The organism is Idiomarina loihiensis L2TR (assembly GCF_000008465.1).
Classification (GTDB): domain Bacteria; phylum Pseudomonadota; class Gammaproteobacteria; order Enterobacterales; family Alteromonadaceae; genus Idiomarina; species Idiomarina loihiensis.
The window spans coordinates 2,477,176-2,534,846 of record NC_006512.1; the positions used below are offsets into that span (position 1 = coordinate 2,477,176).

Genomic DNA, 57,671 nt, shown 5'->3' on the forward strand with positions numbered 1-57,671 from the left:
CCAGATGGCGAAATTGCCTCAAAACTTAAATTCATAGAGCGCCATAAAATTTTTAGTGCTGCGCGTTTTAGCGCATCCGGTGATTATCTCATTACCGGCTCGCCATCACGTCAAATTGCAATCTGGGACACCTCGACAGGAGAAGAGCTCACGCACTGGCGGGTAGATTTACGCGACGGAGGGCGTCCCAGCAACGCTGCGGTGTTAGCCGTCGTCTTTGATGAAAAACAGCAACAGGTCATTAGCGAGAGCTCTGCCGGTCTTGCTGAGTGGTGGAATATTGATTTAACAGGTAGTAAAGAATGACAGTAGAGAAGATAGAAGCACAATTAACTAATCTGGAAATGCAGTTAACATTCCAGGAAGACACTATTGATTCACTAAATAAACTAGTTACTGAGCAGACTCAGCAAATGAGTGAAATGCAAAAACAAATTCGCTGGTTAGGAAAGCGCCTAAAACAAATGCAGGAGAATCAGTCGACTGACTCAGATCCGGCAGACGAACCACCCCCTCCTCATTATTAAAGCGTTGGGTTTACCTTGACCTTAGCAAATCAGGTCAGTATAACAACTGTTCTTATTTAGTTTGCGAGAATGTTATGTCATCAAAGCACCCGATTATTGCCGTTACAGGTTCATCAGGAGCAGGAACAACCACCACAGGTCAGGCCGTACGCCATATCTTTCGTTCGTTAGATGTGAGTGCCGCGTTTGTGGAAGGTGACAGCTTTCATCGCTACTCCCGCCCTGAAATGGACTTGGCTATTCGCAAAGCTCAGGAACAGGGTCGTCATATCAGTTATTTTGGTGCCGAAGCCAACGACTTTGACCGGTTAGAATCGTTATTCCGCTCTTATTCGCAAACCGGTAACGGTAAAGTCCGTCGCTATTTACACAGCTTTGATGATGCGGTTCCTTATAACCAAATGCCCGGTACTTTCACGCCCTGGGAAGAACTGCCTGAAAGTACCGATGCACTTTTCTATGAGGGCTTGCATGGTGGTGTTTGCGGGGACGGCTACGATGTAACTCAATATGTTGATTTATTAATCGGTATGGTGCCCATTGTTAACCTTGAGTGGATCCAGAAATTAATTCGCGATACCTCGGAGCGGGGGCACTCACGTGAAGCGGTTACCACCAGCATTATTCGCGGCATGGAAGATTACATTCACCATATTGTTCCGCAGTTTTCGCGTACTCATATCAACTTCCAGAGAGTACCTACGGTTGATACGTCCAACCCTTTCAGTGCCAAGGATATTCCATCACTGGACGAGAGTTTTGTTGTTATTCGTTTTCGCGGTATTAAGAACGTCGACTTCCCATATTACCTGCAGATGATAGACGGCTCGTTTATGTCACGTACCAGCACCCTGGTTGTGCCCGGTGGGAAAATGGCCTTAGCCATGGAGCTTATTCTGACACCGCTGATTGAACAAATTATGGAAAGGAAAAACCAGGTTCGCCGTCAGGTTGACTGGATATCAAGTAAGTAACTACTCACCAACTAACCAGCGACTGTGAAAGTTGGCACCTTTATCCTGAGCCAGAGTCTTGCACAACACGGGTAACAGATGCTCGCTGTCCTGTACCACGCCATAAGGCGGATTAACCCAGAGAAAGCCACAGCCGTGAAGCCCTTTACGCTCATCATTGGTGCGTATATTCAGCTCCATGATCAGAGTCTTAGGCAGATCCGACAAAGCGCCAACGTCGCGATGAAAAGCCGCCGTTTTCAGCTCATCTTTAATGGGATACCAAACCGCAAAGCTGCCGCTTTTCCAGCGTTTTAAGCCCTGTTCAAGCGCGCTGACCACATCGTCAAACTCCGTGGTGTTTTCAAAAGGCGGGTCAATAAGCACCAAACCGCGCTTTTCAGCCGGGGGCAGTTGCGCACGCACAGCCTGATAACCGTCCATAGGAGCCAGTATTTGCACTTGTTTGTGTCGCCCCAAGGGGGTGTTTTTAAGAGTCTCTGCGTCTTCTTTATGCAGTTCACAAACAACTAACCGGTCATTTTCGCGTAAAAATTCAGAAGTTATGACCGGTGAACCGGGGTAATACCGAAGCTTATCCTGCTCTTCGTTTAATTGACGCACGGTGCTTAAGTATGCGGCGGCTAAAGGCTCTTCAGCTGAGTGCTCAGCAAAACGAACAATGCCCTGCTCAGCTTCAGCAGTTCTTATTGCCTGATCGCCTTGCAAATCGTAGTAGCCTATACCACCGTGAGTATCGAGTACGAAGTAGGGCTTATTCTTTTGCTGAAAATACTCTAGCGCCCGCGCCAACAGCAAATGCTTAAAAACATCGGCAAAATTGCCAGCATGAAAAATGTGTCGATAATTCAAAGATCAGTCGTCTTGTTGAGGGGATTCAATACGGTAACTGTGGGTAATATTAACCGAAGCTTCCAGCATCTTAGCCACCGAACAGTACTTGTCGGCTGACAGTTTCACCGCACGCTCTACGTGCTTTTCGTTGATATCGGTGCCCACGACCACGAACTCCAGATGAATGTCAGTAAAAACCTTTGGTACTGAATCGGCACGTGTCCCTGACAACTCACAATAGCAGCGCTGAAAGTTCTGCTTAGCTTTTTGCAATATACTGACCACGTCAACTGACGCGCAGCTTCCTGCCGACATTAGCACCATTTCCATAGGGCTGGGCGCCTTGCCCGGGCTGTCACCATCCATAACCACTTGATGACCACTACCTGAGGTAGCCACAAAAGTCATGCCCTCTACCCAGGTGACCTTTGCATTCATGCTATTTGCTGACATTGAAGATCCTTGCTGAACTCAATAAAAGACTACAGTCGGTAACTTTGCAGACGCTCATCGAAAAGGTTTTTTACCAGACCGACAAACTCGTTAATGAAGGCTTCCTGCTGCGGAGTCGGGTGTGTATCCAGAACTTTCGATAACACTTCTTCTAAATCGTAAACGATAGCATCCGTTTCCCGGACAATATCCAGCCGCACAGCCTCATCAAGCTCATTCTGCTCAAACACTGCCATCATGCTTTCTGACAAGCGCTCTTCCATAAAGTCGCGCAAAGTGTAATCCGCAGTTCTTGCGCTGCTACTTTGTTCAGTGAAGACCGGTAACTGACCTGTCAGGTACTGGATTAACTCAATGTATCCGTCTGTTTCAACTATCATCTGTTTCTCTTTGTCACGCGGCCAGGCAACCCATACGTTGCCCAGCCACTAAACTAGCACAGATTGCGATTAAAATTTAAGCCCTGGTGCTAAACTCTCAGGTAAGCTCATGCTGTCAGCTTCCACAGAGGCGACCGGATACGCGCAATAATCCGCCGCATAATACGCACTAGCGCGATGATTACCGCTTGCGCCAATACCACCAAAAGGTGCGGCACTGCTGGCACCAGTAATCGGCTTATTCCAATTCACAATACCTGCACGAATGTGTTTAAAGAAGTAACGATAGGTTTGTTCATCGTCACACAATACACCAGCAGACAAACCATAACGCGTGTTGTTCGCTTCTTTAATAGCCGCATCGATATCTTTAAAACGATACACTTTCAATAATGGTCCGAAATGCTCCTCGTCCGGTAAATCTTCAACTCCGGTTACATCCACAATACCCGGAGTGACAAAGCCTTTCTTCGAATCGGTCTGCTTCATACGAACTAATGACTTAGCTCCTTTATGTAACAGCTCATTCTGTGCATCGACCATTTCGCCCGCAGCTTTAGCAGAAATCATGGCACCCATGAATGGCTGTGGATCAGCTTCGTAGTCGTCGACCAGAATATTCTCAGTCACTTCAATGAGGCGTTCCAGTACAGCACGGCCTTGCTCAGAATCTTCGATGAACAAGCGACGTGCACAAGTGCAGCGCTGACCAGAAGTGATGAAAGCCGATTGCACAATATTGTGCACCGCTGCATCAACATCAGCCACATTAGTCACCAATAATGGGTTATTACCGCCCATTTCCAGTGCCAGAATTTTATCCGGGCGACCGCCAAACTGTTTGTGTAACAGGTGACCAGTGTTTGATGAGCCGGTGAAATACAGACCGTCAATTTGTGGATGCGCTGACAATGCTTTACCCGTATCAACTTCGCCCTGAACCAGGTTGAGAACACCCGCTGGAATGCCTGCTTTTTCCCATAACTTCACGGTTTCCTGAGCCACCATAGGAGTCAGTTCGCTTGGCTTGAACACCACAGTGTTACCCGCAATAAGCGCCGGTACAATGTGCCCGTTAGGCAAATGCCCCGGGAAGTTATAAGGGCCATAAACAGCGACCACACCGTGCGGCTTGTGGCGGATAAAGGCTTTTGCGCCCGGCATGTCGTTTTCCACGGTACCGGTGCGTTCATGGTAAGCACGCTCGGAAATAGCCACTTTACCCATCATAGCGCCAACTTCGGTGCGAGTTTCCCAAACGGGTTTGCCGGTTTCTTTAGCCATGGTACGAGCCAAGTGCTCTTTATTTTCTTCCAGCAATTCAGAGAATTTTTGGCAAATAGCCAAGCGTTCTTCAACACTGCGACCAGACCAGTCCGGAAATGCCGCCCGTGCTGCCAGAATGGCCTTTTCAACCTGAGTTTCACTGGCAGCTTCGCCACTCCAGATAACTTCGTTTCGTGCTGGATCAATCGATTTGAACAACTGGCCTTCGCCAGCTTCCCAACAACCGTCAATAAATTGAATACTGTTCGTCATACAAATACTCCTGCTTAGAGTGCAACAATGCGGGCTTCATCGCCGCTTTCTAAATGCATTGCCTGGGCTTGTTCTGTCGTCAATATGAGCTCGTCTGCACCTGCCGGTAAAGACAGTTTGGTTGCGCGGAAGTTCTTCAGTTGCGTGTTGCAGACAATATGAGGAATACCTTCATCTTCCGCTGCAGATCCGCTGACAGTTACCGTCACTAAACGACTGTTACGGACACTATTAAGATTACACACTTCGGCTTCAACCGTTGGCCCTGCGTCAAATATATCGACGAAGCCTCTGAACCGGAAACCTTCCGACTCCAACAATTTCAGTGCCGGGCGGGTATTGTCGTGAACTTTACCGACAACCGCCTGCGCTTCCTTACTCAACAAGTTGGTATAAATAGGGAAGCGTGGCATCAATTCAGAAATAAAGACTTTATCACCAATGCCGCTTAAGTAATCGGCTTTAGGAAAGTCCATCGAGAAAAAGTTCTCTTCCAGCCAGTTCCAGAATGGCGAATCCCCATTTTCATCTGAAACACCGCGCATTTCGGCTATTACCCAGTCGCTGAAACGCTGTTTAAACTGCGCTAAAAACAGCATACGGAAACGAGACAAAGTACGTCCGTTCATATTGTGCCGGTAGGGTTCACGCAAAAATAGGGTGCATAGCTCAGAAACACCTGTGTAGTCATTACACAAGGTTAAGGTTTCCAGCGCATTATAAATATTAAGCTTTTCTGAATGATGCACAACTTTACCCAAACGGTAATGCCAGAAGGCTTCATTCAAACCCACCGCAGCTTCAATACCACTGACACCTGCAATAGTACCGGTTTCGGTATCTTCCATAACAAACAGGTAGCTTTCATCGCCCGGTGTTTCAACGGTGTCTTTAGCGAATGCTTTTTGCGCCGCATTAATGCGGCGCTCCAGCAGCGACTGGTCTACCGGTAAGGAAGTAAAACCATGACCGGATTCAATCGCGCACTGATATAACGCTTCGTAATCTGACGGCTTAATGGGTCTGATTAGCAACATAAAACAGCCTCAGTTATTGACCGACGACCTGAGCAACAGCTTTTTCAAAGCGCTGCAGGCCTTCTTTAATGTCTTCTTCAGAAATAACCAGTGACGGGGTAAAACGCACCACATTAGCACCGGCAATCAGTACCATCACGCCATGCTCCTGACCGGCCAGCAAGAAGTCGCGCGCACGCCCTTCGTACTCTTTATTCATTGCCGCGCCAAGTAATAAGCCCTGACCTCGAATTTCGCTGAACACGTTATATTTTTCGTTAATTGCGGCCAGTTGCTCTTTGAACCACTGCTCACGTTGCTTCACGCCGTCCAGCGTTTCTTTCGTATTCACAACATCAAATACCGCTTCTGATACAGCACATGCCAGTGGGTTACCGCCGTAAGTACTACCGTGAGTACCAGGTTTAAGATGCTCAGCAATTTCCGTTGTTGTCAGCATAGCGCCAATAGGGAAACCACCGCCTAAAGCCTTGGCTGAAGTCAGAATATCCGGCGTTACGCCCAGCTGTTCATAAGCATAGAGGCTACCGGTACGGCCAAAGCCTGTTTGTACTTCATCAAAAATCAATAACGCGTCGTTTTCATTACACAGTTCACGTACCGCCTTCACGAATTCCACGTCAGGGCTTACTACGCCGCCTTCACCTTGCAATGGCTCCATCATTACCGCGCAAGTTTTGTCGGAAATCAGTTCCTTAAGCGCGTCGATGTTGTTGTAATCCACATGCTCAATAGCACCAGGTTTTGGACCAAAACCGTCAGAGTAGGCTGGCTGGCCACCCACGGTTACGGTAAAGAAGGTGCGTCCGTGGAAACCTTTGGTAAAAGCAATAATTTGTTGCTTATGCTCACCGTGCTTTTCAATTGCCCAGCGACGCGCCAACTTTAATGCCGCTTCGTTGGCTTCAGCACCTGAGTTAGCGTAGTAAACGCGATCAGCAAAGGTGGCTTCGGTTAATTTCTTCGCCAGACGAATTGCCGGTTCGTTGGTAAAAACATTACTTAGATGCCACAGCTTCTGGCTCTGTTCCTGTAGGGCTGACACCATCGCTGGGTGGCAATGACCAAGACAGTTCACAGCGATACCACCGGCAAAGTCGACATACTCACGACCTTCTTGATCCCAAACACGAGCACCTTCTCCTTTAACTGGAATCATCGATGCCGGGTTGTAGTTTGGAACCATTACATCATTAAACATTTCACGGTTTACTGTCTTATTGTCTGTCATTACTCTCGTCCTTATCGCCTTAGCGAGTTAACAAAGGTGTCAACAAATTCATCTCTAAAAGTAGCCGGCTATTATGCCAAAATTTGTGCAGTTTGTCTGTGATAATTCGGTTATAAATCCCTAATCCCGAGGGTTTACGCTTTTCTTGCATAAGATACGAATAGTTATGCTAATGCATGCTGAAACTATGAATCTTTAGTCATTATTTTTTAGCGCAGAAGAAATGTACCCCCTGAATTAACATTTAACTACGCAGAATTACATTGATTTTCAATTGGTGTTAATTTAGCCTGAATTATTGAATAAATGTTCGGCTGGAAAAGACGTTATGGAAAATCAGACTCTGCCCCTGAACGCCTCATCTCAACCACAGTTAAAGCTTACCTACTTACGTCCGGGCGACATAATTGATGTTGAGTTTTCTTCGGCGACCAAGGTACGTACAAAACTTCAGGTTGTGGGCTTTGATACCGGTAACTATTTATTGTTAAAACAGCCGAATCCACGCACTGACGGCAGCTATGCCGATGTGTTATATGAAGGCAACCCGGTTATTGTTCGCTTGGTTTTAGAGGGAGAAGCGGGTGAATGCCTGGCGTTTAAAACAAAGATCCGGGCCGTCTCAAATATCCCGTTCAGGTTGCTGTATCTGGATTATCCGAAAGAAATTGAGAATCGCGCACTACGCGCACAGCGGAGGGTTCGAACACACATTCCAGTTGATGTTACTGCTGACGGCAGCCAGACTAACGCTAAAAAGAAATTGGCCAGTGGTGTTATCGTCGATATCTCTTCTGCCGGGTGTCGAATTGTGTTTAAGGCGCAGAACCAGACAGGTAATGTCACTCATATGAATATAAAAATCAGTATTGGTTCTGGTTCTCAGAAAGAGCCTCTGACTCTTTCAGGTCAAATTATGAATCAGCGCAAAGAGCATGGAATGATAAGTGTTGGCGTGCGCTTCACTGACGAGGAAGCGCATATCGGTAAAGTGTTCGAGCATTTATTAATCGACACCGAGTTTGAGTGCTGACCTCTCTATTCAGGCACGACAATTGGCGGGCGTTTTAAGCTCACATTGTGCAAGCGAGCAACAGTTTCTGATGTTATTGAATGCTTATTGAGTAGATGTTTACCCTCTTCCAGACTGGCAAGGTCCACTTCCCGCAGCATTCTGAATTCGCAATAAGCATTAGCTTGGGCTAAGGCTTCCGCGTATTCAGATTCATAGCCTTTGTCTTTCGTTTTGCTTTGCGTAAAAGCCAATAAGTGTTTGCTTACCGGAACACGCTTTAACCCCCAGCCTTCAGCAACCAGATAACTCACGTCTTTATCCTTTTCCAGCATTAAGTCGCGTAGAAAGCGTTCGTCAGGAGTTAAAGTGACAATAGTATTGTGGCGCTCGGGTGACTTATCGTTAACGCTTTGCATAGCGAATTCGCGCTGCACATCATCAAATAAACGCAAATACAGCTTGGTTAAGGCAATTTTCCCCAGTTCATGGAACATACCAATGGTATAGGCTAGAACCGGATCTCGCAGGTTACGCTCTACCGCAATATTGTGTGCAGCAATAGCCGTACCCAGGGAATGCTCCCAAATTTTGCGACGGAATAAGGTGAAGGGTTGTGTGGCCGGCGGCAGCCAGTTTTGCATAATATAAGCAGGAGCCAGCAGGCGTAGGTTTTCGGTGCCCACAAAGCTCATGGCTACCCTAAGGTTATCAATTTTCACCTGCTTATTCCGGTCGATAAACGGTGGTTGATTGACCGTACGGATTAACCCCGTATGAAACCAGTCCATACCTTGCACAACGGATTCAATCCGGCGCATAGAAGCAGCTTTCATGCTAAGCGTATCCAGCAATTCAGGTAGCTTTTCAGGTAATGGGATCAAGCGTTCGCGAATGTAGTCACCATCTTCGATGGTTTTCAACGCACGATGATAAATCTCTTCATGCAATTCATCGGAAATACGATCGGCGTAACGTTGGCGCGCTTGCGCTTTACGGTCGCGCTCTTCGTAATTCAGACGCTCAACTTCTAAAAGCTTACGTCGCTGCTCATGCTCTTCATCGTCGGTACCATCTTCTTTTGAGCGAGTTTTACGCGCAAACGGAAAGCTTATCAGATAGTTGATAAAGCGTTTTTCTAAGCGCAGGGCGGGATCATTACTACCGCCTTCTGTGGTACCCGCAAAAAAGTGGAACATGTTACCTCGGTATTAGCTGAACTGCGGCAGTATTATGTTGAATAAGCAGAGAAAATACTACTTACTGATTATCGTATATAACGTAAAAAATTCGCTAACAGATTATGTCCTTGTGCTGTCATCACAGACTCGGGATGAAACTGAACACCAAACAGCGGCAAATGCCGGTGCCTTATTGCCATAATCTCGCGCTGACCTTTTTCGGTTCCTGTATCGGCATCAATGACAAAATCTGTTGATAAGCTTTCAGGAGAAACAACAAGGGAATGGTAACGGGTCACTTCTAATGGGTTATTCAGCTGTCGGAAAAGTCCTTCGCCGGAGTGTTTAATCACACTGGTTTTTCCATGCATAACTTTTTCTGCCCGAACAACGTTTGCACCAAAAACCTGTGCCAATGCCTGATGACCAAGACACACACCTAATATTGGCAGCTTAGTCTGAAAGTGCTCAATAGCAGCTAAAGATATTCCCGACTCGTTGGGAGTACAGGGGCCAGGTGATATAACAAGTGCTTGCGGCGCTAACTGCTCTATGTCGGTAAGGGTTAATTCATTATTCCTGAAAACACTAACGTCTTCGCCTAATTCCCGAAAGTAGCGTGCAAGGTTGTGAGTAAATGAATCAAAGTTATCAATTAAAACAATCATACTGCTAGGACAGCCGCTCGCTTAACCAGTCTTTAAAATGGACTGGCCGGGCAAAGTAGAACCCCTGCAATAAATCAGCGCCATTTTCTTTCAGCAATTTAACCTGAGTTTCAGTTTCTACGCCTTCTGCTACCGAGGAAACCGATAGAGATTTAGTCATATTCAGCATAGCCAGCAGCAGACCCATATGTTTGTCATTCACTTCCGCCAGTTGAACAAACTCTCGGTCTATTTTTAGCTCGCCTATTGGCAGTTGCTGAATGCGCATGAAATTAGAATACCCAGTCCCAAAGTCATCAATAGAAAATACGACGCCGAGCTCGGCAAGCCGCGACATTGTTTGCTCGACTATTTCAGGGTCAGCTAACAGTAAGTTTTCAGTAATTTCAATGGTCAGTTGATTCAGCGGTGCATTTTGTTCGGCAAATATTCTTTGTACCGTCTCGACATAGTCGTCTTGTAAAAACTCAATTGGACTGACATTCACCGCTATACGATCATTAAGCCCTTTATCGCTCAGCTGCCGCACAACGAAAGCGACCTGACTCAACAATTCTTTAGCCATAGGAATAATCAGCTTAAAACGCTCCGCAATTGGAATAAATTGATCTGGAGGAATGATCTCTCCGGCTTCGTTGCGCCAACGCATTAGAGCCTCTGCACCACGAACAACACCGTTGGTATCCACTTTAGACTGCAACCAGCATTCGAACTGCCCTTTACCCAAAGACGCTCGTAAGGCCACTTCGGTTTCGGCATCGGTTACAACCGAGTTGGATATTTCAGCTCGGTGTACCGCAACTTTATCCCGGCCGCTATGTCGTGCATTAGACGTTGCCGTATCGGCCTGTGACAGCAGTCCGGAAGCATTTTCATCACCTCCACTTAAACTGACACCGACACTTGCGGTGAGATAATGCGTCTGGAATGCCGTTTTAAACGGCTCGCGCAGTACGCCGTGCAGCTTATCAATAATAGCCAGACTGGTCTCGGTAGAGTCCTGCATAACCCCCACCCAAAATCTGTCACCAAGATCTCTCGCTATCCAGCCCGAATCGCCAATGGTTTTTCTCATTCGTTGAGCAATTAGCTGAATAACGCGGTCACCTTCCTCGTGGCCGTGAATCGTGTTAACGCGGTTAAAATAATCAATATTAACGGCAGCGACAACAATGGGTAACTGGCTTTCAATACGTTTCTCAACCAAGTCAAGAAAACGGTGACGATTTGGCAACCCCGTTTGCTCATCAAAGTTTGCTAAATATTCGAGCTTACGCGCATTTTCTTTTTGCTCGGTAATATCCCGTATAACACCGACATACTGCGTTTCACCAGAATAAGTTACCTCGGTTACCGCCAAATCAATAGGAAACACTTCTCCGGTTTTACGCTTAGCCTGAACTTCGCGGCCAATACCAATAATGCGGGCGTGGCCTGTTTTTTGATAAGCGCTAATGTAACGGTCATGTTCACGGGCATAGGGCTCAGGCATTAGCACACTGACATTTTTACCTTTCACTTCAGCGGCGCTGTAACCGAACATGCGCTCAGCCGGCACACTAAAGTTAATAATCATGCCGTTATTGTCGATGGTAATAACCGCATCCAGTAAATTGTCCAGTGTGCTGCGCAAGGTGTTGGCTTGCTCTTGTAACTGCTGCAAACGGTACTTTTTAACCGTAATATCTTGAATGGCACCAAACAGTGCCATGTCACCATTTTTCAGCGTTCGGGTAATGCTCGTAATAGCAATCCAGTGAATTCTTCCGTCTCTGTCTTTAAGACAACTTTCTGCAGACCAGCTATGGTGATTTTGAAAGCTTTGCTCGACCAGGTGCTCAATATTTTCACGGTATTCAGGAAGGTGAAACGCCATTGCCTGTTCATAAGTAATAGGTTCATCCTGGGCTACACCATGAATTTCTCGTAACTGAGGGCTCCAATATAAATCTCCGGACGCGGGTTCATACCAAAAGCTGCCAATGTTAGCCATGGTTTCAACACTGGTTAGCAACTCCTTTTCGCGCTGTTCCGGAGATTTATCCACCATAGTTAAATTTATCCCGGGTAAGGTACAAAACCTACCGCTTTATAAACATCTGACAAAGTTTTTGCTGAGGCTTCACGTGCCTTATCAGCGCCTTGTTTCATAACCTGTTGCAAAAATGCCTGATCATTACGCATTGCGTGATACCTCTGCTGTATCGGTTCCAGCATGGCAACCACAGATTCCGCCACATCCACCTTTAGATGCCCGTACATTTTGTCTTCGTACTCAGGTACCAGCTCGTCTATCGACTTACCTGTGGCAGCTGACATAATGCTAAGCAAATTCGAGACGCCCGGCTTTTCTTCCTGATTAAAGTAAATGCGCGCCTGCTCATCAGAGTCGGTAACGGCTTTCTTAATTTTCTTCAGAATCTTCTTCGGCTCTTCCAGCAAGCCGACAAAATTATTTGGATTATCGTCCGACTTTGACATTTTCTTAGTCGGTTCCTGCAGTGACATCACCCGCGCCCCGACTTTTGGAATCATTGGTTCCGGAATCGTAAAAATATCGCCATACAAGTTATTAAAACGTTCAGCAACATTACGCGTCATTTCCAGGTGCTGCTTCTGGTCATCTCCCACCGGCACTTCATTCGCCTGGTACAACAGAATGTCTGCCGCCATTAGCGCCGGATAAGTGAACAAACCCGCATTAATATTACTAGCGTGACGCTGAGACTTATCCTTAAACTGCGTCATGCGGTTTAGCTCGCCCATTTGCGTGTAGCAGTTAAGCACCCAGGCTAATTGAGAATGTTCCGGCACGTGCGACTGAATAAACACCGTACTTTTTGCCGGGTCAAGGCCACAAGCCAGGTACAAAGCCAGTCCATCAAGAGTTGCTTGCTGCAGTTTCTCGGCGTCCTGGCGTACAGTAATGGCGTGCTGATCAACCAGCATAAACTTACAATCGTGAGTGTCCTGCATATTAACCCACTGACGTAATGCGCCAATATAATTACCAATAGACAACTGTCCCGACGGCTGACAACCACTTAACACAATTGGTTTCGACATTACTGTTTCCTCTAAGAACCTGTTACCGCAGCGATTTCATCGCGCATTGTCCGGATGACACTGGCGTAATCATCCGCATTAAAAATAGCTGAACCAGCAACGAACATGTCCGCGCCAGCTTCTGCAATTTCACCAATATTTGAAACCTTAACACCACCATCCACTTCCAGGCGTATGTCGCGGCCACTTGCTTTAATTCGTTTACGCACCGCTCTGAGCTTATCAAGCGTTGACGGAATAAAAGACTGTCCACCAAAACCTGGGTTAACCGACATCAGTAAAATGACATCCACTTTGTCCATAACATGATCAAGGTAATGCAGCGGTGTTGCAGGGTTTAACACTAAACCCGCCTGGCAACCCTGTTCGTGAATAAGCTGTAAAGTCCGGTCAACATGGTCGGATGCTTCCGGGTGGAAAGTAATGATAGAAGCCCCGGCTTCGGCAAAGTCTGGAATAATACGGTCAACAGGCTTAACCATTAAATGCACGTCAATTGGCGCTTCAATTCCGTAATCACGTAACGCTTTGCATACCATAGGACCTATCGTCAGGTTAGGCACGTAGTGGTTATCCATTACGTCAAAATGCACGACATCGGCACCAGCGTTCAATACCGCGTCAACTTCCTCACCTAACCGCGCGAAGTCCGCGGACAGTATCGACGGTGCAATTAGTGGTTTCATTGTTCGTTTTCCTGACCTATTTCAAAATGATGCTTATTGTAGCAGTTAACCCATGACAAAAAAATTCGCAATGATGACTAGAATTTTTACAAAATCGCTGATAAATTAGTCAATCAAGACTTGAGAGGGACTTTCATGCGATTACTAACAATAATAACATCACTAGCATTAGCTGCGTTTACTGCGCTTGCTATCGTGAATCCTTCCTCGCTCGTTGCTCAGCAAAACCCCACTCAGCGCTGCCAGCAGCTTGTCACTGAAATAGAACCCAGTAACACCTCTGTTGAATGTCAGTTAGCTGCCGAGCAAGTGACATGGTTTAGCTGGTTAAAAGGCGACAGCCGGTCCGTACAATTTCACTTCTTCGACTTGATTGAGTTAATCTCGAGTTCAAGCGACAGCAACAAAAAACATTATCAAAACGAATACACTGATTAATGTCTGAATCTACCGAAAATAAAACCTCTAAACCAGGTGTCTTTAGTATGGTTATGAGTGTGTTGGCGGCATTTTTGGGTGTGCAAACAGAAAAAAACCGCCAACGAGACTTCCAGCATGGTAGCCCGAAAGCCTACATCATCATTGGCGTTATTCTTACCATTCTATTCGTGTTTGGTTTAATTGGTCTCGTTAACCTGGTCCTGGCTACCGCGGCCTGATGCCCTACCGTAGCCAGACATTCATGTCAGGTACAATGCCGAAATACCACACAATTGTGATTTCAATATCGCACCTGATGCAATAGCATCAGGCAGCTATGCCGCTATGACGTAACAAAGCTTCGGCATTCGGTTCGCGACCACGAAATTCCTGGAATAAATCTGCGGCTTTACGGCTGCCACCACGTTCCAGAATGACATGTAAAAAGTCGCGCCCGGTTGTAGCGTTAAATATGCCCTCTTCTTCAAAGCGCGCAAACGCATCAGACGACAGCACTTCAGCCCATTTGTAACTGTAATAACCTGCCGCATAGCCGCCAGCAAAGATATGACCAAAGCTATGCTGAAAACGGTTGTACTCCGGTGGAATACGTACCGAAGTTTGCTGACGCACTTCACTCAGAATTTCACTAATACGCGCACCCGTGTTTTCGTCAAACTCGTGGTGAATGCGCATATCAAACAGCGAGAACTCCAATTGACGCATCATTTGCATAGCCGACTGATAATTGCGCGCAGCCAACATTTTTTCCAGAAGCTCCTGTGGCAGCGGTTCACCGGTTTCATAGTGTCCGGATATTAATGCCAGCGCTTCCGGTTCCCAGCACCAGTTTTCCAGGAATTGACTGGGCAGCTCAACAGCGTCCCATTCAACACCGTTAATACCAGACAAACCAGCGGTATCGACCTGAGTTAACATGTGGTGCAAGCCATGACCGAATTCATGGAATAATGTCAGCACTTCATCGTGAGTAAAGAGTGCAGGCTTACCACCCACCGGCTTGCTAAAGTTACAGGTTAAAAAGGCCACCGGGTTTTGCAATTCGCCATCGGCGTGCACTCTGCGGCCGACAAAATCCGCCATCCAGGCGCCTCCTCGCTTGCCTGAACGCGCGTAGAGATCCAGATAGAAGCTGCCACGCAAATGTCCGTCGGCATCGTGAATGCGGAAGAAACGCACATTCTCATGCCAGGTTTTTACGTCTTTTTGCTCGCTAACCGTCATGCCAAACAGGCGCTTAACCACCTCAAACAAACCGTTTAGCACTTGTTGCTCAGGAAAGTAAGGGCGTAATAATTCATCGGAAATAGAGTAGCGCTGCTGCTTTAACTGCTCACTAAAGTAAGGAACATCCCAGGCTTCCATTTTCTCCACGCCTTGCTCTGCCGCAAAGGTTTCAATTTCAGCATACTCGGCTTTCGCCTGTGCTTTAGACTTATTGGCAAGATCCTGCACAAAACCTAATACCTGCTCCGGCGACTCAGCCATTTTCGTCGCCAGTGACATTTCAGCAAAGTCGTTAAAACCTAACAGTTCCGACATTTCATGACGCAAAGCCAAAGTTTCGTTCATAACCTCAGAGTTATCGAACTCCCCGCCATTAGGCCCAGTTTCCGACGCGCGGGTCACAAAAGCCTGGTACATTTCTTTACGCAGCTCCCGGTCTTCGGCGTACAACATGACCGGCAGATAACTTGGAATATCTAAAGTGAACAACCAGCCTTCTTTTTCCTGGTCTGCTGCGGTTTCTTTTGCAGCTTCTTTGATGCTTTCCGGCAAGCCAGCCAGGCGGCTTTCATCGGTAATCAGGCAAGTCCATGCGTGGGTGGCATCCAGCAAGTTGTTGCTGAAGATTGAAGACAAGTCAGACAGCCGCGATGAAATTTCAGCATAACGTTTCTTTTTGTCTTCGGGTAAATCCACACCCGACAAACGAAAATCACGTAAGGTGTCGTTAATGAGTTTTTGCTGAGCTTCGGTCAAACTGTCGAACTCGTCACTTTCACGCAGTGCCTGATAAGCGTCAAACAAGCCTTTGTGCTGTCCTACATAGGTTGCGTAGTCCGACAACAATGGCAGGCAACTGTCATGCGCTTCACGCAGTTCAGGCGTGCTTAATACGGAGTTCAAATGCGATACCGGTGCCCAGACATGCTCAAGCTTTTCATCCGCATCGGTCAAAGGTTCAATCAAACCATTCCAGCTAAAATCACCATGTTCCAGTACTTCATCAATGGTTTTTCGAGCGTGCTGTATGCACTCTTCAACAGCGGGTTGAATATGTTCGGGTTTAATTTGCTCAAAGTCCGGAAGCTGGCTCTGTTCTAATAGCGGGTTATGGCTCATTTTTACCTCAATTTTTCAAAATGCTTACAATGGATATTGGGGCTTTGCGCTAGTCTTCAACCACGCTTATGTGGTTTCCTGCGTTTTTTGCGGTATTATCAGTTCGTTAATAAATCAGAATAAAGGTAAATGTCATGTCTGACACCTCTTTTCGATCTTTACGCTTATTGGCCGGATTAACGGCTATTATTACCTTAAGTGCCTGTAGTACCCTGGGTGGACAATCCACTGCGGACTCCGATAAAGCTGACGTAACAGGTGTTAGCCAGCTGACAGCGGAGAAAATATTCGCCAGTGATACCTTCAATATTGACCGCCCGGCTCCAACTCGCTGGCTGGAAGACGGTTCAGGTTATACGACTTTAGAGCAGTCCAACTCGGCAGATGGTCGCGATATTGTTCGTTATCATCCTGAAACCAACGAACGCACGGTTTTAGTCAGTGCTGAACAGCTTACCCCTAAAGGTAGAAGCAAAGCGCTGGATATTGCCAATTACGTCTGGTCAGACGATGGCGACAAAGTACTCATTTTCACCAATACCAAGCGTTCGTGGCGTACCCATACTCTGGGCGACTACTGGGTGCTGGACCGCAGCAACAACGAATTACGCCAACTGGGTGGTAATGCGCCCGAGTCGACTTTGCAGTTTGCCAAGTTTAATCCGCAAGGCACAAAAGTCGCGTTCGTTATGCAGAACAACATTTATGTACAGGACCTTAGCAGCTTCACTGTCAGCGCGCTGACCAGCGACGGCAGCGACACTATCGTTAACGGCACCTTCGACTGGGTTAACGAAGAAGAGTTTTTCCTGCGCGACGGTTTCCGCTGGAGTCCGGATGGGCAGCACATTGCTTACTGGCAGCTGGACACCGAAGGCACACCAGTATTCACCATGATCAACAACACCGACGAACTCTACCCAACGTTAAAAAAATTCCCTTACCCGAAAGTGGGTGAAACTAACGCTGCTATGCGCATTGGCGTTATGCCGGCCAGTGGCGGTCAGACAAAATGGATGGATATTCCCGGTGACCCTCGCCAGCATTACCTGGTGCGCATGAACTGGGCTGGCAACAGCGAAAAACTGTTAATTCAGCAACTGACCCGCAAACAGCACATTAATCGCGCTTTTATCAGCGATATTGAAACCGGTCGCAGTCAGGAGCTGTTACGCGAGAGCACCGACTCGTGGGCCGAATATGTGGACGACATTCACTTTTTAAATGATGGTCGCGAATTTACCTGGTTAAGCGAACGCAGCGGTTATCGCCATATTTATCGCGTGCATCGTGATACTGGCAGAACCACAGCGATTACCCGCGGTAACTGGGACGTGGTTGAAGTGCTGCGGGTAAACGAAGAAAACGGCTGGGTCTATTTTATTGCTTCACCGGAAACACCTCTGGAGCGTTATCTGTTCCGCGCCAGCTTAGACGGCAGCGGCCGCTTAGAACGTCTGACCCCGGACATGGACGGCACCCACAGTTACAGCATTTCGCAAGACGCCAAATACGCTGAACATACCTTTAGTTCGGTTAACCAGGTTCCGGTTACTAATATGATTTCACTGCCGGATCATGAAGTTATTCGTACGGTGGTTGACAATAACGAGGTACAGCAAGCGGTTGATCAGGTGCAGAAACAACCGGTTGAGTTTTTCCGGGTGGAAGCTCGTGACGGGTTAGAGCTGGACGGCTACATTATGAAGCCGACTGACTTCGACCCCAGCAAAAAATACCCCATTTTGTTCTACGTTTACGGCGAACCCTGGGGGCAGACAGTGGCCAACCGCTGGGGCGGCTCATTGTATTTATGGCACACCATGCTGACACAGCAGGGCTATATTGTTGCGTCTATTGATAACCGCGGCACCAAATCACCACGCGGCTTTGACTGGCGCCGTTCTATTTACAAGAACCTGGGCGTTGTTACCGTACGCGACCAATACGATGCGCTGCAACAAATGCTGGAACGCTGGGACTTCATTGATGAAAGCCGCGTAGGCATTTGGGGACACAGCGGCGGCGGTTCACAAACCCTGAATGCGTTATTCCGTTACCCTGACAGCTACCACATGGGTATGGCGCTGGCACCAGTACCTGATTTAACGCTGTACGACACCATTTATCAGGAACGTTACTCCGGCTTACTGCCTGAGTCAGCCGAGCGTTATAAAGAAACCTCAGCCATTACTCACGCTGAAAACCTCGAAGGCGACCTACTGTTAGTACACGGTACAGGCGACGACAACGTTCACTTTCAGGGCAGCGAGCGCCTGGTCAATGAGCTCATTAAACACGGTAAACAGTTTGAGTTTTTCGCTTACCCGAACCGCTCTCATGGTATTTACGAAGGTGAAGGTACAACCCTTCATTTACGCACCATGATGACCGAGTTTGTGAAAGAGAACTTACCAGCCGGCGAACGCTCGTCATCTGAGTAATGAACTGATCTTTCGATTACCGCTATCGGTATAAAAAACATGACAACCCCGCGTCTTTATTTGCAAGATGCGGGGTTTTTATTCAAGATATCCGCAGTTTTGGAATTAAGCACAGGAGTTAAGCAGTATGAGCAGACATTATGACTATCTTGCGATAGGTGCCGGCAGTGGCGGCATAGCCTCAGCCAACCGCGCAGCCATTCGTGGCGCGAAAGCCGCCGTTATTGAAGCGAAACACGTTGGCGGCACCTGCGTAAACGTGGGCTGTGTTCCCAAGAAAGTCATGTGGTACGGCGCTCATATTGCTGAAGCCATAAAATACTCGCCGTCATACGGCTTTGAGCTTGAACAGAAAGGTTTTGACTGGGCGACTATGGTTAAAAACCGCGAAGCCTATATTGAACGCATTCACGGTGGTTACCATCGCGGCTTTCAAGGTAATGGCGTTGAGTTTATAGAAGGCTTTGCGAAATTCGTTGACCACAAAACAGTAGAGGTTAACGGAGAAAAGATTACCGCTGACCATATTACCATTGCCACCGGCGGGCGCCCCATGATCCCTGAAATTCCGGGCGCAGAGCATGGTATAGACTCTGACGGCTTCTTTGCCCTGACGGAACAGCCTAAAAAAGCAGCCGTTATTGGAGCCGGTTATATTGCCGTTGAAATTGCCGGCGTGTTTCATGCCTTAGGCACTGACACTCACTTAATGGTACGTCGTGACCGCCCATTACGCACCTTTGATAAAGATATTACCGATGGTTTGCTGGAGCGCATGAAGCAGGACGGCCCTGAACTTCATACAGAAACCACCGTTCGTGAAGTGGTTAAGCAAGACGACGGTACGTTAACGCTGCACTTTGAAGGTGGTCAGACAATGGACGGCTTCGACTGCTTAGTCTGGGCTATAGGCCGCGTGCCATCCACCGATAAAATTAACCTGGAATGCACCGGTGTAGAACTGGATAGCGAAGGCTTTATTAACGTCGATAAATTCCAGAATACCAACGTACAAGGTATTTACGCTGTAGGCGATAATACTGGTGCCGCAGCACTTACACCGGTTGCTATAAAAGCAGGACGCTTACTGGCGGAGCGCTTGTTTAACAACATGCCAAACGCACATATGGACTTTGAAAACATTCCGACCGTTGTGTTCAGCCACCCGACCATTGGTACCGTTGGTCTGAGCGAGGAAGACGCTAAGCTCAAATTCGGCGAAGACAACATTACCGTGTATAAGTCATCGTTCGCAGCCATGTACAATGCCATTACCCCGCACCGCGCCCTTAGCTACTTTAAGCTGGTATGCCATGGTAAAGAAGAGAAAGTGGTAGGCATTCACGGTATTGGTGAAGGCATGGACGAGATATTACAAGGCTTTGCCGTTGCTTTGAAGATGGGGGCAACTAAGGCCGATTTAGATTCTACGGTTGCGCTGCATCCGACCAGTGCCGAGGAGTTTGTTACTCTGAAATAAGAAGGGTACAGGAAGCCCCGCAAATTCTCTCGCGGGGCTTATTGTCAACAGTATAAACATGTCAAGCTTTAGCGCCAGAGGCATATTCCCAAGGATCCCGAACGTTTTCGTCAGACTCCGCCGGCGGAATATAAGATGACACCACTTTTTCCAAGTCTTCCAGGTATTCCCATTTGGTTTTCGGCACGTAGGAACGTCCGCTTCTCCGGTCCTCACCCTCGCGGGCTTCATAAACAGCCTGCAAAGCATCTTTACTACTTAAAACGGACTGCAGTTTATTCATCGCCTGTGGCTCTGCTTTCATTTCTATAAGTTCATTGGTGCTGCTCGTTTGTATACCTAATAGATTATCGAGGCCGATGACCGCAGCTTCCAGGTAGCCGATCTGTTCCTTTCTATTTAGGTCGTTAAGTTGGTCACCCATTTCTACGAGCTGTTCGTCACTGAAATTATAGGTCGTCAGCAACTCCCCCATATTCTCAAGCATTTTTTTCGTTGTCTCGAATAGGTTATCGCCAAACCCTTTGCTGATACTCACCACATGTTCCGAATCACCAAAAGCGCTCATTTCAAAGAAAGGGTTTGTTTTAAGTGCTACTTTACCAATAAAAGACAATATGCTCGTTCTGGCCTCATCACTTTTATCCAGAAGACCGTCAAGCAGTTGCTCACCTTCAATCCGGCTCATTCCAAGTACATTTAACAAGCTACTTTGCTGTTCCCGGCTGTATTGATCGAGCTTGTTAACAAAATCAGCGGGCGATTTGGTATCTATTACGGTCGAAACAAAGTTCTGCAGGTCGTTCGCGCTCGATTTAACGTCGAAATATCCTCCTAAAGATTCATAGGTATCATTGTTCTCACGCTCAGCTTTGTGAATACTGATTTTTTCATCATATTCAGCCGCCTTTTCAATCAGTTGATCCCGGGCAATTCGCTGAGTGTCTGATAGCACTTCAATAAATTGTTCTACTTTTTCTTCGTATGTTCTGGAGGGATTAAATTCATTAACATGGGTAAAAAGCATGTTTGCAGAAGCCGACAACCCATAAAATATATCGGTTAACTGCGAAAGTTGCTCTTTGTCCAGGGTTTCAACCATAGACAAGAAATCATCATTCGATGTAATACCTAGCCTACCCAGCCGGATAAAATCTTCCTCAGACATTTTTGAGTACAAATCTTTTAGTTTTTCTATTTTCTCCGCCGAGAATTCTGATTGTATTGGCTCTTCCAGCCATTTATTAAAATTAAAATAGAGTTTATCTAGCTCACTAAGGAAGACGCCCTGGGTATTTTCAGGCTGGGTATCCAAAGGCTCCGCCACATGGCTCTGTAGCACCGTTATCGGCTGCTTAGAGGGTACCGGCTTGGTTAAGGCTGAATAGTGATTTGTTATTGATATTTTCACCTTTAGTCTCTTTCTAGTATGAGATACTTACTATAACCATCGGCAGTAACGAGCAAATATTGAGCAAAAATTTGAGGATTTCTTCCTTGCGCCCCCGGCACTTTGCGGTAATCTTTAAAAAAGATAACAAACGAACTTAGATAACTTTGAAGGCAGCCAGTATTCCATGAGCAATATTCTTAACAATGCTGAACAAGGTTGTGACTCGCACGAACAACCGTCATCTGCAATAGAAGTTATTATTGAACCTCGCGACAGCGACTTAGGCGGCTTTTATGTCCGCCGCGCATTACCCACTCGCCAAAAGCGTATGGTCGGACCGTGGATTTTCTTTGATGAAATGGGCCCAGCCGACTTCCCACAGGGAGAAGGTGTCAATGTCGCACCACACCCGCATATTGGGTTATCCACTGTCACTTACTTATTCGATGGCGAAATGCTGCACCGGGACTCCATTGGCAGTTATCAGATAATTATGCCCGGCGATATCAACCTGATGGTCGCAGGCAAAGGCGTTACGCACTCAGAAAGAGAGCGCCCGGAAATTACCGCCCGTGAACACAGACTTCATGGCTTGCAACTCTGGTTAGCTTTGCCTGAACAGTACGAACAGACAGAGCCGGCCTTTTATCATATTCCGTCAACCGATATTCCGTCGGCTAAGGTGAATGGGGTTTCGGTTCGCGTCATGATAGGTGAAGCTTATGGCGTAAAGTCACCTGTACCTACCTTGTCTGAAATTTTGTACCTAGAAGCCAAGTTGGATTCTGGCCAAGAACTGACGTTACCGACAACAGAAGAGTTGGCTGTTTATATCGTTTCTGGGCGCTTAAGCTCAGAAGGTAAAGAACTAGCGGCAAGAACATTGGTTGTATTAAAAACTGAAGAGCAACCCGTTATTACAGCTCAGGAACCATCACATATTGTCATTATTGGCGGTAATGCATTGGGCAACCGATTTATTAACTGGAATTTTGTGTCCTCTAATAAAGAACTAATAGAGCAGGCAAGAAAAGATTGGCAGAATCAACGCTTTGATAAAGTTGTTGGCGATGAAGATGAGTTTATTCCTTTGCCTTAGTGGTTCCAGCCAACCGCTATAATAGCCATTCCGGTTAAAGTGAAAGCAGCACCTACGGCATCGTAAGTCGACAATGAAGCTCCTTCAACAGCCTTTAACCACAGCAGTGCAGTTACCACGTAAACGCCCCCATAAGCCGCATAGACCCTGCCACTTTCAGCCGGATGCAATGTAAGCAGCCAGGCAAATACTGCCAAACTGATAGCTGCAGGAATCAATAACCAGGCACTTCCATCTTTTTTCAACCACAGGTAAGGTAAATAGCATCCGATAATTTCGGCAATTGCTGTAATAAAGAAAAGCCCTAGCGTTTTGGCTATCAACAAAACAGACATGTTCAGCACCTTTATTTAGCAGGAGAAGACATTATGCAGTCTACTACAAGCAGTTTCACTATGCGGGCATTACTCGTTACCGGCTTTCTTTCAATAACCATTGCCTCTCCGTTTTCCGTAGCCAAAGATACAAATACAGAGAGTGAAACTTGCTCTTATAACGAAGTTGAAATGTTAAAGCTATCTCCCAGGGAGTTTGACCAAAACCTGGAAAAAGGCTGGCGAGAAGTAGCTAAAGCGGAAGCCTGTCGTGAAGCGGCAGCCGACCTTATCCATACCTATTACACAAAGAACGAGATTTCCAAAGGGGCTATGAGAACCTTTGTCTGGCATGAGGGTCATGCTTAGAGCCGAAGTCGGTCAGTATCAACGCGCTATTAGCTTAATGAAGCAAGCGCGCAAGTCGCCCGAAAAAGACATGTCTGGCTGGAACTATTACGTTGACGCCACTATCGCCTTTTTACAGTCAGATAGAGAAAAGCTAAAAAATCAAAGGGAAAAACTGGCTGCAGTTCCTAAGCCCGAAGGTTTTAATCCGACAGATGCAGACGGAAACCCTATTGAAATACAATGGCCGCCAAACTTGAATATTGTTGATAAGTTCATTCGTTGTTTCGACCAGCCTTATTCTGAAGTCTACACTGAATGTACTGCAGAAAAATAACCTCTGCTCGTTATCGGATCTAATAGTGAATGATCATGAACTCGCAATTTTCTGGTAATACTTTATTGTCGCTGTTCGTAACGACTATTTTGTCTGCGGTTTTCATTCCCGCATAGGTTTCTACAGACACTCTAGAAAGCCTCAGTGTTACGGGGTCTTCCAGACTCTCGAAGTTAGCATGAATAGTGTCAGGTAATATGGACTGATAGCTTCCTTTGTACGAGGTTATTTCTTCTTTTTCTACGTCAATATGTACCCGTTTATTATTCTTAAATTCAAGAATCATACGCTGGTTATTACAGGTTTGGTGGTTACCGCGAAGAACCGGTGGAAGCCTTAATTCAGGAGCATTACCTCGCACGTATAACCCAACATTACGCCCTTTATAATAATGTTTCTGCTGATAAAACTTTTGATAAGCTACAGGCTCAAGGTTTTGTTGCCTAATAACCTGTTCAAGTTTAGCGAAAAACTCAGGGTTTTCATTGGCGGGGTTTGTTGCTACAACCACATCTGGGAATTCTTCCGGAACCATCACGCCCGAAGTTGCTTTAACTTTAAACCCATTTTCAGACAATGCAGAAATTAATTCCTGACGCTCTTTCTGTGGCAGCCGTTCTGTTGTAAGAAATACCGTGGGTGAACTGCAGCTAACTAATAAAAAAAGCACCGCTATTATAATAATTGCTTTCATTTTGACATCCCTGTACCAAAAGTATGCTTTAACTCTCACAATCTGTTACAAATTAGTCAACAAATAATTAAAGAGCACCCTCAACAAGCAGGGTAGTCCTCGTTACTATATTGAGGTCATTTTTTAAGGGATATTTTTATGAAGAAGTTATTACTCGCAAGCTCTATTAGCTTCGCTCTTTTAGCCGCAGGCTGCAGTCAGCCCGTTACCGAAACCGGCACCACTCAAAATGCCGTGGCGGGCGAAGTCATTAAAAGCCCGAACGACCAGCGCGAATATCGCGTAGTGACTTTGGATAATAATATTGAAATTATGTTGGTTTCTGATCCGAATACAGATAAGTCGGCTGCCGCTTTAAGTGTTAGCGTTGGTTTATTGCAGGATCCCGAAGCTCAGCAAGGACTGGCGCATTATCTTGAGCACATGTTGTTTCTGGGAACCGAAAAGTATCCCGATACCAACGAATACAGCGAATTTATGAGTAATAACGGTGGTAGTCAAAATGCCTCTACCTGGCTGGATGTCACCAACTACATGTTTAAAATTAATAACAACGCCTATGATGAGGCTTTAGATCGCTTCTCTGATTTTTTCAAAGCACCAAAACTGTACCCTGAGTACGCAGACAAAGAGCGCAACGCAGTGAACGCCGAATGGTCAATGCGCCGTGAAATGGACTTTTTCGGCCAGTTTAAATTAGGCCGCTTATTATTGGGAGAGCACCCTTCCAACCGTTTCCTTATTGGCAACCTCGACAGCCTGAGTGACAAAGAGAACAGCGAGCTGCATAAAGAAACCGTCGATTTCTACAACCGTTTCTATTCTGCCAACATTATGAAAGTTGCCATGATAAGCAACCGTTCGTTAAAAGAGATGGAAACCTTAGCTCGTAAACACTTTGCCAGCATTGAAGACGACGGTATTGATGAGCCCGAGGTCACAGCTCAAATTAACTTCGACGATGTAGGCAAGAAGCGCATCCACTATGTACCGAATGAAGACGTTAAGCAGCTAAAACTGGAGTTCATTATCAATGACAACCAGGAACAGTTTGCCGTTAAACCCAACCGCTATGTCAGTTACTTGCTCGGCTCAGAAATGCCTGGAACGCCAGCACAACAACTCAAAGATGCTGGCCTTATTGCTAGCTTAAATGCATCGGCACAACCCACTTTTTACGGGAACTACGGTGTTCTGGCCATTGATGTTGAGCTCACTAATGCCGGCATGCAACAGCGTGAAGAGATTGTCGCGCTTATTATGCAGTACATCGATAAAGTTCGCGCCGAGGGCGTTGATGAAAGTTACTTTAAAGAAATAAAAACCAGCCTGAATAATCGTTTTCGCTTCTTAGAAAAAAGCGATGAGTTCAGCTACGTTTCTTCTCTGGCTGAAACAATGCAGAACTTCCCTGCCGAATATGCCATCAGCGCCCCCTATGAATACCGTGAGTTTGATCCTGAAGCCATCCGCTCGGTACTGTCACAACTAACACCGGAAAGACTGCGCGTTTGGTATATTAGTCAGGACGAACCGCACGACAGCGAGCTCGATTTCTATGAAGGCAAATACAAGGTTGTTGACATACCGCAAGAAGAAATCGCGAGCTGGGATAACGAACCGAAAATGTCCATTAACCTGCCGAAAGTGAATACCTTGTTGCCAGAGAGTTTTGCCATTAAGCAGAACGACGCTTTTGATAAACCCAAAGTGGTTATCGAAGAGGAAGGCATTCAGGTCTGGCAATATCCAAGTCAGTTATACAGCGACCAGCCGCGCGGTGTGTTTTATATTCAAATAAACAACGACGCACCTATTAAAAGTATAAAAGCGGACGTTTTAACTGCTTTATGGCGCGATTTATACAATATGAATGTTAGCGCTCTGGACACCGAGGCGAATATTGCGGGTATGAACCTGAACCTTAGTGATGGCACCGGCCTGTCACTAACGGTGTCCGGCTTTACCGATAAGCAGCCTCAGTTGCTTGAACGAGCTATCGATAATTTGAGCTTCAACGTAGAAGAGCAGGCCTTTAAACAGGCCGTTGATCGCTATATCAGAGAACTGCAGAACAAAGGTCAGCAATTTCCTATTTATCAAAGTTTTGACGCCTACGGACAGTTGATTCGTGAAGGTGGTTTTAATCAAACGGACTTAATTGAAACAGCGCAAAGCCTGACTCCGGCTGACTTGTCTAACTTTATCGACACCTTAATGGGTAATAACGCCATTCGCGTGTTTGCTTTTGGTAATTACGATAAGGCTAACCTGGAAGAATCCGTTGATCGTATTCAGGCCAGCTTACCCGAAGACCGGAAGGTCACTGACTTTAAAGTGGCTCAATTCTGGAAGCCTGAAACTGGCAAGTCCATTGTATTACGTCGTGATCTGGATGTAGCTGACGTGGCAATAGTTGATGCACACATTCATCCTCAACCAGGTTTTGCCACGCTAGCGGCAGGAACGGTTCTGCAAAGCCATTTCCGCACCGTAGCCTTTGATACCCTGCGTACGGAAGAGCAACTGGCCTATGCGGTGGGTTCTTTCGCACCGAATCTTGATAATTACGCAGGTTTTGGCCTGTACATTCAAACCCCGGTTAAGAACGTTGCCGATATGCAGGAGCGTTTTGATAGTTTCAAAGAAGAGTACTGGGAAGACTTACAGGAAATGACGCCGGAAGAGTTCAACCAAATCAAACAAAGCACCTTGATTACACTGAACGAACAGCCGAAGAACTTGATGGAAGAAGTTTCTCCATTCCTGGCTGATTTGAGCTTGCAGCGCTTTGAATTCGACAGCAAAGAGCAGTTAATTGATGCCGTTGAAAACGTAAGCCTTGAAGACGCCAAAACGTTTTACCAGCAAACCATGTTAAACCCCGATGCGGCGCGTATTTCGGTTCAGCTGCGAGGTACCAAGTTTGCTGAACAACCCTACGCTGAATTGCCAAACCAGAAAATCATTTCCGATTTGGCAGAGTTTCATCAGGAGATGGAAAAGCAGTAATAACGCCTGGTATTGAGCAATCTCATTATTGAGGTTGCTCTTTCGCGTAAGCATCTAAATAATCTTCCTGCTTCAAAATCTTATGCAACGGGTCTAATACATAATGTGCATCGGTTGTAGGTAACTCAACTTGAACAGGAGTCTTTCCCACAACAACTGTCGATATCGTGTCACCAACTTGCACTTCTACAGGTAATTCAAAGGCTGCTTCGTTAAAGGTCTTCCAATGCAAGCTTAACTGACTCCCTTTTTGCTCACCAACCAACTCTGGTAACTTCGCTGTATAAAGGTAGTGTTCAAAAAACCATGTAAAGTCCTCGCCTGTTTGCTCATTAACAGCATCAATGAAGTCTTGAGAGTCCGCAAAATGCGGTTCAAAGTTTCCAGGTTTCGGGTCAGTAGTTTGGTAAACCAGTTTTCTCGTTGCCGCAAAGAAATCATCGTCGCCAATCAAGTTCCTCAAAGTATGCAGTATCCATGCGCCTTTTTGGTAGATATCGCTACCCGGCCCTCGGTCAGCTTTATAAACGTCATCTTCTGACATTGGTTTATTCGATACAACCGGATGCTCGTTTCGTATACCTATACGTGAGTCATACATCATGCTGTGGTAGGCAAAGTCCCCATGCAAATATTGCCCATATAATGGCTGCATGTAAGCGCCAAAACCTTCATGCAGCCACATGTGGTCCCAGTCGGTATTAGTGACTTGATTTCCGAACCACTCGTGAGCCAGCTCATGATGAAGTAACCAGTCGAAATTGTATTTTCCGGCTTTGTATTCTTGCCCATACGCATTAATGGTTTGATGCTCCATACCCAAATGCGGCGTTTCCACAACGCCCATTTTTTCAGCGTAGAATGGGTAGGGGCCAATGACATCTTCGTAAAAGTCTAACTGCTCAGAGAACTCATTGAATAACTTTTCCGCTTCAGCTTTTTTACCTTCTAAATAGTAAAAAACCAACGGGTACTCATGTCCATAACGGCTTTGGTATGTATCCTTAAGAACCTCATAAGGACCCACATTTAATGCAATACCATAGTTATTCTGTGGCTGCTCACTACGCCAGTGGTACTGTGACCAGTCATCACCCTCACTGCTTTCAATTAACTTTCCGTTACTGGCTGCAACCAGACCTTTCGGCACCCGGATAACAATATCGGTTTGCTTAGCCTCGAACGTCGGGTGGTCAATACAGGGCCAGATCAAATCACAACCCTCTCCCTGTACGGCTGTGGCTATCCAGGCCTTACCATTTTCAGTTTCGTCCCACACATAGCCACCGTCCCAGGGAGGGTTTATTGCGACGTGAGGTTGTCCTTTGTATTCAATAACGACTTTTACCTCTTCGTCTGCAGCTATTGGTTGCTCAAGGCTAAAGCGAATTTCACCGAGTTCATGAGTGTAGTCTTTTGTTTCACGACCATTAATGAAGAGTGTTGATATTTGATAGTTATTGTCAAAATCGATAAGGAAGTCGGACTGTTTCTCAGTAACAGAAAGTACCAGTTCAGTTTTGCCTTTAACTTCACGTTTTTCCGGATTTATATCGAAAAACAAATGCGCTTTTTCAAGGTTAATGTGCTGATGCTCTGGTTTTAGTGCGCCCCCAGTTTCCAAGGTTTCAGTCAGGGTTTCCTTAGGTTCAACGCCGGCGCATCCGCCGACAATTAATGGGACAAAGGCAGTCGCCAAAAGTGCTTTTTTCATATTTTTATCTCCCCAGTTGTTTATTAACTGAGCATGCCTTTATTATTAAAAACACTAAAGCACTTTTGCGACCAATGGTTTGTTTCAAACGTTTGTCTGAATTTAAAGGAAAAAACGAGCTTAATTAAATCAAACCACACCTTGTTCCAGCATGGCGTCGGCGACCTTACGGAACCCGGCAATATTTGCGCCAAGAACTAAGTTTGACGGGTGTCCGAAATCTTCGGCAGTGCGCTTCGCATCCTGGTATATATTGCTCATAATGTCTTTGAGTTTTTCGTCCACTTCCTCAAAATCCCAGCGCAACATACTGGCATTCTGAGCCATCTCTAACTGGCTAGTGGCGACACCGCCAGCGTTTGATGCTTTGCCCGGACCGTAGCCCACACCACTTTCAATGAACAGATCGACTGCAGCCTGGGTGGTAGGCATATTGGCTCCTTCCACTATGTACTTGCACCCATTTTCCAGAAGTGCCTGGGCATCTTTTTCGGTCAATTCATTTTGAGTCGCACAGGGGAAAGCTATATCGGCTTCGTAGCGCCAAACGCAGTGACCTTCTTCAGGGTAATCGTCCTTAGACGTGTATTCCGCATCCTCATGAGTTTCAAGGTACTCTTTAAGCCGCCCTCCCTGCTCTTCTTTTATGCGCTTAACCAAGTCCAGATCAATACCGCTATCATGGTAAATGGTCCCGCTGGAGTCACTGCAACTTATCGGTTTAGCTCCCAATTCATACAGCTTTTCCATAGCATGAATAGCAACATTACCTGATCCTGAAATCAAGCAACGCTTTCCGTCCAGCGAGTCATCCTGGTCATCCATCATGCATTGCGCGAAATAGACAACACCGTACCCTGTCGCCTCTTTTCTAACTTGAGAGCCGCCCCATAATTCACTTTTTCCGGTTAAGACACCATCAAAACGATTGGCCAGGCGTTTATATTGACCAAAGAGGTAGCCAATCTCCCTTGAGCCCACACCGATGTCTCCCGCAGGAACATCGGTATGAGGACCAATGTGGCGATACAGTTCACTCATAAACGACTGGCAAAAACGCATAATCTCCGCGTCCGACTTGCCTTTAGGATCGAAGTTGGCGCCACCTTTGCCGCCGCCAATGGGTAAGCCGGTCAGCGCATTCTTAAATATTTGCTCGAAACCAAGAAACTTAACAATACCGGCATTAACACTTGGGTGAAAACGCAGCCCGCCTTTATAAGGCCCCAAAGCGGAGTTAAACTCTATTCTGTAGCCTTTATTCACCTGAATTTTACCATCGTCGTCCATCCAGGGGACACGAAACATGATTTGTCGCTCAGGCTCAAGTAGCCGCTCAATAATAGAGTGTTCCCGATATTTAGGACGCTCTTCCAATAAGGGCTCTATCGACTCAAGTACATCCTCTACCGCCTGATAAAACTCGACTTGCGCCGGACTGGTTTGCTTTAGCTTTTCGATGGTTTCTTTTATGTAGCTCATTGAGGTATCCGTTATTGTTAAAGGCGCATGCATGCTTATTAATAACGTATTTTAGAAAGTTTAGATCGCCCCAAATAAAAAACCCGGAGACAAAGCCTCCGGGTTACAAGAATGTTCCAGCAGGGAGACTAGAACGATAAACGTGCTCCTAAATAAAACTGGCGCGGTTTCACCCAGTCTACCGCTTCACCAAATTCATACACGCCGTCGCCAGCGACTAAGTCTTGTTCACGACGCGCAGCTTGGTCATCTAAGGCATTAAAGACATCAAGAAAGAACTCAGCCTTATAGCTCTCACCAAAGTCGTAAGTATACTTAACTCGGAGGTCTAAAGTGCCGTATGCGGGAGATTCCTGAGAGCCAATAACCCCTTCCTGAACCCAGGTATCGGTATATCCGCCATACTCATATGGTTCATCGGATAACGGAGCATGGCGACCGTATAGAGCTCGGGTTTTACTATAAATGGTACCTGAGTTCCAGTTATATACCGCACCTACTTCAAACCCGTTATCAAATTTGTAACTACCAAATAATTTAACCAGATGCTCGATATTTCCGGGTTGATCTGCATATACCCCCGGAGCTCGAGGATCTAGCCAAACGAAATCTCCTTGCAGATCCGCATTACTATCTGAGTTCGTATTACCTTTTGCGTCGTTGTATGTCCAGGACGCATTAAAAAACCAGTTATCAGACGCCGTTCTATGCTTAGTAAACGCTACTTGTAAACCTTCATAATCACGCTTTCCACCTTCCAACGTCGCAATCACGTAATTAGAACCAGGATTTTCGTCGTAGCCAAAATAGGAAAGGGGTAAATAAAAGTCAGTACCCTCTAGATCATTTGCATAGACACCAAGATCGTAATCTTCTAGAAGATCTCTAGTAGCCCTATCAGTATAAGTCACCTCGATACTCATATTGTCAGCGATGTTAGTTGCATAACCGAGCAGTATTTCATCGGTATACGGTGTTTTTGTACTTGGTGCGAAAAACGCATCTTGCACCTGCTCACCACCACGCACACGATAGGTCAACCAGCGGTCCTCTAAATAGATTTGCTCATGAAGTACTGGACCAGTCAGGTTCCCTGCAAAATCAGTCATATTTGTGCGAATAGGATCATAGTAACGACCTACAAAACCCCATACTTTACTAGACCCATCAATGTCATAAACAACACTAAATCTCGGTGCAACTTCCCAGTCAAACTCTGCTATTTTGTCGCCTTTAGATGAGAAATGCTCCCAAGTTTCAGCACGAATACCAGCATTCACTGTCCATTGAGCTATAGTCCAGGTGTCCTGGAGGAAAACTGTTTTACCTTTGGTCTCCATCTCAATTGGTGCTGTTTGAACTTCTTGGCTTCGATAAACGTTCACGTCACCTGTTGGATTACCCTCAGTAGAATCAAAAATGACACCACTTCTTAATTCGTCTTCGCTAATTGTGCCATCATTATTTGTATCGTAGCGACTTGTATATAAAGCGGCATCATCGCTTGAAGCCATATTTGAAATGAGTCGCGAAAGGTCATCCGCAGATAGATCTCGCTGGCCCACCCAGTCGTCGGCATCTAAATAATCACCAATGGTGGAGCCTGAATTTCTGTTTCCGATTGAAGTATACTGAGCTCCCTCTCCGGTGTAACGGCTATCCTGAAGGTTTTCGTTTACCGTGTAGACAAAGCCAGCTTTTATCTCGTGGCTACCCATATCATAAGTATCCAAAAAATACTCTAACGTAGCTTGATACTGGTCCTTATTGCGGAAATTGGTAGAGTTAACGCCATAACCACCTTTGTCAGTATCCGCATTCGTTGGCTCAAAGCCACCAGCCGTGCGATATGCCACATCATTGCGTGTAGAACCATCAGCAGCGACGCGTGATGCCTCACCTTCATGACTGGAGACCTGCAGGGTGAGAATCAAGTTATCCCAATAACGGGAATACTCAACTTTATAATTATCACCACCGTTCTCTTCAGCTACATCCCGATTATTCAATGTTCTTGGGTTATCAGAACCACTAATTTCTTGAGGATCGTTAAACCAGCTAGCAACGAAGCGATCATTTCCGGTTGGTTGCCAGGTCAGTTTAAAGAAACCCAGATCTTGCTCATCTGTGATAGTACGCAATTTTGTGTCCGTTACCGGATCAGTCACATCTTCTTCACGATCTTTAATTTGGTAAGAGCCGAAAAACCAAAGTTCATCTTCAATAATTGGGCCACCCAAAGTCACCGCAGTATCAAAAGTATCAAAGCTATTTTGAGATAGGTTCTCGTTATCAGCGACTAAACTGTCATTTTGGAAGTAATAGTTAACAGAACCACTCCACTCGTTACCACCAGATTTCGTGATAACTCGGGTTACTAAGCCTTGACCGCCTGCATATTCTGCAGGTATGCCTCCAGTTAAAATTCGCTGCTCCTGGATAATTTCGGAGTTAATATTAGCACCAAAAGTACCGGTCTGATTATCAGTAACATTAACACCATCGAGGTAGTAAACATTGTCTGAAGATGAACCATACTCACCACCTATATCAGAATAATTAACACCTGATTTAGACGATGGATTTCCACCTACTGAAGGTTTAGTACTGGGGGCTAACTGCAAGTAATCCTGAAAACTCCGAGCGGTAGGAAGGGACTCAGTCATATCCAAGGTGACTGAAGTTCCTGTCGTTGAGGACGTGGTATCTATCGTAGACATCGCACGGCCGGTCACCTGAATTGTCTCAATATCAGAGCCCTCTGCTGTTAATGTGTAGTTCAGCTCAAAGGTTTGGCCCGACGAAACTCGAACATTCGCAGACTCAAATTCAGAATATCCCTCTTCGACAATCTCGACTTGATAGTCTCGAGATGGCTGCAAACCGCCTAAACGAACATATCCCTCGTCATCGGTCTCTGCGGTCCTTTTTGCCAAGGTATCCGGAGCACTCACACTCACTGTTGCATTAGGAACAGGATTCCCTTGCCTGTCTGTTACTTGTATACGAAGTGTACCGGTATCCTGAGCGTAAGCGCTAGAGGCAGCAGCAATTGCTGATGCAACCGATAACGCTGTTAACGTTTTTTTTAATTTAAACATGATTGTTCTCTCCGTTAACAAACGCCACTATCTAAGTGAACGTACAACTTGTTTTTGTTATAAATTTTTATTGTTATCGAGGCGAGACCTCACAATCACATTAACTAGAAGGATATTTTTTGTCCAGTTGTTATTTTAATTAACAAACAGACACTCTATTACGCCCAGCCTTCTTCGCAGAATAAAGATTCTCATCAGCACGTTTTAAAATGCTATCCGCTGTATCATCAGGCTCTTTTACAGTTGCACCTAAACTTATCGTGACTTTTACCGTTTTACTCTTCTCCTTTTTACCTCGCGCTTCTTTTCCTTTTGTCTTACTCTCTGGCCGCGAAGGCTCTCTCAATTTAAGCGGGTAATTAGCAACCTGGCTACGAACGCTTTCCAGCAAATTTTTTAGCTTTTCTTCATCGTTGTGGAAAAACACTAAAGTAAATTCTTCTCCGCCATAGCGGTACGCCTTAAACCCGCCGTGCTCTTTTAAAATACGGCCTAACAGCCGCAGCACCTGATCACCAACCTCGTGCCCGTAGCGATCATTAAACTTTTTAAAATGGTCAACGTCGAGCATGCAAACGGCACTGCGTTTGCGTAAGTGTTGCAACTGACTCATCAACGCACGCCGTTGCGGTAGCCCGGTTAGTTCATCAATGTAGGCCAGCTTCAACATTTGGTCGGCCAGCGCCAGCAATAAGCCTGCGCTGGCTGCCAAAGCGGCCCAGGTAGAGGCTTGCTGGTACTGCACAGCCAATAAAAAGACCATAAGAGAAAGCCATGCCGCCCAATGACTCCAGGCAAAAGCGGAAGCGCTTTTATAAAGCAAATAAGTTGCCCAAATTCCCCCCATAGCGACTGTCCAAATGAGAAGTCCAATAGCAAACGAACTTTGCTGCCAGTCAGGTAAAGTCAAAACCTCCGCGGGGTTCAATAAAGCGAGAACCTGGGCAACTGGCGGCAGCAATAACGATAAAGGCAATGTCGCTAAAGCTACAAATATCAGTATGCCTTTTCCGGTGAGTAGTACTGGCTTTTTCAGGAAGGTCAGGAGCAAGGCACTAAGCGATAACCACACAGGAAGTGCATCGTACAGCTGGGAAACCTCCTCCTGCGCCAGCGGTTGCTGTAAACCGAGCTGAACTGTGGCATAGATACCACCAACCCAGGCGCACCAATAAAACCATTGCCACTGCCGAAAGAAAGCGGCAACTAAGAACACCACCCCTAGTGCGGCTGAGACGGTTCCGGGAACCGAAAGCGAGACAGACGCAAGCCACTCGGGATAAAACCAAACCATGAGAGCCCAGATAATTGCCGGTAACGCCGCAAAAAAGGTCAAGTTCAACTCCCTGCTAATAAACGGTCTAAATGATCCGCAAAGTTTTTGCGATCCACATTCGATAACGGCGGCGGGCCACCAGACTGAATACCACTACTGCGCATGGTATCCATAAAGTCTCTTATATTCAGGCGCTGGCGAATATTGTCGGGGGTGAAGAGCTCCCCCCGGGGGCTTAATGCCTTAGCGCCTTTGTCTATCACTTCAGACGCCAGCGGAATGTCACTGGTTATGATTAAGTCGTCCGCTTCACAGCGCCGGACTATTTCATGGTCTGCGACATCGAAACCACTACCTACCTGCACCATATGAATAAATTTAGATTTAGGTGTTTGAATGCGTTGATTAGCCACTAAGTAGAGGTGCAGTTGTTTTCGTTGTGCCGCGCGAAAGAGAATTTCCCGTATTGCCACAGGGCAGGCATCGGCATCAATAAATAAAGTCATTGCTAATAGTCCACGCATCTATATTAGAGTAAAAGGTTATAAGCCCAATGCCTTGTAATGTGTTCAGTACGCTATCATTTAATGGTTACCAGCAAAGCTTATCAATAATTGCTTCAGGAGGCACTCTATGACATTACGTATTGGCGATACTGCACCGAATTTTACCATTGATACCACACAGGGTTCGATAGAATTCCACGACTGGGCGAAAGGCTCGTGGGTATTTTTCTTCAGCCACCCGGCAGACTATACACCGGTTTGCACAACGGAAATGGGGCGTACAGCGCAACTGGCACCAGAGTTTGAAAAGCGCAACGTGAAACCCCTGGGGTTATCTACCGATACCGTAGAAGCTCACAAAGGCTGGATTAATGATGTTAATGACACTCAAAATACCCTACTTGAGTTTCCTATCGTTGCCGACAAAGATTTAGAAGTCGCACAGCTTTACGACATGATCCATCCAAACGAAAGCGCCACAGCCACAGTACGTTCGGTTTTTATTATCGATCCGAACCAAAAAGTTCGTTTAATTATGACGTACCCAATGACTGTCGGTCGTAACTTCAATGAGATTTTACGCGTTATTGATGCTCTGCAGACAACTGACCGTGACGAAGTGGCCTGCCCGGCTGACTGGCTGCCCGGAGACTCTGTCATTATCCGTCCGACGGTCAGCGACGAAGAAGCAAAAGAGAAGTTTCCACAAGGCTGGAAAACCTTACGCCCGTATTTACGGCTAACCGATATTAAGTAATGCAAAAAGCAGCTATGCTGAGTGTCATATGACGCTCAGCATTTACTGTTGACCAGCTAAAGTAAGCCTGCTTAGCTTCCGATAATGGGTAACATGACTTCGGTCAAAAGCTATTTAGAGGCGCAATTATGAGCTGGTTTAACAACCTTACATTTCGGTACAAATTATTACTTCCTATTGTCTTACTGGCCTTAGTGCTAGTCGGTATCGCTGCAGTCAGTGCGGTTAATTTTAAATCCGTCGCCAATAGCGTTGATGAAATAGCCAGCGAGCACTTGCCTGGACTTAACTTTCTGCTGCAGGCCGACCGCGACTTACATCAGGCTCAAGTAGCAGAAAGAACACTACTTTCAGTACCCTCCGGCTCACCTAAGCAACAACAGCTCACTGACACCTTTAATGAGAATCTACAACAAGCCGCTCAACGCGTTGACCGCTTTTTAAATTTAACCTCAAGCGCAACCGAGCGTCAGATGGTTGATGATTACAAGCAAAAAAATGAAACTTGGGTAGCAACCGCAAAGCAAGTTATAACACTTCACAATCAAAACCAGACAGCAGAAGCCATCCGTTTAAGCGAGCAGCAAAGTGGCCCTCAGTTTGAGGCTATGCGGAACGTTCTGGACGAATTAGAGCAACGCAAAGAGAAAGCGGCGCTAAGTCAGTCTGACATTATTGACGAAGTCATCAGTCAAAGTAACTGGACAGAGATGGTTGTCCTGACCATAGGTTTAGCTATCTGCGTATTGCTGGCATTATTCTTTCCACCATTAATTACCAGGCCATTGAACTTAATGCTTGAGCGTTTTGAAGATATGGCCAAAGGCGAAGGAGATTTAACCGCACGCGTTAATCTGGACAGAACAGATGAACTGGGTCGAGTAGCCGATGCATTTAATGCTTTTGTCGAAAAGCTTCAGCGCATTATTACCAAAATTAATGAAATGACCGAACAACTGGCAACATCGTCAGAAGAGCTTTCCAGCATTTCAGAAGAGTCTAACGAAAGCATCAGGAAGCAACACGAAGCGGTTGAGCAGGTGGCAACGGCTATCCATGAAATGTCGACCACAGTGGACGAAATAGCCAAAAGTGCTAATGACGCAGCGACTTCTGCGAAAACAGCTGACGATCATACCAAGCAAGGTCGCGATGTCGTTAAGTCGACAGTTGATGCGATTCAGAGTTTAGCTAACCACGTGAATCAAACATCTCAAACTATTTCTAAGGTAGCGGAAGATAGCGACAACATAGGTAAGGTACTGGACGTTATTGGTAGCATAGCTGAACAAACAAACTTGCTTGCGTTAAACGCGGCTATTGAATCTGCGCGTGCAGGGGAACATGGAAGGGGCTTCTCTGTTGTTGCTGACGAGGTCAGAACCTTAGCCAGCCGCACACAAAAATCAACCCAGGAGATTCAGGAAATGATTGAGCGTTTACAAACAGCAACTCATGAAGCTGTCCGCTCAATGAACACCGGTAAGGAAGAGGCGGATCACACAGTGGAAAGAGCAAGAAATGCTGATGAGTCACTCCAGGCAATAACCTCGGCGGTAGCAGAAATTAATGATATGAACAGTCATATTGCCAGCGCGGCTGATGAGCAAAGCTCAGTTACAGAGGAAATTAATCAGAACATTAATACTATTAGTAGTATTTCAGATCAGTCCGCGCAAAGTTCGGCGCAGGTAAAAGAGTCCAGTGAAAATTTGGCGGAGCTATCTGCCAACCTGCAACAGGAGCTCCGTCAGTTCCGAATCCGCTAACGTTCGTTTTCGAAAGATTGCTGGCGTTCTGCCCATTTGAGCAGTTCTCCCAGCGGCTTCGGCTTACTGAATAAGAACCCTTGCATAAAGTGGCAACCATGCTCCACTAAATAAGCACATTCTTCTTCTTTTTCTACACCTTCAGCAACGGTTTCGATACCTATGCCTGCAACCATGCTCAGAATACCGCAGGTAATAGCAGCGTTATGCGAGTTCTCATGAATATTTTCGATAAAGCTGCGATCAATTTTGAGCTTATTTACCGGCAACATATTTAAATAACGTAAGCTGGCAAAGCCACTACCAAAATCGTCAATGGCCACATCCAAACCCAGATCTCGCAATTGCTGCAATAACTCAGCAATACGCTGAGTATCATTAACTAATACATTCTCTGTAATTTCGACGGTGATCTCGCCGGGTTTAATATCAAACTGTTCGAGTATCGCTTTCGTTTTACTGACAAAATCTTCACGATAAAACTGGATAGGCGAAAAGTTCACCGAAACAGATTTTATACCGTACAGCTTAAGCTGCTGCAGATCGCGACAAGCCTGCTTTAGCACCCATTCACTAATTGGAATGATTTGCCCTGTGCGCTCAGCAACAGGAATAAAGTCTGCGGGTGAAACATAACCTTTGGTTGGATGTTGCCAGCGAATGAGCGCTTCGGCTCCGGCAACTTGACCTTTGTCGGTCATAATGGGTTGATAAAATAGCTCAAACTGCTCTTGCGCAAGCGCTTCCTGAATTTTGGTCCGCAATGCCACTTTGTAACCTAAGCCTTCATCAAGGTTTGCGGAATACCAGTAAACAGAGTTACCACCGCGTTTTTTCGCTTCATACATAGCAACATCGGCACGTTGAGTAAGCTCCATCGGGTGTTTAAATTCAATATCATTTGCTGAAACACCAATTGCTGCCGATAAAGAAACCTCGACTTCGCCAATCCGAAAAGGCTGTTCGAATACCGCTAAAACTTCCGCGCATAACGCATTAACTTGCTCAACAGCACTCATATCCTGAATAACGGCGACAAACTCATCGCCACCAAAACGGCAAAGTAAGTTAGGTTCCGAAACAACCTGCTGCAAGCGTTGCGCCGTTTCAATTAAGACCTCGTCTCCAAGGTAGTGTCCCAAGCTGTCATTTATAGGTTTAAAGCCATCTAAATCGATAAAGAGAACGAATATTGCCGCGTCACTCTTGTTTTCCTGCAACTGTTGTAGTCGCTGCTCCATTGCACTGCGGTTTACCAGGTGCGTTAAGCTGTCGTGAGAAGTGAAAAATTCTAACGCTTCTTCTCGCTGAATTCGTTCGGTAATATCTTTAGCTATGCCGTGAACACCGGTAATTTCGCCATCGATAATAATAGGAATATTGGTTATCGCTAAGTCATGAAGCTGACCGGTCTGGTCTTTTACCTTTATCTCGTAGGACTGTGGAATACCGGCTTTAGCCGCTTCAAAATGCTCTGAGGTTCGTTTCTGGTCACTTTCAGGCACTGCCAGCTCATAGTGTTTACCCAGTAAATCCTCTTCTTTAAGCAATAAAAGCTCACAAACTGAACGATTAACACTCGTAAAGTTGCCTTCTAAGTCGAGCATAAACACGGCATCGGGGTTGTGAGTAAAGAGTGAACTTTGACTTTGCTCAAGACGAGCTTGTTTCCTTCTTTGCTCCTCGTGTTCAATGATGAGAGCCACCAGATCACGATTACGGACAATAATTTCAAGTTCAGGTCCTAAAGGCACTCTCGGCTCTGAAAAGTAAATTGCGAAAGTTCCAATAACGTCACTGTCAGAGGTTGCAAAAATAGGGTGGGACCAGCACGCCACTAAACCTTGCTGCTCGAGGAGGGACCGGAACTCATTGAAGCGCTGGTCCTTTCTCATATCAGCAACCAGCACGGGCTCACCGAGTGCTGCCGCTGTACCACAAGCGCCAACACCGTCTGCTACGGCTAAGCCATCTAAGGCGCGGTTATAGGACTTAGGTAGGGAAACAGAAGCGGCGGTTGATAAGGTTTGTGTTTTTTTATCAACCGCCATAATGGAGCACATGGCACCATCAATTTGAGACTCAATAAGCCGACAGATGCCCAACAGGCGGCTTTCAATATCCCGATGCCGGGCTAACGAGTTAAACGCTTCATAATGTGACTGAATTAAGTAATTTGTGCCTTGGTATTTCTTTTCCGCTCTTTTGCGGACCACTACGACAAAAATTGTCGTAGCAATCAGAACAATAGCTATGCCTGTCGCCAACAGGCTGTATTCGGGGAGGCTATCCTGCATTGGCTCGCTGCATATTTACCGCCTATTTTATTTAACCCGCTGCACTCGCATACGGCGATTCGAACCTTCACGGCCAAAGAAAAATGAATTTAATGCGCCGCGTTTAATATAATAGGTATCGTCTTCGTCCCAGGGAAAATAACCACCGCTGTCGGTCTGTTTCCAAATTTGGCCATTACTCAGTTCGATACGCCACTTGTCATAAGGTCCCTGCTCTTTCGCTGCGACTTCAACCTCAATTCGGTCGAGCTGGCCTTCCTCTTTGTCTTTATGCTCCATACCAAAGGTTCGCTCTAAAGAAGAGTTACCACGGCGCTCAGCCTTTGATTTTTGTTTTTCTGCCTGCACTTTTCCTCTGGCTTTTCCTTCTGCTTGCTTCACCTGTCCCTGAGACTGCTTAGCAATATTGTCATAACATACCAGTCGCTCCAGCGAGTCTTCAATCCCTGCACATTGCTGCAATGCCTCTTGTTGTGCATTAACACTGCCCGCCACCAACAATAAGCTTGCCCCTAGTAATGTTTTGTACATACATCATTCCTGTTTTGTTTTATTTAATAACGTAACGTAAGAGTATCGCCTTTTTGCGTTAACTCAAATTCCTTCAAAGCACTCATGCCCAAAAGTATGACATCCCCATCCATTCCGGGAGTGATAGACGCCGCGACATTCGTTAGCTGAATTTCACCCAGTTCTAATCTGTCAATTTCTGTTCTATAAGTTATAACACGTCCGTTCGCGGTTTGAGACATACCTTGCCGGCCTTTTCGTAAACCCAGTTCTGCGGCCAGGTTTTCAGGAACAGCAACCAATGTTGCCCCAGTATCGAGTAAGAATGTCACAGATTGACCATTCACTTTACCCTGAGCCACATAGTGACCCATCCGGTTTTGCTCCAGCAAAACGGTGACTTGTCCGTTATCAACATGGCTTTGCACCTGAGAGTTCGGGTTAAACTGTTGCTGCAACTGGTCTTCAAAAAACCAGACCAACATGACAAGGGCTAGCCCCCAGGCAATAAACATAAAAGGTTTGCCGAAAGAAGTCGTACGCGCCAAGTTAATCTCCTTTAATCATCATAGGGCAAACTTTGCTTTTTTACCTGGTCAGCTCTTTGCTGTCGCTGTTCGGTTACGTCTTCAACTGACCAGCCTTGCAAATTATTTTCAATAAGCTGACTTAGCGCATCAATATGCCCGCTTTCGGCATTCAGAGCTGAAATGTACTCGTACCGCTCACCACCACTTTCCATAAAGTATTCACGGTTTTCTTCACCAATTTCTTCTACGGTTTCTAAGCAGTCAGAAGAAAAACCCGGACAAAAGACCTGAACCGACTTTACTCCTTTACCTGGAAGCGCTTTCATCGTCATATCGGTATAGGGCTGCAACCACTCTTCGCGACCAAAACGTGACTGAAAAGTCGTCAGATACTCGTCTTTTCCAAGCCCTAATCGTTCTGCCAGTAAGCGCGATGTTTTGTAGCATTCGCAATGGTAAGGGTCACCATTTTTCAGGTAGCGCAGTGGAATCCCATGGTAGGAAAACAGCAACTTATCAGCCCGTCCATGAGCGTCCCAGTGTTTTTCAATGCGCTGAGCAGCGGCCTCTATAAAAGGTGAAAAATCGTGATAGTGAGTAATAAAACGAAGTTCAGGTAACCAGCGGCGTTTGGTAAAGTCTTTGGCCAGCGCATCAAAGGTTGAGGCCGTGGTCGATGCCGAGTACTGCGGATACAAAGGCAACACCAGCAGTTTGCGAACGCCTTTTTGCATCATCTTCTCAACCACCTCGCTAAGAGCCGGGTTCCCGTAACGCATGGCAAAATCCACAACAATGTTGTCACCCCAGGTTTGCTTCAGTTTTGCCTCAATGGCCGAAGCCTGGTCTTGCGTGTGAAATAACAAGGGAGAGCCACGATCAGTCCAGACAGTTTTATAAGCTTCAGCTGAACGTTTAGGCCGAAAACGCAAAATAACGCCGTTTAAAATCAAAAACCAAAGTAAGCGCGGAACTTCCACCACTCTAGGGTCGGATAAAAACTCTTTTAGATAGGGCTTGAGCGCTTTTTTTGTTGGAGCCTCTGGAGTTCCCAGATTAGTAACCAAGACACCAATTTTGTCCGCCTGCCCATGAGAAAAGCCCGGGCTTCCTTGATATTTCATTTTGAGTTACCTTTTAACAACACGATGTAAGTGCAAATTTTACGTAAGTTTTAACGGCTTCGATCCCTATTTGCAAAAAAATCACGCTACACTGGGCCGATGAATGCTATCGAAAATAATATGTTGACGCGCCAATGACAGAAAACTCGAAGACGCAACAATGGTATCAGAAACTGGCCAGTTCCCCCCATGCGTTGATACTTCTATTTTTTCTGTCTGCCCTGGAGGCAACGATACTTCCCATAGCCTTAGAGTTGGTCTTAGTACCTTACATGGTACTAGAACGCAAACGCATATGGCTGGTTTCGACTGTCGCTTTAGCGGGTTTTTTGGCCGGGGCTATTGTCGGTTACTACATTGGCTTTGCCTTATTTGATACCGCTGGAGAATGGTTCATCAACTACCTGTCCATTCAGGATTACTATAAAGATTTCCAGGACACTCTGAGTGAAGACGGTTTTATTGCTATTTTTCTGGTGGGCGTTACTCCCGTTCCTTTCCAGGTAGCCATGCTGGCCGCAGGTGCTGGTGATTATCCGCTTTGGCTGTTTATGCTAGCGGCTGGTGCCGCAAGAGCTTTACGTTATTATGTATTAGCGCTTATCGTTTTATGGTTAGGGCCTTATACTGAACGCTTATGGGGTAAATACGCAGGTCTCGTCGGTTGGTCCATTCTCATCGTCGCGGGAACTATGTTATTACTAATGCAGTTTTTGTAAGTATTTAAGGTACCAATGTTCCTACTCATTGTTTTTGCTGTTATTGCCATTGGCGTTTCATTTATTTGTTCGGTTTTAGAAGCCGCTATTTTGTCGGTTACGCCAAGCTATATAGCCCAGCTAAAAGAGTCCCGGCCTAAAACCCATCAACAGTTGCGCAAGCTAAAAGATTCTATTGATAAACCGCTGGCAGCTATTCTGACGCTTAATACCATAGCTCATACAGCAGGTGCCGCAGGGGTTGGAGCACAAGTTGGGGTCGTCTTTGGTGACGGTTATCTGGGAGTAGCTTCAGCAATTATGACGCTGCTTATTCTGGTACTATCGGAAATAATTCCGAAAACCATAGGCGCTAAATTCTGGCGTGGGATAGCTCCAATTCTCCCTCCAGTACTGAATTTTTTAATTTTATCACTTAAGCCGTTTATCTGGCTTTCAGATCAAATCACAAAACGCATTGGCAGCGGAGAAGCGGACATTGACGTTCGCTCCGAAATTAAGGCCATGGCGACTATTGGACACGAAGAAAAAGCGTTAGATGACGACGAACGTCGGGTCATTCTGAACATTCTCGACTTACATGAAATTCGGGTACGTCAGGTCATGACTCCAAGAACAGTATGTGAATCCATTCGACCAGATTTAAGCATGCCGGAAGTCGGCGAAAGAATTAGAAAGCTGCCTTTTTCCCGATACCCGGTCATTGATACCGACGAGGAGCCACAAGGTATTGTTTTTCGTAGTGATATCCTTGATGCTGAGGAATCAGACTCGCTGAAAGACATTGTACGACCGGTTGAGATCGTCACAGAAACCGTCAGTGTCGAGGCTCTAATGAGCCACCTGCTTAAAGAACGTCAACATATGGCTTTAGTTTATGACGAACACGGCAGCTGGCTAGGACTCATTACTCTGGAAGATATTATCGAAACCATACTGGGCACCCCCATTATGGATGAAACCGATAACATAGCGAGTTTACGACGTTACGCCCGTCAACGCTGGGACAAACGGCTCAAGCGCGACCCAAAGCAGGCGCAAAGCCAGCAAGGTAATGATTAAGCGAAAGAGTTGGTCAAAACGCTGGTCGGTAATTTTCTTCAGCCAGTGCAGACCAATCCATGTGCCGGCAAAACCCGCCGCTATCATAGCCAAGACCAGCGGTAACCAGTCCTGAAAAACAAACCCAGCTATACCGAACACCAGCGCTTTAGGCGCGTGCTGCATGGTCATTACTGCGGAGAACGTCGCGACGGTTTGCATTCGCTGGCTAAACCGGGCTTTTACAAAAGCGGCAACCAGTGGTCCTGAAGCACCAACAAAAAGAGAAATAAAGCCGGTAACCAAACCGCCGCCGACCAGGCCGGCACGCCCGCGGAAACTCTGTGGCAATTTAGGCCCCCAGGTTAACCAGATTAAAAATAGTGCGATGGTAATTTGCAGAAAATGTGTCGGAAGCTGAACCAATAATAAACTGCCGATAAAAGTGCCTAACAAACCAAAGGGCACAAACCAGGCAACGGTTGGCCAATGGATGTGCTTCCAGGACAATCCGGTTCGTCCAATATTAGAACCCATTTGCACTAGTCCATGTACCGGAATAACCGCACTGCCGGGCAGCACTAATGCCATTACGCCGATGAGTACAGCGCCCCCACCGGCGCCTGCCACGGCTGTCAATAACGAGGTTGCGGCCGATAACAATACCAGGCCATAAAACAAGGCTTCGTTAATCATGCTTTCTTACTGCTCCCTGAGTCCCTGATTTGCGCTGATCGGGATCAAAACGGTATAATCCGCGCGATTTTTACGCGAATTGCTAACGCGATTTAAATGAAGGCTCCGGATTTACGTTCCGGACCGCTGAAAAAGGTAACATGATATGTATATTTGTGCGGCATTGTATAAATTTGTTGAGCTAAATGATTATAAAGAGCTCCGCGAACCTCTGTATCAGACGCTTATTGCAAACGATGTAAAAGGCACTTTGTTGTTAGCCCGTGAGGGTATTAATGGCACCATTTGCGGTACCCGAGAAGCCATTGACAACGTTTTGAATTACTTACGTTCCGACGAACGTTTTGCTGACATTGAGCACAAAGAATCCCCTAGTGACGAGCAAGCGTTTTATCGCACCAAGGTAAAACTGAAAAAAGAAATTGTCACCCTGGGTGTTGACTGGGTTGACCCCAAAAGCTCGGTCGGTACTTACGTAGACCCGGAAAAATGGAACGACCTGATAGCCGACCCGGAAGTGCTGGTTATTGATACCCGCAACGAATATGAATACGCCGTAGGAACCTTTGAAGGCGCCATTAACCCTAAGACCGATACCTTCCGTGAATTTCCGGAGTACGTGAAGCAACATCTGGATCCGGAAAAACATAAGAAAGTTGCTATGTTCTGCACCGGTGGTATCCGCTGCGAAAAGTCGACCGCTTATTTAAAAGAGCAGGGCTTTGATGAGGTTTACCATCTAAAAGGCGGAATTCTTAAATATCTGGAAATGATGCCGGAAGACAACAGTCGCTGGAATGGTGAGTGCTTCGTTTTTGACCAACGCGTTACCGTTAAGCACGGTCTGGAGCAGGGTGAATACGACCAGTGTTATGCCTGCCGCATGCCCATTACTGCTGAAGAAATGCAGTCAGAACATTACCAGAAAGGTGTCAGCTGCCCGCATTGCTATGACAAGACCTCAACCGAGCAAAAAGAGCGATTTGCCGAACGTGAGCGTCAAATTCAATTAGCTAAAGCCCGCGGTGAAAAACATATCCGCGACGGTAAACTTGAAAGCCTGAGTTGATTTAACTCACAGCGCCCCCATACTCCCTATGTAAGCATAAGCTGACAGTTATCGAGTTTAACTGTCAGCGTTATCGATTTTCATCGCTTTCTTTAACCCTATGATTCAACTATGGTTAAGGCATAACGATGATAAAGGAGGGTTTATGAAACAGTTAAGCGTTATTGGTTTAGACCAGAAAAAAGCAGAACAACTTGGTGACAAGCTCAATGAGTTGCTTTCAAATTACCAAGTTTTTTATATGAATGTTCGTGGTTTTCACTGGAACATTAAAGGTGAGCGTTTTTTTGAACTGCACGCTAAATTCGAAGAAACCTACGACGATTTGCTGCTGAAAATTGATGAAATTGCAGAGCGTATTTTAACCTTAGGTCAGCGCCCTCAGCATGCTTACTCGACTTACATCAAGAACAGCGAAATTGAAGAAGTTAAAGACGTACATGACGGTCGTGCCTGTGTAGCTAATATTCTGGATAGCTATCAGACAACCATTCGCCTACAGCGTGAAATTCTTGAAATTTCTGATGAAGCAGGCGATGAAGGAACCAACGCATTGATGAGTGACTACATCAAAGAGCAGGAAAAAACAGCCTGGATGCTGACGTCTTACATGGGCAATTAATTGTCCCAGCTTAACTTTCTCGGAAATTAACAACAAAAACGCCCCGATCATTTGGGGCGTCTTTTTATGCCAAAATCGTCAAAAATACTTCTGCTAGAAAATTAATAGAAGCCGCACTCATTTTTAAAGCTTTCCCCAATTCGGTCGCCTCAGCATTCAGCATTCTCTCAACCATAGCTCAGCCTTGCTTTTGTTATTTTAAACGCGACCAGCTTTTTAACAACTACAGCCATTTCATTGGCTTGGGAATATACCAGATGATATAAATCAATATTTGTAAGGAAACTTGCGGATCTGACAGAGTGCTTTATATTGATAGTTGTAAACACAACAAAAGGAAGACTTTATGACTCGTATCGTAGGTATTGTTCTATTAGTTGTTGGCGCTATTTTATTGTATTTCTCATATGAGGCCTCACAATCAATTGCCTCTAGCGTATCAGAAATGGCGACAAATGAGCCAACTGACAACACCATTTGGTATTTAATTGGTGGTGTTGCCGCAGTCATTGTTGGTCTTTACGCGGTTATTCGCGGAAAATAACCTGGTAAACCTGGTTAGCCAGACGTGTCGCCTGATACGTCTGGCAATCTTAAGGCTGTAAGAGTAGCAAGTACGCCAATAGCTCCCAGTACCCATAAAACAGCGGCAACGCCATAAGCAGCATCGACCCACCCCAGTAATAAGCCAGCTAAAAGCACTACCCCCATCACGGTATTAGACACCGCCGTAAGTTGCGCCCGGTTATCCTGCGTTGCCATATCAACCAGGTAGGTTTTTCTGCCTACTCGTGCTCCATGATGCGCAACCGCCGAACTGAATAAAAGTAATGCTGCAACCCACTGCGCGCCCAACGCCTCAGGTATCCAGTAGTAAAGCGCCAACGCAGCCGATATTACCAGAGTCGACATAACGGAAGCTGCCGCCATCACATGGTGACTGGCAGAATCCGACCAACGACCCCAAAAACGCCCAGCCAATAATCCGGCGAGTCCACTCGCTAGCATTAAACTGCCCAGACTAGTCAGTTCAGACTCACCTTCGCGCTGAATTAAAACCACAATATAAGGAATAGCAAAAGCGGCAGCGACCAGTAACGCCCGCGAAATAACGAAGTGTCCAAACTGACGATCCTGCCATAGCAAAGACATTGATTTGAGCGCCTCGGTAAGCGCGTTACCGCCACCCTCGGTTGCACCCGCAACCTCAGGAATGCCCGCATAAAGTAAAGCCGCGGCAAACCAGAGCACAACACCGGCACCGAGTAGTCCAACAAATAATGAGCGCTGACCTTCCATATCCGGTGCAAATATAATAACCAGTGCGGTTAACAGCGTGAGTAACCCGGCGGCGGAGGCTGCGACGCCGGACATTCGTCCACGGCGCGTTTTAGATACCGTTTTACCGGTCACATCCTTATTCGCCACAGAACAAATGCCCCGTGACAAGCTAAATATTGCCAGTAAAACAACTACAGACCAGCCCAGTGCAGATTCATCTAAAGTTGCTACCGCAAACAACATAGCCAGCAACGAGACTGCCTGACCGACACTGCCCGCAACCCAGAACCATTTGCGTACCGGCTGCTCACGGAGCTTTTGAGCAACAAAGAGTTGAGGTAATAAAGCCAGAGATTCCCTTAAAGGCACTAAAGCGCTAATAAACACCGCCGGAGCGCCAAGCGAACTCAACATCCACGGCAATACAAGGCGCGCGCTGACTAAGCTGTCACCCAGTTTTGTCAGAGTTAACGACAACAACATCAAAACGAATGAACGCGGTTGCTCGTTACAGGCAGACTCAGGAATATCTTTACAAACGCGAGCATCTTCGTCTTCAGCTAAGTAGCCGTAAACGCGTTCAGTCAGTTTTTTATCAGTCATGGCAAAGTGTTCACTTTAAGAAAGGTGTCGAAATAGATGCTGCCATACTTTATTCAACCATTCCACAAACTCACACCATTGCGCTAAACGCTGCCGATCAATTTGATAATGGGCTATTTTTTCGTACTCTGTTATTAAGCGAACCGAGGCTTGGTCACTGAGTTCATTCACGACAATTGCACTGGCAATATCAAACAAGGGGTGGCCAATACCCGCGTACTCCCAGTCAATAATCCGGATAGGATCGGCCATTAAAATATGATTCATAGATAAATCGTTGTGGCATAACACCGGATAACTGAGCCAGTCCTCTAACAAGGGTTGCATGGGTACCAATTTCTGGCTCATTTGAGCAGCAACCGCCGAATTGACCGAACGCAACTGCTGCAAATAATGCTCGACCCGCTCAGACATAGACCAGGCCGGAATATCAACTCGTGTATTGTGGATTTTCGACAGCGTTTCAGCCAGTACAGTGGCTTTAATCAAAGGCGACAGCGTAACTTGCTGTAAAGACGGAGCCTGGTAGTAAGGCTGTAAAAACCAGCCTTGCTTAGCATCGTAAGCTAAAACTTCGGGGGCAAGAGCCTGTTGCGCCAGCTCTTTTTGTATAGATACTTCCAGCTCACGGTCAACCGCGAATACCTGTTCATAGCGCCAGCGTTTTAACACATAATCTTCTGTATCTGTTCGCAGTCGCAACGTCTGATTAGACTGCCCGGAAGCAAGCAGTTGTATTTCGCAGGGCCGGCCAATCACCCGGCTTCACTCGCAGATTTCAGCGAAATGTCATGGCGCCAGCGCCACATGGCATAAATCACCAGTATCAGATAAACCACGAACAACAAGGCGGTGGCGACAAAGCCTTTGCTGGCGTACAAATAAACGTAAACACTGTCGATAACCAGCCAGTACCACCAGGTTTCATACGCTTTTTTGGTAACCAGCCAGGTGGCCAGCAAACTGAATATTGTGGTGTAAGTATCGAGCCATACTGCGTCTGCGTCGGTATAAACCGAGAGTAAATAAGCAATGCCTGCAGCCAGAGGAACCAACCACGCCCATTGCAGCAGGTGCCAACGAAACGGGTATTTCGCGCCATCAGGACTCTCCTTTGCTGCGCTTTGCTGACGCTGCCATTGCCACCAACCATAGCCTGCCAACGCAATGTAGATTGTTTGCAGCAAAGACTCCATATACAACTTACCTTGCCAGAACAAGACAGCGTATATAGTACAGCTGACCGCCGCCGCAGCCCAGCACCACTGGCGCTGATGTGCCGCCAGAACTAAATACCCCAAAGCCATGACTAAAGCCGTCAGCTCCCAGGGGGAACTGACCATCAACTGCTCAAGCCAGGATTCGAGCAAAGACTCAGGCATTATCCGGCCTTAAATCTTTGTTAATAAACTTACAAACCAGAACATTCGAAGGCACATTCTGGAAAAGCAGCTCCATTTCTTCACCGAGAATACGCATAACATCCTGCATTTCACCAAACACCTGCGTACTCATAGTGTTGGTCAGAACCGTTAGTTCTGAATGCTGATTTAAACGCTCAATAAAATCTTTAATGGTATCCAGGTAATTTTCAGCCAGTGGATACAGCGACATTTCTACTGAAACTTGCATATTAAGCTCCCTTAAAACGATTTTCTGACAGTGATACCAAAGCGACGCGGTTCACCGTATTGGACGTAAGTTTCCGGCACATACTCCTTACGAGGGTCATTACCAAAGTAAAAACCGCGAGTTTCGTAGTCTTCATCCGTTAAATTACGACCCCATAAGCTAAAGTGCCAATCCTGATAATGATAGTTTAGCGCAAGGTGCAACACTGCCATGCTGTCCGCTTTTTGGTTATGCGAGTCAGAGAAGTAGAACTCGTCTTTCGCGTCGGCCTGAATCACCCACTGGAAGTTCTCGCCTAACCAACCTTCAAAGCCAATATTCAACTGATAATTAGGCGCTTGCGCTTGCTCCCGCCCGGTCATATCGGTGCCGTCTTCGGTAACAAAACCTTCAATTTCGGTTTTTAACCAGCTGGCCGAAGCGAAAACCGCCAACCAATCCGTAAACTGATTGCGAATTTCCGCTTCCAGACCGTAACCTGTGCCTTCAGCGGCGTTCTCAATGTAACCCACAAATGACTGGTCTCGGTTTACCCAGCCCTTGAGCTGCACATCGTCACGCCAATGGTAAAATGCGCTGACTCTTGAGGTTAAACGCCCATCGGCACTGCTGCCTTTTACGCCAAACTCGGTACTCCAGAGCGTTTCCGGAGCAAAGGTTGAGCGGTCTAACAAGTAGTTTTCTAATTCTTCCAGACCCTGATCTTCAGCTTTTCCTAAAGCTTCACCATTAACGCCACCGGCTTTGTATCCGCGCGCCAGAGTCGCGTACAGGTAACTGTCGTCAGACGCCTGATAGCGGACACTGAAATTACCACCCACCATGGTGTCTTCAGGTTCAGCGGTAATACCGCGACTGTCGAGGTAGTCATTGTCGTAACGTTCTACCCGCAAGCCAGTTATAGTACTAACCCGGTCACTCCAATGCTGAGTTAGCTCACCATAAATAGCAACGTGATTGCTATCATAGTCGCTGTTGAAAATGCTTGGCTGGCCTAAGTCCCAGTTAAAATAGTCACGTGTCAGCTGAACCGATTTGTCGTAATAGTACAAACCTAAAACCCATTCGCTATCAATACCAAACAGGCTTTCGGGCTCGTCGGATACCCAGCGAACTTCGGCGGTTTTGTCGTCACGGTCGCGGAAGTACGCGTCAAAAGCTGAGTATTCCCAGCCCGGAGCGATACCTTCATAGGTCCAGTCTTCGTCGTAAGCGTAGCCGGTGTCTGCATCCAGGTAGTTAACAGACATTTCCAGACGGCTGTTGTCAAAACCCAGGTAACTGAGCTGCAAGCGCAATGCCTGACTTTCTAAGCGGTCAAAACCCGGTTCATCGGACAAAGTTTCGCGGGTGTTGTCGAGACTAAACGCATCGTAGCCATTGTCGACATCGTTATAATGCAGAACCGTTTGCAGCAGCCAGTCTTTACTGAGCTCGGTATCCAACTTGAAGCGCGCAGTGAGTTCGTCGCGCTGCTCCGTGTCATCACGCTCAAGGTAAGTGTTTTCAATGTAACCGTCTTGCTGAAACTGGCTGACCGAGAAGCGGGCGTTACCTAACAGCCCTAGGTTTCCGCCCATAGCAAGGCCGCCCATGGCTTCGGAATAGTTGCCTGCTGATAGCTGAAACTGGCCGTTAAAGTCGCTGCTCGGTGCGGTGCTGTCCAGCAACAATAAACCGGCCATAGCGTTCACGCCAAAACGTCCGCTTTGCGGACCGCGAAACACTTCCACGTGATCAATATCGAAAAGCGATGCGGCACTGCCTAATCCGCTGTAATCAATACCATCAATTATCAAACCGACCGAGGGCGTTACAGGATCAACAAACTGAGAGCGCTCGCCAATACCACGAATTTGAATAAACCGAGCCGTGGAAGTGCCACCAGAGAAATTCACGTTGGCCAAACTGTTCAGAGTGTCTTGTAAATGCTGTGAGTGACGCTGTTGCATCGCATCTTTATCAATAATAGAAACGCTGCTGGTGGTTTCATTTAAGGTGCGGCGGTGAAAGTCACCACTCACTTCAATAATTTCAATGTCTTTTGTATCTTGTGTGTCCTCTGCTGCAAAGGCAAAAGCGGGAACACTGGATAACGCCGCGGCAATGCTGGCTGCTAAGTATGAATTGATTATTTTCATGGATCATTTCCTCAAAACAAAGTCAGAAACGATCCGGTAAGGCTGTATTAGACGGGTTTTCTACCATCCCTACGCCAGTATTAACCGGATCAGGTTTTAAGGGTTCGCTAATGCATCTCAGCCGTTGCCGGCACCCCTTGGTAAAGCGGCGTCAGTATAACGCAGCTTGTTAGTTAAACAAATTTACTTTCAGTGCAATTAAATAAAGGACAGAGCGTCGCCGTAAAGGTTTTCTAACGGTACGTCTTTAGCGACAAAGTCGTCGCGAATAACGCGTATCATTTCAAAACGGCCAGCCATGTAAATTTCACACTCAGGCAGACTTTGCTCACGGGCCATAACCGCGTGGTGCACTAAACCAATAGAATAAGCCCAGTTGTTATCCGCGTCTTCGACCACCGGGTGATAATCAAAGTGCTCGTACTGGCTTGCTAAGCGTTCCAGTTCGTCATGCAAATACAGGTCGCTTAAGCTTTTTGCACCCCAGTAAAGTGTCAGAGGCCGCTCTGGCGACACACGTAAATGTTGCTGCAAAATAGAATAGGTATACGAGAAACCGGTGCCACCAGCAATTAACACTGCCGGCTTAGTGTTTTCCTGACGGTAAAACGCAATACCGTCCGGCGCATCAATTTCTAGTTCCCCATCGTCACGCACTTTATCCAACACTTCCATGGCATAGCTGTTGTCCGGCGTAGCGCCAACATGAAGTAACCACTCACTTTTATTGGACGGGCACGACGCAATACTGAACGGTCGCTTATCGCGTTCGCCCATCACCACCATAAGGTACTGGCCTGCTTTAAACTCAACCGGCTGCGGCAATTGTAAACGCACTTCCCACACAGCATCCGCCAACTGGCGCGAAATTTCAGCTTTACAGGTCATTTGTTGACTCATTCACGACTCCATAATATTCAGTTCGTCCCACAGCTCGTCAACACGCTGTTTTACCTCATCGCTCATGACGATTGGTTCGCCCCACTCACGGTCGGTTTCACCCGGCCATTTATTGGTGGCGTCCATTCCCATCTTTGAGCCCAGTCCGGAAACCGGTGAAGCAAAATCAAGGTAATCTATTGGCGTATTTTCGACCAGGGTCGTATCACGTGCCGGATCCATCCGGGTTGTCATAGCCCAGATAACATCTTTCCAGTCACGCGCATTTACGTCGTCGTCACACACAATCACGAACTTGGTGTACATAAACTGACGCAAGAAAGACCAGACACCCATCATCACACGCTTCGCGTGACCCGGGTACTGCTTCTTCATAGTGACTACGGCCAAACGGTACGAACAGCCTTCCGGTGGCAAATAAAAATCGACAATTTCGGGGAATTGTTTTTGCAGCAACGGAATAAAAACTTCATTTAAAGCAACGCCCAGCACCGCAGGTTCGTCCGGTGGACGTCCGGTATAGGTGCTGTGGTAAATAGGATCTTTGCGGTGGGTCACATGAGTCACGGTAAACACCGGAAACTCATCCACTTCGTTATAGTAGCCGGTATGGTCGCCATAAGGCCCTTCTGCCGCCATTTCACCCGGCTCTATGTAACCTTCCAGAATGATTTCAGCGTGCGCAGGTACTTGTAAGTCGTTACTGAGACACTGCGTTACTTCGGTTTTGCTGTCGCGCAACAAACCGGCAAAGGCGTATTCCGACAAGCTATCAGGCACAGGGGTTACCGCACCCAAAATAGTCGCAGGGTCTGCGCCCAAAGCAACTGACACCGGGAACCTTTCGCCCGGATGCTGCTGGCACCATTCCTGGAAATCCAACGCGCCGCCGCGATGCGACAACCAGCGCATAATAAGCTTATTCGGACCCAAGAGTTGCTGGCGATAAATGCCTAAGTTCTGACGTTCTTTATGCGGACCTCGAGTTACCGTAAGACCCCAGGTCACCAAAGGCGCAACGTCGCCCGGCCAGCAGTGCTGAATAGGCAGCTTGGTTAAGTCAACGTCGTCGCCGCTCATAACCACTTGCTGGCACGGTGCCTTTTTAATGCTTTTTGGCGACATACTCAGCACTTTTTTGTACTTAGGCAGTAAATTCAACGCGTCGCGAAAGCCTTTAGGAGGCTCAGGCTCTTTTAAAAAGGCCAGCAATTTGCCCACATCCCGTAAAGCGGTTACTGACTCCTGACCCATGCCTAAAGCCACGCGGTCGGGTGTGCCAAACAAATTAGCCAATACAGGCATATCATGGCCTTTCACGTTTTCAAACAATAAGGCCGGGCCTTGTGCTTTTAACGTACGGTCTGATATTTCGGTAATTTCGAGGTAGGGATCGATCTCTTGTTGGATGCGCTTAAGTTCACCGCGCTCCTCGAGGAGCGCGATAAAGTCACGCAGATCTTGATATTTCATACGCCACTTAACTGTTGCGTTGACGTTTCATCGATTCGAAGAATTCGTCATTGGTTTTGGTCATCTGCAGACGGTCAATCAGGAATTCCATGGCCTCAACTTCGCCCATTGGATGCATGATTTTGCGCAGGATCCACATTTTTTGCAGCTCGTCCGGCGTAGTCAGCAACTCTTCGCGACGCGTACCTGAACGGTTGAAGTCGATGGCAGGGAACACACGGCGTTCAGCCAACTTACGGTTCAGATGCAGCTCCATGTTACCGGTACCTTTAAACTCTTCGTAGATGACTTCATCCATTTTCGAGCCGGTATCAATAAGCGCGGTTGCAATAATGGTTAAACTACCGCCTTCTTCTACATTACGCGCAGCTCCAAAGAAACGCTTAGGTTTGTGCAATGCGTTAGCATCCACACCACCGGTTAACACTTTACCGGAGCTTGGAATAACGGTGTTATAAGCACGGGCAAGGCGAGTAATTGAGTCCAGCAAAATCACTACGTCTTTTTTGTGCTCAACCAGGCGCTTGGCTTTTTCAATAACCATTTCGGCCACCTGAACGTGACGGCTGGCAGGTTCATCAAAGGTTGAAGCAACCACTTCGCCATGTACAAGACGGTGCATTTCGGTGACTTCTTCCGGACGCTCATCAATCAACAGAACAATCAGTTCAGCATCAGGGTGATTCGCCGCAATAGAAGTTGCAATATTCTGCAATAGTAAGGTTTTACCCGCTTTTGGTGGCGCAACAATAAGACCACGCTGGCCTTTACCTATTGGCGCTGATAAGTCCAGTACCCGCGCAGTGATATCTTCTTTACTGCCATTGCCGCGTTCTAAGTGAAAACGCTCTTCCGCGTGTAGCGGCGTTAAGTTTTCAAATAAGATTTTATTGCGGGAGTTTTCAGGCTTGTCGAAGTTAACTTCGCGAATTTTCAGCAGGGCAAAATAACGTTCGCTGTCTTTCGGTGGGCGAATTTTCCCGCCAATTGTGTCACCCGTACGCAGGTTAAAGCGACGAATTTGGCTTGGCGAGACGTAAATGTCGTCCGGGCCAGCCAGGTAAGACGAGTCGGCTGAACGCAAGAAGCCAAAGCCATCCTGCAAAATTTCCAGCACACCGCCGCCGTGAATGTCTTCACCGCTTTTAGCGTGAGCTTTTAAGATAGCAAAAATGATGTCTTGCTTACGTAGGCGGGCCATATTCTCAAGGCCCATTGAGTCCGCGAGCTGAACCAGCTCGTTTACGGGTTTATCTTTAAGTTCTGTTAGATTCATAGGAGGGTTTTCGAGTTATCGATTGAACACAAAGCCTTTTTTAATTTGACTCTAGAAAGTAAAACAATTGGAACATTCGGAATTCGCGAAGTGCGAAACCAGAAACAGACGTTTCATTTAAAAACAGGTTAACCGGTGGAGTTGGTGAACCCGTATGAACAGTTAATGAGCAGAAGTTATCACCAAAAAAGCGATTCGTCCAGTTTTCTCAACAAAAACGGCGCATAACACGCCGTTTTTTGACAATCATTAAATATGCTGGTCTAAAAACTCAGTCAATTGAGCACGTGATAATGCGCCCACTTTCGTTCCGACAACTTCGCCGCCTTTAAACAACAATAACGTTGGAATGCCACGAATATTGTACTTAGGTGGAGTTTGTTCATTATGGTCGACGTTCAGCTTACCAATAACTAATTTATCAGCGTACTCGCTGGCAATGTCATCAAGAATAGGCGCTACCATTTTACATGGTCCACACCACTCAGCCCAAAAGTCGACTAATACGGGTTTATCGGAATTTATGACATCAGCATCAAAACTGTCATCACTTAGCTGAACTATTACGTCACTCATGGTACTCTCCGCTACTTTCTTCGCGTGGAAATATTAGAATAGTATTATTTCTGTTTTTGAATACAAGCGCAAACTGATATGCTTATAACTTATGACTAAAAAACATCTTACAGAAACTCGCTTTGCTGATTTGGCGCTTCACCCCAAAATCCAGCAAGCAATATCCAGTGCCGGATTTGAGTATTGTACTCCAATTCAGGCGTTAAGTCTGCCCGTTGCTCTGTCTAACCGCGATGTTGCTGGTCAGGCTCAGACAGGTACAGGCAAAACCTTGGCATTTCTGCTGGCTACTTTCAACCGCTTAATGCAGAACGAATCGTCCGAAAAAACCGAATCGGGCCCACGCGCGCTGATTATGGCACCGACTCGGGAGCTCGCTATTCAGATAGCTCACGACGCGGATGCCCTCATTGAGCATTGCGGTTTGAAAATGGGCGTAATTTACGGCGGCGAAGGCTACGAAGGTCAAAAAGAACAACTGGCTGCACAACCAGACATACTGGTCGGCACCACGGGTCGTCTTATAGACTTTTATAAGCAGGATCTATTTAGCCTTAAAGATATTGAAGTTGTGGTGCTGGACGAAGCCGACCGCATGTTCGATCTGGGCTTTATTGATGACATTCGTTACCTGTTACAGAAAATGCCGGATCCATCCAAACGTCTGAATCTGCTGTTCTCTGCAACCTTGTCTTATCGTGTGCAGGAACTGGCGTACGAACACATGAATGCACCGACCAAGCTCGAAGTAGAACCGTTACAAAAAACGGCCACACGGGTAACTGAAGAACTGTTTTATCCTTCTAAACCCGAAAAGTTTCCGTTGCTACTGACATTAATAGAAGAAGACTGGCCGGATAAAGCCATTGTTTTCGCCAACACCAAGCACGGTTGCGAGAAAGTGCATGGCTGGCTGGTCGCGAACGAGCACCGTGCGGGTCTGTTAACCGGTGATGTTCCGCAGAAAAAGCGTTTACGCATTTTGGAAGACTTTGCCGAAGGAAAGCTCGACTTTTTAGTTGCTACCGATGTCGCAGCACGTGGTCTGCACATTCCTGAAGTAACCCATGTATATAATTT

The 57,671-nt window shown here is 46.5% G+C and carries 54 protein-coding genes and 1 riboswitch (2 of these 55 only partly in view); of the genes, 20 read left to right on the forward strand and 34 right to left on the reverse strand.

Translation table 11 applies throughout. The features are described from left to right. The 3 genes from IL_RS11875 to IL_RS11885 form a co-directional block, all read left to right on the forward strand. Nucleotides 1–306, forward strand: partial view of a WD40 repeat domain-containing protein gene (locus tag IL_RS11875; RefSeq protein ID WP_011235536.1) — the 3' end only. The gene continues 690 nt to the left of window position 1, outside the view; only the last 306 of its 996 coding nucleotides appear in the window; its start codon lies beyond the left edge, outside the window; the stop codon is at nt 304–306. Then, nucleotides 303–527: a SlyX family protein gene (locus IL_RS11880; protein ID WP_011235537.1), complete on the forward strand. Its 225-nt coding sequence runs from the start codon at nt 303–305 to the stop codon at nt 525–527. The genes IL_RS11875 and IL_RS11880 overlap by 4 nt, the downstream gene beginning before the upstream one ends. Nucleotides 528–601: 74 nt before the next feature. Next, complete coding sequence (locus IL_RS11885; protein ID WP_011235538.1) at nt 602–1,501, forward strand: phosphoribulokinase; 900 nt, start codon at nt 602–604, stop codon at nt 1,499–1,501. Here IL_RS11885 and IL_RS11890 read toward each other — a convergent pair whose 3' ends face one another. The 6 genes from IL_RS11890 to IL_RS11915 all read right to left on the reverse strand — a co-directional run bounded on the left by IL_RS11890 (nt 1,502) and on the right by IL_RS11915 (nt 6,975). Next, a complete protein-coding gene (locus IL_RS11890; protein ID WP_011235539.1) occupies nt 1,502–2,353 on the reverse strand; it encodes a 23S rRNA (adenine(2030)-N(6))-methyltransferase RlmJ in 852 nt (283 codons plus the stop codon). Nucleotides 2,354–2,356: 3 nt separating this feature from the next. Further along, on the reverse strand, nt 2,357–2,773 hold the full coding sequence (locus tag IL_RS11895; RefSeq protein ID WP_196803391.1) for an OsmC family protein: 417 nt from the start codon (nt 2,771–2,773) through the stop codon (nt 2,357–2,359). Between the two features lie 44 nt (nt 2,774–2,817). Further along, on the reverse strand, nt 2,818–3,168 hold the full coding sequence (locus IL_RS11900; RefSeq protein WP_011235541.1) for a DUF3802 family protein: 351 nt from the start codon (nt 3,166–3,168) through the stop codon (nt 2,818–2,820). A gap of 69 nt (nt 3,169–3,237) precedes the next feature. Continuing rightward, nucleotides 3,238–4,707 carry a succinylglutamate-semialdehyde dehydrogenase gene (gene astD / locus IL_RS11905; RefSeq protein ID WP_011235542.1) on the reverse strand — a complete coding sequence of 490 codons (1,470 nt, stop codon included), beginning with the start codon at nt 4,705–4,707 and terminating at the stop codon, nt 3,238–3,240. A gap of 14 nt (nt 4,708–4,721) precedes the next feature. Beyond that, nucleotides 4,722–5,744 (reverse strand): arginine N-succinyltransferase, encoded by a 1,023-nt coding sequence (gene astA, locus IL_RS11910; RefSeq protein ID WP_011235543.1) that lies wholly within the window; start codon nt 5,742–5,744, stop codon nt 4,722–4,724. A gap of 13 nt (nt 5,745–5,757) precedes the next feature. Next, nucleotides 5,758–6,975 (reverse strand): aspartate aminotransferase family protein, encoded by a 1,218-nt coding sequence (locus IL_RS11915; RefSeq protein WP_011235544.1) that lies wholly within the window; start codon nt 6,973–6,975, stop codon nt 5,758–5,760. Between the two features lie 328 nt (nt 6,976–7,303). Here IL_RS11915 and IL_RS11920 point away from each other — a divergent pair, with 328 nt between their 5' ends. Then, on the forward strand, nt 7,304–8,008 hold the full coding sequence (locus tag IL_RS11920; RefSeq protein WP_011235545.1) for a flagellar brake domain-containing protein: 705 nt from the start codon (nt 7,304–7,306) through the stop codon (nt 8,006–8,008). Nucleotides 8,009–8,013: 5 nt separating this feature from the next. Here the strand turns inward: IL_RS11920 and IL_RS11925 are convergent, their stop codons facing one another. From IL_RS11925 to rpe, 5 genes are all read right to left on the reverse strand, one after another. After that, complete coding sequence (locus IL_RS11925; RefSeq protein WP_011235546.1) at nt 8,014–9,186, reverse strand: HDOD domain-containing protein; 1,173 nt, start codon at nt 9,184–9,186, stop codon at nt 8,014–8,016. Nucleotides 9,187–9,254: 68 nt separating this feature from the next. Further along, a complete protein-coding gene (locus tag IL_RS11930) occupies nt 9,255–9,836 on the reverse strand; it encodes an anthranilate synthase component II (RefSeq protein ID WP_011235547.1) in 582 nt (193 codons plus the stop codon). Between the two features lie 4 nt (nt 9,837–9,840). Then, nucleotides 9,841–11,886 (reverse strand): bifunctional diguanylate cyclase/phosphodiesterase, encoded by a 2,046-nt coding sequence (locus IL_RS11935; protein WP_011235548.1) that lies wholly within the window; start codon nt 11,884–11,886, stop codon nt 9,841–9,843. Nucleotides 11,887–11,894: 8 nt separating this feature from the next. Then, the gene (gene trpS / locus IL_RS11940) at nt 11,895–12,902 is read right to left on the reverse strand and encodes a tryptophan--tRNA ligase (protein ID WP_011235549.1); all 1,008 of its coding nucleotides are present in this window, start codon (nt 12,900–12,902) and stop codon (nt 11,895–11,897) included. Nucleotides 12,903–12,913: 11 nt separating this feature from the next. Next, nucleotides 12,914–13,588: a ribulose-phosphate 3-epimerase gene (gene rpe / locus IL_RS11945; RefSeq protein ID WP_011235550.1), complete on the reverse strand. Its 675-nt coding sequence runs from the start codon at nt 13,586–13,588 to the stop codon at nt 12,914–12,916. A gap of 135 nt (nt 13,589–13,723) precedes the next feature. On the opposite strand from rpe, the gene IL_RS11950 reads away from it, so the two are divergent. Both IL_RS11950 and IL_RS11955 read left to right on the forward strand, forming a co-directional pair. Beyond that, on the forward strand, nt 13,724–14,026 hold the full coding sequence (locus IL_RS11950; RefSeq protein ID WP_011235551.1) for a hypothetical protein: 303 nt from the start codon (nt 13,724–13,726) through the stop codon (nt 14,024–14,026). After that, nucleotides 14,026–14,247 (forward strand): DUF2970 domain-containing protein, encoded by a 222-nt coding sequence (locus IL_RS11955; RefSeq protein ID WP_011235552.1) that lies wholly within the window; start codon nt 14,026–14,028, stop codon nt 14,245–14,247. The genes IL_RS11950 and IL_RS11955 overlap by 1 nt, the downstream gene beginning before the upstream one ends. A gap of 88 nt (nt 14,248–14,335) precedes the next feature. Here IL_RS11955 and prlC read toward each other — a convergent pair whose 3' ends face one another. After that, complete coding sequence (gene prlC, locus IL_RS11960) at nt 14,336–16,375, reverse strand: oligopeptidase A (protein WP_011235553.1); 2,040 nt, start codon at nt 16,373–16,375, stop codon at nt 14,336–14,338. A 134-nt stretch (nt 16,376–16,509) separates the two neighbouring features. On the opposite strand from prlC, the gene IL_RS11965 reads away from it, so the two are divergent. Further along, nucleotides 16,510–18,819 (forward strand): S9 family peptidase, encoded by a 2,310-nt coding sequence (locus IL_RS11965; RefSeq protein WP_011235554.1) that lies wholly within the window; start codon nt 16,510–16,512, stop codon nt 18,817–18,819. Nucleotides 18,820–18,946: 127 nt separating this feature from the next. Beyond that, nucleotides 18,947–20,299 carry a glutathione-disulfide reductase gene (gene gorA / locus IL_RS11970; protein ID WP_011235555.1) on the forward strand — a complete coding sequence of 451 codons (1,353 nt, stop codon included), beginning with the start codon at nt 18,947–18,949 and terminating at the stop codon, nt 20,297–20,299. Nucleotides 20,300–20,360: 61 nt separating this feature from the next. Here the strand turns inward: gorA and IL_RS11975 are convergent, their stop codons facing one another. Next, nucleotides 20,361–21,710: a hypothetical protein gene (locus tag IL_RS11975; protein WP_011235556.1), complete on the reverse strand. Its 1,350-nt coding sequence runs from the start codon at nt 21,708–21,710 to the stop codon at nt 20,361–20,363. Nucleotides 21,711–21,876: 166 nt separating this feature from the next. On the opposite strand from IL_RS11975, the gene IL_RS11980 reads away from it, so the two are divergent. Further along, entirely contained in the window at nt 21,877–22,791 is a 915-nt protein-coding gene (locus IL_RS11980) for a pirin family protein (RefSeq protein ID WP_011235557.1), read from the forward strand. Here the strand turns inward: IL_RS11980 and IL_RS11985 are convergent. After that, on the reverse strand, nt 22,788–23,126 hold the full coding sequence (locus IL_RS11985; RefSeq protein WP_011235558.1) for a YnfA family protein: 339 nt from the start codon (nt 23,124–23,126) through the stop codon (nt 22,788–22,790). The two genes, IL_RS11980 and IL_RS11985, sit on opposite strands and share 4 nt — an antisense overlap. Before the next feature lie 33 nt (nt 23,127–23,159). Here IL_RS11985 and IL_RS13570 point away from each other — a divergent pair, with 33 nt between their 5' ends. Both IL_RS13570 and IL_RS11990 read left to right on the forward strand, forming a co-directional pair. Next, nucleotides 23,160–23,474 (forward strand): hypothetical protein, encoded by a 315-nt coding sequence (locus IL_RS13570; protein ID WP_011235559.1) that lies wholly within the window; start codon nt 23,160–23,162, stop codon nt 23,472–23,474. Further along, nucleotides 23,467–23,790, forward strand: a complete 324-nt coding sequence (locus IL_RS11990; RefSeq protein ID WP_011235560.1) for a hypothetical protein — start codon at nt 23,467–23,469, stop codon at nt 23,788–23,790. Before IL_RS13570 ends, IL_RS11990 begins: the two co-directional genes overlap by 8 nt. A 19-nt stretch (nt 23,791–23,809) precedes the next feature. On the opposite strand, the gene IL_RS11995 is transcribed toward IL_RS11990, so the two are convergent. Continuing rightward, nucleotides 23,810–24,484, reverse strand: coding sequence for a hypothetical protein (locus tag IL_RS11995; RefSeq protein WP_011235561.1), 675 nt, complete (start codon nt 24,482–24,484; stop codon nt 23,810–23,812). A gap of 138 nt (nt 24,485–24,622) precedes the next feature. On the opposite strand from IL_RS11995, the gene IL_RS12000 reads away from it, so the two are divergent. Next, nucleotides 24,623–27,496, forward strand: coding sequence for an insulinase family protein (locus IL_RS12000; protein ID WP_011235562.1), 2,874 nt, complete (start codon nt 24,623–24,625; stop codon nt 27,494–27,496). 25 nt (nt 27,497–27,521) lie between these two features. Here the strand turns inward: IL_RS12000 and IL_RS12005 are convergent, their stop codons facing one another. The 5 genes from IL_RS12005 to IL_RS12025 all read right to left on the reverse strand — a co-directional run bounded on the left by IL_RS12005 (nt 27,522) and on the right by IL_RS12025 (nt 35,575). After that, complete coding sequence (locus IL_RS12005; RefSeq protein WP_011235563.1) at nt 27,522–29,210, reverse strand: M1 family metallopeptidase; 1,689 nt, start codon at nt 29,208–29,210, stop codon at nt 27,522–27,524. A gap of 129 nt (nt 29,211–29,339) precedes the next feature. Continuing rightward, nucleotides 29,340–30,692, reverse strand: coding sequence for an NADP-specific glutamate dehydrogenase (gdhA, locus tag IL_RS12010; RefSeq protein ID WP_011235564.1), 1,353 nt, complete (start codon nt 30,690–30,692; stop codon nt 29,340–29,342). A 128-nt stretch (nt 30,693–30,820) separates the two neighbouring features. After that, the gene (locus IL_RS12015) at nt 30,821–33,793 is read right to left on the reverse strand and encodes a TonB-dependent receptor (protein WP_011235565.1); all 2,973 of its coding nucleotides are present in this window, start codon (nt 33,791–33,793) and stop codon (nt 30,821–30,823) included. A 139-nt stretch (nt 33,794–33,932) separates the two neighbouring features. Beyond that, on the reverse strand, nt 33,933–35,129 hold the full coding sequence (locus IL_RS12020; protein ID WP_011235566.1) for a GGDEF domain-containing protein: 1,197 nt from the start codon (nt 35,127–35,129) through the stop codon (nt 33,933–33,935). A 2-nt stretch (nt 35,130–35,131) separates the two neighbouring features. Further along, entirely contained in the window at nt 35,132–35,575 is a 444-nt protein-coding gene (locus tag IL_RS12025) for a YaiI/YqxD family protein (protein WP_011235567.1), read from the reverse strand. A gap of 127 nt (nt 35,576–35,702) precedes the next feature. On the opposite strand from IL_RS12025, the gene IL_RS12030 reads away from it, so the two are divergent. Continuing rightward, nucleotides 35,703–36,332, forward strand: a complete 630-nt coding sequence (locus IL_RS12030) for a peroxiredoxin (RefSeq protein ID WP_011235568.1) — start codon at nt 35,703–35,705, stop codon at nt 36,330–36,332. A 128-nt stretch (nt 36,333–36,460) separates the two neighbouring features. Beyond that, nucleotides 36,461–38,101, forward strand: a complete 1,641-nt coding sequence (locus IL_RS12035) for a methyl-accepting chemotaxis protein (RefSeq protein WP_011235569.1) — start codon at nt 36,461–36,463, stop codon at nt 38,099–38,101. Here IL_RS12035 and IL_RS12040 read toward each other — a convergent pair. Genes IL_RS12040 through hemH form a run of 4 tightly spaced genes read right to left on the reverse strand, consistent with a single transcriptional unit; the run spans nt 38,098 to nt 42,562 of the window. After that, complete coding sequence (locus IL_RS12040; RefSeq protein WP_011235570.1) at nt 38,098–40,398, reverse strand: putative bifunctional diguanylate cyclase/phosphodiesterase; 2,301 nt, start codon at nt 40,396–40,398, stop codon at nt 38,098–38,100. The genes IL_RS12035 and IL_RS12040 overlap by 4 nt on opposite strands. A gap of 27 nt (nt 40,399–40,425) precedes the next feature. Next, nucleotides 40,426–40,929: a hypothetical protein gene (locus IL_RS12045; RefSeq protein WP_011235571.1), complete on the reverse strand. Its 504-nt coding sequence runs from the start codon at nt 40,927–40,929 to the stop codon at nt 40,426–40,428. Nucleotides 40,930–40,952: 23 nt separating this feature from the next. After that, nucleotides 40,953–41,456, reverse strand: coding sequence for a retropepsin-like aspartic protease family protein (locus tag IL_RS12050; RefSeq protein WP_011235572.1), 504 nt, complete (start codon nt 41,454–41,456; stop codon nt 40,953–40,955). An 11-nt stretch (nt 41,457–41,467) separates the two neighbouring features. Beyond that, entirely contained in the window at nt 41,468–42,562 is a 1,095-nt protein-coding gene (gene hemH / locus IL_RS12055) for a ferrochelatase (RefSeq protein ID WP_011235573.1), read from the reverse strand. A gap of 134 nt (nt 42,563–42,696) precedes the next feature. Between hemH and IL_RS12060 the strand changes: the two genes are divergently transcribed. Then, nucleotides 42,697–43,281 (forward strand): YqaA family protein, encoded by a 585-nt coding sequence (locus IL_RS12060; RefSeq protein WP_011235574.1) that lies wholly within the window; start codon nt 42,697–42,699, stop codon nt 43,279–43,281. 15 nt (nt 43,282–43,296) lie between these two features. Further along, nucleotides 43,297–44,343 (forward strand): CNNM domain-containing protein, encoded by a 1,047-nt coding sequence (locus IL_RS12065; protein WP_011235575.1) that lies wholly within the window; start codon nt 43,297–43,299, stop codon nt 44,341–44,343. Here IL_RS12065 and IL_RS12070 read toward each other — a convergent pair. Further along, nucleotides 44,260–45,018, reverse strand: a complete 759-nt coding sequence (locus IL_RS12070; RefSeq protein WP_011235576.1) for a sulfite exporter TauE/SafE family protein — start codon at nt 45,016–45,018, stop codon at nt 44,260–44,262. The genes IL_RS12065 and IL_RS12070 overlap by 84 nt on opposite strands. 145 nt (nt 45,019–45,163) lie before the next feature. Here IL_RS12070 and IL_RS12075 point away from each other — a divergent pair, with 145 nt between their 5' ends. The 3 genes from IL_RS12075 to IL_RS12085 all read left to right on the forward strand — a co-directional run bounded on the left by IL_RS12075 (nt 45,164) and on the right by IL_RS12085 (nt 47,253). Continuing rightward, nucleotides 45,164–46,087 carry a rhodanese-related sulfurtransferase gene (locus IL_RS12075; protein ID WP_011235577.1) on the forward strand — a complete coding sequence of 308 codons (924 nt, stop codon included), beginning with the start codon at nt 45,164–45,166 and terminating at the stop codon, nt 46,085–46,087. Between the two features lie 145 nt (nt 46,088–46,232). Then, complete coding sequence (locus IL_RS12080) at nt 46,233–46,709, forward strand: Dps family protein (protein ID WP_011235578.1); 477 nt, start codon at nt 46,233–46,235, stop codon at nt 46,707–46,709. Nucleotides 46,710–47,055: 346 nt separating this feature from the next. Next, the gene (locus IL_RS12085) at nt 47,056–47,253 is read left to right on the forward strand and encodes a DUF3185 family protein (RefSeq protein WP_011235579.1); all 198 of its coding nucleotides are present in this window, start codon (nt 47,056–47,058) and stop codon (nt 47,251–47,253) included. Nucleotides 47,254–47,267: 14 nt separating this feature from the next. Here the strand turns inward: IL_RS12085 and IL_RS12090 are convergent, their stop codons facing one another. From IL_RS12090 to trxA, 9 genes are all read right to left on the reverse strand, one after another. Next, complete coding sequence (locus tag IL_RS12090) at nt 47,268–48,593, reverse strand: MFS transporter (RefSeq protein ID WP_011235580.1); 1,326 nt, start codon at nt 48,591–48,593, stop codon at nt 47,268–47,270. Nucleotides 48,594–48,608: 15 nt separating this feature from the next. Beyond that, nucleotides 48,609–49,352, reverse strand: a complete 744-nt coding sequence (locus IL_RS12095; RefSeq protein ID WP_011235581.1) for a phosphotransferase — start codon at nt 49,350–49,352, stop codon at nt 48,609–48,611. After that, nucleotides 49,349–49,975, reverse strand: a complete 627-nt coding sequence (pnuC, locus tag IL_RS12100) for a nicotinamide riboside transporter PnuC (protein WP_011235582.1) — start codon at nt 49,973–49,975, stop codon at nt 49,349–49,351. The genes IL_RS12095 and pnuC overlap by 4 nt, the downstream gene beginning before the upstream one ends. Further along, nucleotides 49,968–50,225, reverse strand: coding sequence for a YkoF family thiamine/hydroxymethylpyrimidine-binding protein (locus tag IL_RS12105; RefSeq protein WP_011235583.1), 258 nt, complete (start codon nt 50,223–50,225; stop codon nt 49,968–49,970). Before IL_RS12105 ends, pnuC begins: the two co-directional genes overlap by 8 nt. An 11-nt stretch (nt 50,226–50,236) precedes the next feature. Further along, a complete protein-coding gene (locus IL_RS12110; RefSeq protein ID WP_011235584.1) occupies nt 50,237–52,366 on the reverse strand; it encodes a TonB-dependent receptor in 2,130 nt (709 codons plus the stop codon). Nucleotides 52,367–52,415: 49 nt separating this feature from the next. Further along, a riboswitch (TPP riboswitch) is annotated at nt 52,416–52,514 on the reverse strand. 50 nt (nt 52,515–52,564) lie between these two features. Further along, complete coding sequence (gene fre / locus IL_RS12115) at nt 52,565–53,266, reverse strand: NAD(P)H-flavin reductase (RefSeq protein WP_011235585.1); 702 nt, start codon at nt 53,264–53,266, stop codon at nt 52,565–52,567. Next, complete coding sequence (gene ubiD / locus IL_RS12120) at nt 53,267–54,739, reverse strand: 4-hydroxy-3-polyprenylbenzoate decarboxylase (protein ID WP_011235586.1); 1,473 nt, start codon at nt 54,737–54,739, stop codon at nt 53,267–53,269. 7 nt (nt 54,740–54,746) lie between these two features. Then, on the reverse strand, nt 54,747–56,015 hold the full coding sequence (gene rho, locus IL_RS12125) for a transcription termination factor Rho (RefSeq protein WP_011235587.1): 1,269 nt from the start codon (nt 56,013–56,015) through the stop codon (nt 54,747–54,749). A 249-nt stretch (nt 56,016–56,264) separates the two neighbouring features. Next, nucleotides 56,265–56,591 (reverse strand): thioredoxin TrxA, encoded by a 327-nt coding sequence (gene trxA / locus IL_RS12130; protein ID WP_011235588.1) that lies wholly within the window; start codon nt 56,589–56,591, stop codon nt 56,265–56,267. Nucleotides 56,592–56,682: 91 nt separating this feature from the next. Between trxA and rhlB the strand changes: the two genes are divergently transcribed. Next, a protein-coding gene (rhlB, locus tag IL_RS12135) for an ATP-dependent RNA helicase RhlB (protein WP_011235589.1) crosses the window boundary here: on the forward strand, nt 56,683–57,671 show its 5' portion. The gene runs 289 nt beyond the window's last position; only the first 989 of its 1,278 coding nucleotides appear in the window; its start codon is at nt 56,683–56,685; the stop codon falls past the right edge of the window.

Excerpts from the sequence above, each read along its gene's own strand:
- IL_RS12035 (WP_011235569.1), top strand. The coding sequence starts at position 36,461 with ATGAGCTGGTTTAACAACCTTACATTTCGGTACAAATTATTACTTCCT.
- IL_RS11965 (WP_011235554.1), top strand. The coding sequence starts at position 16,510 with ATGTCTGACACCTCTTTTCGATCTTTACGCTTATTGGCCGGATTAACG.
- astD (WP_011235542.1), bottom strand. The coding sequence starts at position 4,707 with ATGACGAACAGTATTCAATTTATTGACGGTTGTTGGGAAGCTGGCGAA.
- IL_RS11880 (WP_011235537.1), top strand. The coding sequence starts at position 303 with ATGACAGTAGAGAAGATAGAAGCACAATTAACTAATCTGGAAATGCAG.
- prlC (WP_011235553.1), bottom strand. The coding sequence starts at position 16,375 with ATGAGCCATAACCCGCTATTAGAACAGAGCCAGCTTCCGGACTTTGAG.
- IL_RS11895 (WP_196803391.1), bottom strand. The coding sequence starts at position 2,773 with ATGAATGCAAAGGTCACCTGGGTAGAGGGCATGACTTTTGTGGCTACC.
- IL_RS12085 (WP_011235579.1), top strand. The coding sequence starts at position 47,056 with ATGACTCGTATCGTAGGTATTGTTCTATTAGTTGTTGGCGCTATTTTA.
- IL_RS11955 (WP_011235552.1), top strand. The coding sequence starts at position 14,026 with ATGTCTGAATCTACCGAAAATAAAACCTCTAAACCAGGTGTCTTTAGT.
- gorA (WP_011235555.1), top strand. The coding sequence starts at position 18,947 with ATGAGCAGACATTATGACTATCTTGCGATAGGTGCCGGCAGTGGCGGC.
- IL_RS11885 (WP_011235538.1), top strand. The coding sequence starts at position 602 with ATGTCATCAAAGCACCCGATTATTGCCGTTACAGGTTCATCAGGAGCA.
- IL_RS12105 (WP_011235583.1), bottom strand. The coding sequence starts at position 50,225 with ATGCAAGTTTCAGTAGAAATGTCGCTGTATCCACTGGCTGAAAATTAC.
- gdhA (WP_011235564.1), bottom strand. The coding sequence starts at position 30,692 with ATGAGCTACATAAAAGAAACCATCGAAAAGCTAAAGCAAACCAGTCCG.
- IL_RS12070 (WP_011235576.1), bottom strand. The coding sequence starts at position 45,018 with ATGATTAACGAAGCCTTGTTTTATGGCCTGGTATTGTTATCGGCCGCA.
- IL_RS12090 (WP_011235580.1), bottom strand. The coding sequence starts at position 48,593 with ATGACTGATAAAAAACTGACTGAACGCGTTTACGGCTACTTAGCTGAA.
- IL_RS11925 (WP_011235546.1), bottom strand. The coding sequence starts at position 9,186 with ATGTTCCACTTTTTTGCGGGTACCACAGAAGGCGGTAGTAATGATCCC.
- IL_RS12080 (WP_011235578.1), top strand. The coding sequence starts at position 46,233 with ATGAAACAGTTAAGCGTTATTGGTTTAGACCAGAAAAAAGCAGAACAA.
- trxA (WP_011235588.1), bottom strand. The coding sequence starts at position 56,591 with ATGAGTGACGTAATAGTTCAGCTAAGTGATGACAGTTTTGATGCTGAT.
- IL_RS11985 (WP_011235558.1), bottom strand. The coding sequence starts at position 23,126 with ATGTCTGTTTTGTTGATAGCCAAAACGCTAGGGCTTTTCTTTATTACA.
- IL_RS12000 (WP_011235562.1), top strand. The coding sequence starts at position 24,623 with ATGAAGAAGTTATTACTCGCAAGCTCTATTAGCTTCGCTCTTTTAGCC.
- IL_RS11935 (WP_011235548.1), bottom strand. The coding sequence starts at position 11,886 with ATGGTGGATAAATCTCCGGAACAGCGCGAAAAGGAGTTGCTAACCAGT.
- IL_RS12045 (WP_011235571.1), bottom strand. The coding sequence starts at position 40,929 with ATGTACAAAACATTACTAGGGGCAAGCTTATTGTTGGTGGCGGGCAGT.
- astA (WP_011235543.1), bottom strand. The coding sequence starts at position 5,744 with ATGTTGCTAATCAGACCCATTAAGCCGTCAGATTACGAAGCGTTATAT.
- IL_RS12110 (WP_011235584.1), bottom strand. The coding sequence starts at position 52,366 with ATGAAAATAATCAATTCATACTTAGCAGCCAGCATTGCCGCGGCGTTA.
- hemH (WP_011235573.1), bottom strand. The coding sequence starts at position 42,562 with ATGAAATATCAAGGAAGCCCGGGCTTTTCTCATGGGCAGGCGGACAAA.
- IL_RS11915 (WP_011235544.1), bottom strand. The coding sequence starts at position 6,975 with ATGACAGACAATAAGACAGTAAACCGTGAAATGTTTAATGATGTAATG.
- pnuC (WP_011235582.1), bottom strand. The coding sequence starts at position 49,975 with ATGCCTGAGTCTTTGCTCGAATCCTGGCTTGAGCAGTTGATGGTCAGT.
- trpS (WP_011235549.1), bottom strand. The coding sequence starts at position 12,902 with ATGTCGAAACCAATTGTGTTAAGTGGTTGTCAGCCGTCGGGACAGTTG.
- IL_RS11990 (WP_011235560.1), top strand. The coding sequence starts at position 23,467 with ATGCTTAGAGCCGAAGTCGGTCAGTATCAACGCGCTATTAGCTTAATG.
- IL_RS11950 (WP_011235551.1), top strand. The coding sequence starts at position 13,724 with ATGCGATTACTAACAATAATAACATCACTAGCATTAGCTGCGTTTACT.
- rho (WP_011235587.1), bottom strand. The coding sequence starts at position 56,015 with ATGAATCTAACAGAACTTAAAGATAAACCCGTAAACGAGCTGGTTCAG.
- IL_RS12015 (WP_011235565.1), bottom strand. The coding sequence starts at position 33,793 with ATGTTTAAATTAAAAAAAACGTTAACAGCGTTATCGGTTGCATCAGCA.
- IL_RS12060 (WP_011235574.1), top strand. The coding sequence starts at position 42,697 with ATGACAGAAAACTCGAAGACGCAACAATGGTATCAGAAACTGGCCAGT.
- IL_RS11995 (WP_011235561.1), bottom strand. The coding sequence starts at position 24,484 with ATGAAAGCAATTATTATAATAGCGGTGCTTTTTTTATTAGTTAGCTGC.
- ubiD (WP_011235586.1), bottom strand. The coding sequence starts at position 54,739 with ATGAAATATCAAGATCTGCGTGACTTTATCGCGCTCCTCGAGGAGCGC.
- IL_RS11930 (WP_011235547.1), bottom strand. The coding sequence starts at position 9,836 with ATGATTGTTTTAATTGATAACTTTGATTCATTTACTCACAACCTTGCA.
- IL_RS12075 (WP_011235577.1), top strand. The coding sequence starts at position 45,164 with ATGTATATTTGTGCGGCATTGTATAAATTTGTTGAGCTAAATGATTAT.
- IL_RS11920 (WP_011235545.1), top strand. The coding sequence starts at position 7,304 with ATGGAAAATCAGACTCTGCCCCTGAACGCCTCATCTCAACCACAGTTA.
- IL_RS12030 (WP_011235568.1), top strand. The coding sequence starts at position 35,703 with ATGACATTACGTATTGGCGATACTGCACCGAATTTTACCATTGATACC.
- rpe (WP_011235550.1), bottom strand. The coding sequence starts at position 13,588 with ATGAAACCACTAATTGCACCGTCGATACTGTCCGCGGACTTCGCGCGG.
- IL_RS11900 (WP_011235541.1), bottom strand. The coding sequence starts at position 3,168 with ATGATAGTTGAAACAGACGGATACATTGAGTTAATCCAGTACCTGACA.
- IL_RS11980 (WP_011235557.1), top strand. The coding sequence starts at position 21,877 with ATGAGCAATATTCTTAACAATGCTGAACAAGGTTGTGACTCGCACGAA.
- IL_RS12025 (WP_011235567.1), bottom strand. The coding sequence starts at position 35,575 with ATGACTTTATTTATTGATGCCGATGCCTGCCCTGTGGCAATACGGGAA.
- fre (WP_011235585.1), bottom strand. The coding sequence starts at position 53,266 with ATGAGTCAACAAATGACCTGTAAAGCTGAAATTTCGCGCCAGTTGGCG.
- IL_RS12005 (WP_011235563.1), bottom strand. The coding sequence starts at position 29,210 with ATGAAAAAAGCACTTTTGGCGACTGCCTTTGTCCCATTAATTGTCGGC.
- IL_RS12065 (WP_011235575.1), top strand. The coding sequence starts at position 43,297 with ATGTTCCTACTCATTGTTTTTGCTGTTATTGCCATTGGCGTTTCATTT.
- IL_RS13570 (WP_011235559.1), top strand. The coding sequence starts at position 23,160 with ATGCAGTCTACTACAAGCAGTTTCACTATGCGGGCATTACTCGTTACC.
- IL_RS12040 (WP_011235570.1), bottom strand. The coding sequence starts at position 40,398 with ATGCAGGATAGCCTCCCCGAATACAGCCTGTTGGCGACAGGCATAGCT.